This is a genomic window from Micromonospora sp. NPDC005806, from assembly GCF_042871425.1.
Classification (GTDB): Bacteria; Actinomycetota; Actinomycetes; order Mycobacteriales; family Micromonosporaceae; genus Micromonospora.
The window spans coordinates 55,015-109,973 of the sequence record NZ_JBIAIL010000004.1 but is presented as its reverse complement, the minus strand read 5'-3'; the positions used below and the strand labels follow the sequence as shown (position 1 = coordinate 109,973).

55 protein-coding genes and 2 pseudogenes (2 of these 57 only partly in view) are annotated in these 54,959 nt (G+C 72.6%); 40 read left to right on the top strand and 17 right to left on the bottom strand.

Going from position 1 to position 54,959, the window contains the following annotated elements; translation table 11 throughout:
- A protein-coding gene (locus ACFYOS_RS06890) for a MarR family winged helix-turn-helix transcriptional regulator (protein WP_387136467.1) crosses the window boundary here: on the bottom strand, nt 1–62 show its 5' end (the start). It extends 442 nt beyond the left edge of the window; the window shows 62 of its 504 coding nt (coding positions 1–62); its start codon is at nt 60–62; the stop codon falls past the left edge of the window.
- A gap of 128 nt (nt 63–190) precedes the next feature.
- On the opposite strand from ACFYOS_RS06890, the gene ACFYOS_RS06885 reads away from it, so the two are divergent.
- From ACFYOS_RS06885 to ACFYOS_RS06875, 3 genes are read left to right on the top strand one after another with little or no spacing between them, the layout of a single operon-like run.
- Nucleotides 191–1,069: an SPFH domain-containing protein gene (locus ACFYOS_RS06885; RefSeq protein ID WP_387136466.1), complete on the top strand. Its 879-nt coding sequence runs from the start codon at nt 191–193 to the stop codon at nt 1,067–1,069.
- A 42-nt stretch (nt 1,070–1,111) separates the two neighbouring features.
- Complete coding sequence (locus ACFYOS_RS06880) at nt 1,112–1,459, top strand: PadR family transcriptional regulator (RefSeq protein WP_387136465.1); 348 nt, start codon at nt 1,112–1,114, stop codon at nt 1,457–1,459.
- Nucleotides 1,456–2,532, top strand: coding sequence for a hypothetical protein (locus tag ACFYOS_RS06875; RefSeq protein ID WP_387136464.1), 1,077 nt, complete (start codon nt 1,456–1,458; stop codon nt 2,530–2,532). The genes ACFYOS_RS06880 and ACFYOS_RS06875 overlap by 4 nt, the downstream gene beginning before the upstream one ends.
- 40 nt (nt 2,533–2,572) lie before the next feature.
- Here the strand turns inward: ACFYOS_RS06875 and ACFYOS_RS06870 are convergent, their stop codons facing one another.
- Together ACFYOS_RS06870 and shbA are read right to left on the bottom strand one after the other, a co-directional pair.
- A complete protein-coding gene (locus ACFYOS_RS06870; protein WP_387136463.1) occupies nt 2,573–3,472 on the bottom strand; it encodes an anti-sigma-D factor RsdA in 900 nt (299 codons plus the stop codon).
- Entirely contained in the window at nt 3,469–4,047 is a 579-nt protein-coding gene (gene shbA / locus ACFYOS_RS06865; protein WP_387136462.1) for an RNA polymerase sigma factor ShbA, read from the bottom strand. The genes ACFYOS_RS06870 and shbA overlap by 4 nt, the downstream gene beginning before the upstream one ends.
- Nucleotides 4,048–4,189: 142 nt before the next feature.
- On the opposite strand from shbA, the gene ACFYOS_RS06860 reads away from it, so the two are divergent.
- The 23 genes from ACFYOS_RS06860 (at nt 4,190) to ACFYOS_RS06750 (ending at nt 29,152) form a co-directional block, all read left to right on the top strand.
- Nucleotides 4,190–5,236, top strand: coding sequence for an ABC transporter ATP-binding protein (locus ACFYOS_RS06860; protein ID WP_387136461.1), 1,047 nt, complete (start codon nt 4,190–4,192; stop codon nt 5,234–5,236).
- Nucleotides 5,233–6,003: an MlaE family ABC transporter permease gene (locus tag ACFYOS_RS06855; RefSeq protein WP_387136460.1), complete on the top strand. Its 771-nt coding sequence runs from the start codon at nt 5,233–5,235 to the stop codon at nt 6,001–6,003. The genes ACFYOS_RS06860 and ACFYOS_RS06855 overlap by 4 nt, the downstream gene beginning before the upstream one ends.
- Before the next feature lies 1 nt (nt 6,004).
- A complete protein-coding gene (locus tag ACFYOS_RS06850) occupies nt 6,005–6,808 on the top strand; it encodes an MlaE family ABC transporter permease (protein WP_387136459.1) in 804 nt (267 codons plus the stop codon).
- A gap of 2 nt (nt 6,809–6,810) precedes the next feature.
- Entirely contained in the window at nt 6,811–8,088 is a 1,278-nt protein-coding gene (locus tag ACFYOS_RS06845) for an MCE family protein (protein ID WP_387136458.1), read from the top strand.
- Nucleotides 8,085–9,119, top strand: coding sequence for an MCE family protein (locus ACFYOS_RS06840; RefSeq protein ID WP_387136457.1), 1,035 nt, complete (start codon nt 8,085–8,087; stop codon nt 9,117–9,119). The genes ACFYOS_RS06845 and ACFYOS_RS06840 overlap by 4 nt, the downstream gene beginning before the upstream one ends.
- Nucleotides 9,116–10,099: an MCE family protein gene (locus ACFYOS_RS06835; protein WP_387136456.1), complete on the top strand. Its 984-nt coding sequence runs from the start codon at nt 9,116–9,118 to the stop codon at nt 10,097–10,099. Before ACFYOS_RS06840 ends, ACFYOS_RS06835 begins: the two co-directional genes overlap by 4 nt.
- Nucleotides 10,099–11,343, top strand: coding sequence for an MCE family protein (locus ACFYOS_RS06830; protein ID WP_387136455.1), 1,245 nt, complete (start codon nt 10,099–10,101; stop codon nt 11,341–11,343). The genes ACFYOS_RS06835 and ACFYOS_RS06830 overlap by 1 nt, the downstream gene beginning before the upstream one ends.
- Nucleotides 11,340–12,728 (top strand): MCE family protein, encoded by a 1,389-nt coding sequence (locus ACFYOS_RS06825; protein ID WP_387136454.1) that lies wholly within the window; start codon nt 11,340–11,342, stop codon nt 12,726–12,728. Before ACFYOS_RS06830 ends, ACFYOS_RS06825 begins: the two co-directional genes overlap by 4 nt.
- Entirely contained in the window at nt 12,725–13,957 is a 1,233-nt protein-coding gene (locus ACFYOS_RS06820) for an MCE family protein (RefSeq protein ID WP_387136453.1), read from the top strand. Before ACFYOS_RS06825 ends, ACFYOS_RS06820 begins: the two co-directional genes overlap by 4 nt.
- Nucleotides 13,954–14,763, top strand: coding sequence for a hypothetical protein (locus ACFYOS_RS06815; protein WP_387136452.1), 810 nt, complete (start codon nt 13,954–13,956; stop codon nt 14,761–14,763). Before ACFYOS_RS06820 ends, ACFYOS_RS06815 begins: the two co-directional genes overlap by 4 nt.
- Nucleotides 14,764–14,777: 14 nt before the next feature.
- Nucleotides 14,778–15,284 (top strand): hypothetical protein, encoded by a 507-nt coding sequence (locus tag ACFYOS_RS06810; protein ID WP_387136451.1) that lies wholly within the window; start codon nt 14,778–14,780, stop codon nt 15,282–15,284.
- 342 nt (nt 15,285–15,626) lie between these two features.
- Nucleotides 15,627–16,223 carry a potassium channel family protein gene (locus tag ACFYOS_RS06805; RefSeq protein WP_387136450.1) on the top strand — a complete coding sequence of 199 codons (597 nt, stop codon included), beginning with the start codon at nt 15,627–15,629 and terminating at the stop codon, nt 16,221–16,223.
- 154 nt (nt 16,224–16,377) lie between these two features.
- The gene (locus ACFYOS_RS06800) at nt 16,378–18,024 is read left to right on the top strand and encodes a serine/threonine-protein kinase (RefSeq protein ID WP_387136449.1); all 1,647 of its coding nucleotides are present in this window, start codon (nt 16,378–16,380) and stop codon (nt 18,022–18,024) included.
- 54 nt (nt 18,025–18,078) lie between these two features.
- Nucleotides 18,079–19,002, top strand: a complete 924-nt coding sequence (locus tag ACFYOS_RS06795) for a hypothetical protein (RefSeq protein ID WP_387136448.1) — start codon at nt 18,079–18,081, stop codon at nt 19,000–19,002.
- Between the two features lie 75 nt (nt 19,003–19,077).
- Nucleotides 19,078–19,935, top strand: coding sequence for a hypothetical protein (locus tag ACFYOS_RS06790; protein ID WP_387136447.1), 858 nt, complete (start codon nt 19,078–19,080; stop codon nt 19,933–19,935).
- A gap of 197 nt (nt 19,936–20,132) precedes the next feature.
- Entirely contained in the window at nt 20,133–21,362 is a 1,230-nt protein-coding gene (locus ACFYOS_RS06785; protein ID WP_387136446.1) for an MFS transporter, read from the top strand.
- A 248-nt stretch (nt 21,363–21,610) separates the two neighbouring features.
- Nucleotides 21,611–22,372 (top strand): DeoR/GlpR family DNA-binding transcription regulator, encoded by a 762-nt coding sequence (locus tag ACFYOS_RS06780; RefSeq protein ID WP_387136445.1) that lies wholly within the window; start codon nt 21,611–21,613, stop codon nt 22,370–22,372.
- 56 nt (nt 22,373–22,428) lie between these two features.
- Nucleotides 22,429–23,802 (top strand): ABC transporter substrate-binding protein, encoded by a 1,374-nt coding sequence (locus tag ACFYOS_RS06775; RefSeq protein ID WP_387136444.1) that lies wholly within the window; start codon nt 22,429–22,431, stop codon nt 23,800–23,802.
- A 58-nt stretch (nt 23,803–23,860) separates the two neighbouring features.
- Complete coding sequence (locus ACFYOS_RS06770; protein ID WP_387136443.1) at nt 23,861–24,793, top strand: carbohydrate ABC transporter permease; 933 nt, start codon at nt 23,861–23,863, stop codon at nt 24,791–24,793.
- Nucleotides 24,790–25,659 carry a carbohydrate ABC transporter permease gene (locus ACFYOS_RS06765; protein WP_387136442.1) on the top strand — a complete coding sequence of 290 codons (870 nt, stop codon included), beginning with the start codon at nt 24,790–24,792 and terminating at the stop codon, nt 25,657–25,659. Before ACFYOS_RS06770 ends, ACFYOS_RS06765 begins: the two co-directional genes overlap by 4 nt.
- Nucleotides 25,656–26,645, top strand: a complete 990-nt coding sequence (locus ACFYOS_RS06760) for a zinc-dependent alcohol dehydrogenase family protein (protein WP_387136441.1) — start codon at nt 25,656–25,658, stop codon at nt 26,643–26,645. Before ACFYOS_RS06765 ends, ACFYOS_RS06760 begins: the two co-directional genes overlap by 4 nt.
- A gap of 177 nt (nt 26,646–26,822) precedes the next feature.
- Nucleotides 26,823–28,679, top strand: coding sequence for a transketolase (locus ACFYOS_RS06755; RefSeq protein ID WP_387136769.1), 1,857 nt, complete (start codon nt 26,823–26,825; stop codon nt 28,677–28,679).
- 65 nt (nt 28,680–28,744) lie between these two features.
- Nucleotides 28,745–29,152, top strand: coding sequence for a DUF2267 domain-containing protein (locus ACFYOS_RS06750; RefSeq protein ID WP_387136440.1), 408 nt, complete (start codon nt 28,745–28,747; stop codon nt 29,150–29,152).
- 17 nt (nt 29,153–29,169) lie between these two features.
- Here the strand turns inward: ACFYOS_RS06750 and ligD are convergent, their stop codons facing one another.
- Nucleotides 29,170–30,123 (bottom strand): non-homologous end-joining DNA ligase, encoded by a 954-nt coding sequence (gene ligD, locus ACFYOS_RS06745; RefSeq protein WP_387136768.1) that lies wholly within the window; start codon nt 30,121–30,123, stop codon nt 29,170–29,172.
- Between the two features lie 148 nt (nt 30,124–30,271).
- Between ligD and ACFYOS_RS06740 the strand changes: the two genes are divergently transcribed.
- Both ACFYOS_RS06740 and ACFYOS_RS06735 read left to right on the top strand, forming a co-directional pair.
- A complete protein-coding gene (locus ACFYOS_RS06740) occupies nt 30,272–30,661 on the top strand; it encodes a DUF2267 domain-containing protein (protein WP_387136439.1) in 390 nt (129 codons plus the stop codon).
- A gap of 35 nt (nt 30,662–30,696) precedes the next feature.
- A complete protein-coding gene (locus ACFYOS_RS06735) occupies nt 30,697–31,491 on the top strand; it encodes a maleylpyruvate isomerase family mycothiol-dependent enzyme (protein ID WP_387136438.1) in 795 nt (264 codons plus the stop codon).
- Between the two features lie 43 nt (nt 31,492–31,534).
- On the opposite strand, the gene ACFYOS_RS06730 is transcribed toward ACFYOS_RS06735, so the two are convergent.
- The 3 genes from ACFYOS_RS06730 to ACFYOS_RS06720 all read right to left on the bottom strand — a co-directional run bounded on the left by ACFYOS_RS06730 (nt 31,535) and on the right by ACFYOS_RS06720 (nt 33,600).
- Complete coding sequence (locus ACFYOS_RS06730) at nt 31,535–31,924, bottom strand: VOC family protein (protein ID WP_387136437.1); 390 nt, start codon at nt 31,922–31,924, stop codon at nt 31,535–31,537.
- Nucleotides 31,921–32,619, bottom strand: coding sequence for a hypothetical protein (locus ACFYOS_RS06725; protein ID WP_387136436.1), 699 nt, complete (start codon nt 32,617–32,619; stop codon nt 31,921–31,923). Before ACFYOS_RS06725 ends, ACFYOS_RS06730 begins: the two co-directional genes overlap by 4 nt.
- Before the next feature lie 222 nt (nt 32,620–32,841).
- Nucleotides 32,842–33,600, bottom strand: coding sequence for a FadR/GntR family transcriptional regulator (locus ACFYOS_RS06720; RefSeq protein WP_387136435.1), 759 nt, complete (start codon nt 33,598–33,600; stop codon nt 32,842–32,844).
- Between the two features lie 135 nt (nt 33,601–33,735).
- Between ACFYOS_RS06720 and ACFYOS_RS06715 the strand changes: the two genes are divergently transcribed.
- The 8 genes from ACFYOS_RS06715 to ACFYOS_RS06680 all read left to right on the top strand — a co-directional run bounded on the left by ACFYOS_RS06715 (nt 33,736) and on the right by ACFYOS_RS06680 (nt 41,386).
- The gene (locus tag ACFYOS_RS06715; RefSeq protein WP_387136434.1) at nt 33,736–35,025 is read left to right on the top strand and encodes an ABC transporter substrate-binding protein; all 1,290 of its coding nucleotides are present in this window, start codon (nt 33,736–33,738) and stop codon (nt 35,023–35,025) included.
- 78 nt (nt 35,026–35,103) lie between these two features.
- Nucleotides 35,104–36,051 carry a carbohydrate ABC transporter permease gene (locus tag ACFYOS_RS06710; RefSeq protein ID WP_387136433.1) on the top strand — a complete coding sequence of 316 codons (948 nt, stop codon included), beginning with the start codon at nt 35,104–35,106 and terminating at the stop codon, nt 36,049–36,051.
- Nucleotides 36,048–36,863 (top strand): carbohydrate ABC transporter permease, encoded by an 816-nt coding sequence (locus ACFYOS_RS06705; protein WP_387136432.1) that lies wholly within the window; start codon nt 36,048–36,050, stop codon nt 36,861–36,863. The genes ACFYOS_RS06710 and ACFYOS_RS06705 overlap by 4 nt, the downstream gene beginning before the upstream one ends.
- 5 nt (nt 36,864–36,868) lie before the next feature.
- The gene (gene dgoD / locus ACFYOS_RS06700) at nt 36,869–38,017 is read left to right on the top strand and encodes a galactonate dehydratase (RefSeq protein ID WP_387136431.1); all 1,149 of its coding nucleotides are present in this window, start codon (nt 36,869–36,871) and stop codon (nt 38,015–38,017) included.
- Between the two features lie 4 nt (nt 38,018–38,021).
- Nucleotides 38,022–38,645 (top strand): bifunctional 4-hydroxy-2-oxoglutarate aldolase/2-dehydro-3-deoxy-phosphogluconate aldolase, encoded by a 624-nt coding sequence (locus ACFYOS_RS06695; RefSeq protein WP_387136430.1) that lies wholly within the window; start codon nt 38,022–38,024, stop codon nt 38,643–38,645.
- Nucleotides 38,642–39,595, top strand: coding sequence for a sugar kinase (locus ACFYOS_RS06690; RefSeq protein ID WP_387136429.1), 954 nt, complete (start codon nt 38,642–38,644; stop codon nt 39,593–39,595). The genes ACFYOS_RS06695 and ACFYOS_RS06690 overlap by 4 nt, the downstream gene beginning before the upstream one ends.
- A 26-nt stretch (nt 39,596–39,621) precedes the next feature.
- Entirely contained in the window at nt 39,622–40,851 is a 1,230-nt protein-coding gene (manD, locus tag ACFYOS_RS06685; protein ID WP_387136428.1) for a D-mannonate dehydratase ManD, read from the top strand.
- Entirely contained in the window at nt 40,841–41,386 is a 546-nt protein-coding gene (locus ACFYOS_RS06680; RefSeq protein WP_387136427.1) for a gluconokinase, read from the top strand. Before manD ends, ACFYOS_RS06680 begins: the two co-directional genes overlap by 11 nt.
- Before the next feature lie 16 nt (nt 41,387–41,402).
- On the opposite strand, the gene ACFYOS_RS06675 is transcribed toward ACFYOS_RS06680, so the two are convergent.
- Together ACFYOS_RS06675 and ACFYOS_RS06670 are read right to left on the bottom strand one after the other, a co-directional pair.
- Nucleotides 41,403–41,819 carry a YchJ family protein gene (locus ACFYOS_RS06675; protein ID WP_387136426.1) on the bottom strand — a complete coding sequence of 139 codons (417 nt, stop codon included), beginning with the start codon at nt 41,817–41,819 and terminating at the stop codon, nt 41,403–41,405.
- A 21-nt stretch (nt 41,820–41,840) separates the two neighbouring features.
- Nucleotides 41,841–42,404, bottom strand: a complete 564-nt coding sequence (locus ACFYOS_RS06670; RefSeq protein ID WP_387136425.1) for a hypothetical protein — start codon at nt 42,402–42,404, stop codon at nt 41,841–41,843.
- Between the two features lie 259 nt (nt 42,405–42,663).
- On the opposite strand from ACFYOS_RS06670, the gene ACFYOS_RS06665 reads away from it, so the two are divergent.
- On the top strand, nt 42,664–43,281 hold the full coding sequence (locus ACFYOS_RS06665) for a disulfide bond formation protein DsbA (protein ID WP_387136424.1): 618 nt from the start codon (nt 42,664–42,666) through the stop codon (nt 43,279–43,281).
- Nucleotides 43,282–43,363: 82 nt separating this feature from the next.
- Here the strand turns inward: ACFYOS_RS06665 and ACFYOS_RS06660 are convergent, their stop codons facing one another.
- From ACFYOS_RS06660 to ACFYOS_RS06625, 8 genes and pseudogenes are all read right to left on the bottom strand, one after another.
- Entirely contained in the window at nt 43,364–44,839 is a 1,476-nt protein-coding gene (locus ACFYOS_RS06660) for a PhoX family protein (protein ID WP_387136423.1), read from the bottom strand.
- A gap of 146 nt (nt 44,840–44,985) precedes the next feature.
- Complete coding sequence (locus tag ACFYOS_RS06655) at nt 44,986–45,759, bottom strand: SGNH/GDSL hydrolase family protein (protein ID WP_387136766.1); 774 nt, start codon at nt 45,757–45,759, stop codon at nt 44,986–44,988.
- Between the two features lie 235 nt (nt 45,760–45,994).
- A pseudogene (locus ACFYOS_RS06650) lies at nt 45,995–46,915 on the bottom strand (IS3 family transposase); the annotation flags it as partial.
- Between the two features lie 44 nt (nt 46,916–46,959).
- Nucleotides 46,960–48,045, bottom strand: a complete 1,086-nt coding sequence (locus ACFYOS_RS06645; protein WP_387136422.1) for an IS110 family transposase — start codon at nt 48,043–48,045, stop codon at nt 46,960–46,962.
- Between the two features lie 213 nt (nt 48,046–48,258).
- Nucleotides 48,259–48,540, bottom strand: a pseudogene (locus tag ACFYOS_RS06640) (transposase); the annotation flags it as partial.
- Between the two features lie 169 nt (nt 48,541–48,709).
- Nucleotides 48,710–49,822 carry a magnesium and cobalt transport protein CorA gene (locus tag ACFYOS_RS06635; RefSeq protein ID WP_387136421.1) on the bottom strand — a complete coding sequence of 371 codons (1,113 nt, stop codon included), beginning with the start codon at nt 49,820–49,822 and terminating at the stop codon, nt 48,710–48,712.
- A gap of 127 nt (nt 49,823–49,949) precedes the next feature.
- Nucleotides 49,950–50,555 (bottom strand): class F sortase, encoded by a 606-nt coding sequence (locus tag ACFYOS_RS06630; RefSeq protein WP_387136420.1) that lies wholly within the window; start codon nt 50,553–50,555, stop codon nt 49,950–49,952.
- 126 nt (nt 50,556–50,681) lie between these two features.
- Nucleotides 50,682–51,185: a hypothetical protein gene (locus tag ACFYOS_RS06625; protein ID WP_387136419.1), complete on the bottom strand. Its 504-nt coding sequence runs from the start codon at nt 51,183–51,185 to the stop codon at nt 50,682–50,684.
- 469 nt (nt 51,186–51,654) lie between these two features.
- Between ACFYOS_RS06625 and aceB the strand changes: the two genes are divergently transcribed.
- The 3 genes in view from aceB to ACFYOS_RS06610 are tightly spaced (at most 31 nt apart) and all read left to right on the top strand, a layout consistent with a single transcriptional unit that may run on beyond the window.
- Complete coding sequence (aceB, locus tag ACFYOS_RS06620; protein WP_387136418.1) at nt 51,655–53,238, top strand: malate synthase A; 1,584 nt, start codon at nt 51,655–51,657, stop codon at nt 53,236–53,238.
- A 31-nt stretch (nt 53,239–53,269) separates the two neighbouring features.
- Nucleotides 53,270–54,742, top strand: coding sequence for an FAD-linked oxidase C-terminal domain-containing protein (locus tag ACFYOS_RS06615; RefSeq protein ID WP_387136417.1), 1,473 nt, complete (start codon nt 53,270–53,272; stop codon nt 54,740–54,742).
- A protein-coding gene (locus tag ACFYOS_RS06610; protein ID WP_387136416.1) for an FAD-binding oxidoreductase crosses the window boundary here: on the top strand, nt 54,742–54,959 show its beginning. The gene runs 1,042 nt beyond the window's last position; only the first 218 of its 1,260 coding nucleotides appear in the window; the start codon lies at nt 54,742–54,744; its stop codon lies beyond the right edge, outside the window. Before ACFYOS_RS06615 ends, ACFYOS_RS06610 begins: the two co-directional genes overlap by 1 nt.

The window sequence follows — 54,959 nt, the reverse complement described above, 5'->3', positions numbered from 1 at the left end:
GCCCGGCTGGCGGCCATCAGCGCCTCGACGGCCCGCTCGGCCTCCGGAGCAGGTGGTGGCATGCCGACCATCATGGCAGCCCGCCGTCGACCGTCCGCCGCGGCGACGGTCGAGGCGTGGAGGTGTGAAAGCCGGCGGAGCGGGTAGGCCCGGCGCCGGGAGGCGGGCGCCTCCGGGATCGAGGGGGAGCATGGGAGTCGCCGTCGCCATCGCGGTGGTCATCGTCGTCGTGCTCGTGGCGCTCGTGCTGTCGTTGAGCGTGCGGCTGGTGCAGCAGTACCAGCGGGGCGTCGTGTTCCGCTTCGGTCGCGTGCTGGACCGCATCCGGCAGCCCGGCTTCCACCTGATCATCCCGGTCGCCGACCGGATGGTCCGGGTGAGTATGCAGACCACGGTGATCGGGGTGCCCGCACAGGGTGTGATCACCCGGGACAACGTCACCCTCACCGTCGACGCGGTCGTCTACTACCGGGTGGTCGATCCGGTGAAGGCACTGGTCAACGTGCGCGACTACCCGTCGGCAGTGCTCCAGGTGGCGCAGACCGCGCTGCGCTCGGTGATCGGCAAGGCCGACCTCGACACCCTGCTGCGGGACCGGGACCGGATCAACGCGGAGCTGAAGTCGGTCATCGACGCGCCGACCGAGAAGCCGTGGGGCCTGCTCATCGAGCGCGTCGAGGTGAAGGACGTGGCGCTGCCCGAGGGGATGAAGAGGTCGATGTCCCGCCAGGCCGAGGCGGAGCGGGAACGCCGCGCCCGGGTGATCGCCGCCGACGGCGAGTTCCAGGCGTCGCGCCGGCTCGCCGATGCTTCCCGGGCGATGGCGAACACGCCGGGGGCGTACCAGCTGCGGTTGCTGCAGACGGTGGTGGACGTCGCCGCGGAGAAGAACAGCACCCTGGTCATGCCGTTCCCGGTCGAGCTGCTGAAGTTCTTCAACGCGTTCACGGGGGGCGAGCAGGCGGCACCGGTAGGGCCAGGGCGGGCGGAGCAGGGCCCGACGCTCGGCCCGACCACCGAGACCGTCGCCGCGGCCGCCGAGGGGGACGGGCACCGGCGCGAGCGCTGACGGGGCAGCGTATATACCGGCTAGCTGTATATGCTGCCGGCCATGACCGACAGTCCGCTCCGGGAACCCACGTTCCTGATCCTCACCGCGCTGGCCGAGACACCCCGGCACGGGTACGCCGTCATCGAGGACGTGCTGCGCATCTCCGACGGCCGGGTCCGGCTGCGCGCCGGCACCCTCTACTCCGTCCTCGACCGGCTGCGCGCCGACGGCCTCATCGAGGTCGACCGCGAGGAGGTGGTGCAGTCCCGGCTGCGCCGCTACTACCGACTCACCGCGCTCGGCGCGACCCGGCTCGCCGCCGAGGTCGCCCGGCTGCGTCACAACGCCGACACCGCCGGCCTGCGGCTGCGCCGCGCCGGCCTGCTCCCCGAGGGAGGGGCGGCGTGAGCGGGACCGCACTCGAGCGCCGCTACCGCCGGCTGCTCGCCGTCTACCCGTGGGAACACCGCCGGGCGTACGAGGAGGAGATGCTCGCCGTCCTTCTCGCCGGCGCGCGGCCCGGCCAGACCCGGCCGGGCGCCGGGGACGCGCTGAACCTGATCGGCGCCGGCCTGCGAGCTCGGCTGCGGGTGAGCACCCGGGGGCTCACCGAGCCGGCCTGGACCGACGCCGCCGCCGTCACCGGCGTCCTGGTGGCCCTGGCCCTGTTCGCCGCCGCCGGCAGGAACCTGGCCGACCACCTGGTCGTGAACCCTGCCCTTCCGCCGCCGCTGCGGCCGGTCGGCGCCGATGCCGTCGACTGGCTGCGGGTGGCGGGGTGGGCGGGCGTCGCCCTCGCCGCCCTGATCGGGCTGCGGCGGGTCGCGGCCGGACTCGCCTGGGCCGGGGTCGCTGCGTGGCTGGTGCTGGTCGGGCCGGGAGCCGTCGACCAGCCGACGTACGTCGTGGACACCCTGCCCCAGTTCGCTCTCGCCCTGGTGACGGCGGCCGCGCTCACCGTGCCTGCGCCCGGGCGTCGGGCGCTTGCGGTGCTTGGCGCACGCCGGCTGGCGGCGTTGGTGCTCGCGCCGCTCGCGGTGGGCGCCGTCCTGGCGGGCAGCCGGCTGAGCTCTGCCGGTGCCGACTTCGCCGGTCCCGTGACCGTGTACGTGTTCTACGGATTGCTGGAGGCCCGCAGCGAGGCTGTGCTGTGGCTCTACGTCGCCGGGCTCGCTGTCGCCGTGCTGGCCGTCCTGGTCAGCCTCGCCACGCTCGCCCCGGCGGTGCGCCGGCGGGTCGTGGTCATGCTGGCGCCGGTCGCCGCGCTGGCCCTGGTGATCGACACCGCGCTGGCCGGTTGGGCGGTGTCCACCCTGCACATGGGACACACCATTCCGCTGGTGCCGGCGCAATGGGCGATGCTGGTGCTCGTACCGCTGGTCACCTTCCTGGCCGGGGTGCTGCTGGTCCGACGCCGGGAGGAGACGCTGCGGATGGTGGCGTTGGGCCGGGCCGCCGACCGGGAGCGGCCCGCCGCCTGAGCCGCCGTCGGTGGTCCCGCGCGTCGTGCGAAACCGTCGCTCAGTCGAGCAGGCCGCCGGTGGGCAGCGGCAGCTTCGGCAGCGGCGACAGGCTCGGCAGGGACGGCAGCGGCAGCGCGGGCAGCGGCAGCAGCGGTCCGCCACCGCCCGGGGAGGTGCCGGGGGCCGGGGAGGTGGCGGGCCGGGACTGCCGCGGCGACGGGGCGCGGGTGCCGCCGGAGGGACGGGCGGCGGGGGTGGTCGGCCGGACCTCGGGCGTGAGGGCCGGCGACGGGATGGCCGACAGCGATCCCCGTGCCGCGGCGAGATCCCGGTCGAGGGCGTCCAGCTCGGCGCGCAGCCGGTCGACCGTGGCCGGGTCGGTGACGTCCGCGAGTTCGCGGCGGGCCCGGTCGACGAGCTGCCGGGCCTCGTCGAGGTCCCCGCCGGTCAGCGCGGCGCGGGCCTGCGCGATCAGTTCCTCGACGTCGCGCACCTCGGCCTGCTGCGGGTACAGGACCCTGGTCAACGACCACAACGGGCTGCCCGGCCCGGCGCTGCGGCTGCCGACGCCGAGCCCGCCCGCCATGGCGAGCAGCGCCACGGCGGCGGCCGCGAGGCGTACCGTCCACGGCCGGTGCCGCCGGGCCCGCGCCGCCGCCAGCGACGTGGGCGCGGGCAGGCGCTCCGCCCCGACCGACGGCTCGGCTGCGGGGACGGCGTTCCCGCCCTCCGGTCGAATTTCCTCCGGGTGGCCGTCGCCGGTCGGGGCCGGCGGCCGTACCGCGGCCGTGGGGACGCCGTCGGCGATGTCGGCGTGCCAGGCGCCGAGCATCGTGGCCAGGTCGTCGCCGGCCGGGGCCGGCTCACCGCGCCCGAGGGCGTCGAGCAGCAGGTCGTCGCGGGCGAGGATGTCCAGATCCATCGCCTCGTCACCGCCGCCCGGCGTGCGCTCGCTCATGCCGCCACCTCGTCAAGGGAACCCTCGGCAAGGGTACGGAGCCGGGCCAGCGCCCGGGACTGGGCCATCCGCACGGCGGCCGCCGTCATCCCGACGATCGTGCCCACCTCGTCGGCCGAGAGGCCCGCCGCGACGCGTAGCAGGACGATCTCCCGCTGGATGTCGGGTAGCCGGTCCAGCAGGGCGGACAGTCGCCGGGCCAGGTCGGTCGAGACGGCCTGCTGCTCCGGTCCGGGCGCCGCGTCGGGCTGCTCCAGCGGCCTGTCGGTAGGGGTGACCGCGGCGTCCCGGACGGCGGCCCGCTGCGCGTCGGCGACCTTGTGCGCCGCGATGCCGTAGACGAAGGCGGCGAAGGGGACGCCCTGTTCCCGATAGCGGGGCAGCGACCGCAGGACCGCCAGGCACACCTCCTGGGCGACGTCGTCGGCCGTGGTGTACGCCCCACCGACCCGACCCAGCCGAGCTCGGCAGTATCGCACGAGGCCGGGGCGCACGTCGGTCAGCAGCTCCGCCGTCGCCGCTCGGTCACCGTGGACGGCTTGACGGACCAGTTCTGGATCGACTGCTCGGATCATGGGGTTGCGAGGCACCTTCGTTACCGACGGGTTAACCGCACCGTACTGAAGCCGCCTGGTTTCCGCACCTATTGCGTTCCGTAGCGGGGCAACGCCGCAACGAAGTCGAAAAGAAGTTGTTGCGAACGAGCCTGCTCCTGCGATGTCTCTGTCGAACGAGGCGATGGGAGGGGTGATGGGCGTCGAGGTGGCCGTACAGGGACTGACCAAGTCCTTCGGTGGCCAGCCAGTGTGGTCGGACATCTCCCTGACCCTGCCGGCCGGTGAGATCTCCGTACTGCTCGGCCCCTCCGGCACCGGCAAGTCGGTGTTCCTCAAGACCCTCGTCGGGCTGCTGCGACCCGACCGGGGCGACATCTGGATCGAGGGACAGAACCTGCCCCGACTGTCGGAGCGGGCGCTGTACGAGCTGCGCAAGCTGTTCGGCGTGCTGTTCCAGGACGGCGCCCTGTTCGGCTCGATGAACATCTACGACAACGTGGCGTTCCCGCTGCGCGAGCACACCCGCAAGTCCGAGTCCCAGATCCGGGCCGTGGTCAACGAGAAGCTGGACATGGTGGGCCTGGTCGGGGCGGAGAAGAAGCTGCCCGGCGAGATCTCCGGCGGCATGCGCAAGCGGGCCGGCCTGGCCCGAGCGTTGGTCCTCGACCCGCAGATCATCCTCTTCGACGAGCCGGACTCCGGGTTGGACCCGGTCCGCACCGCATACCTCAACCAGCTCATCATCGACCTCAACCAGCGCACCGAGGCGACCTTCCTGATCGTCACCCACGACATCAACACCGCCCGCACCGTCCCGGACAACATCGGCCTGATCTACCACGGCCACCTGGCCATGTTCGGGCCCCGGGAGATGCTGCTGTCCAGCACCGAACCGGTGGTGCGGCAGTTCCTCAACGCCCAGCGGGTCGGCCCGATCGGCATGGCGGAGGAGAAGGACGCCGAGGAGCTCGCCGCCGAGGCGGAGGCCGGGGTCGAGCTGCCGCCGCTGCCGCCCATCCCGCTGCAACTGCCGCCCTCAGACGGGCTGCCCCGCCGGGCCGAACGCCCACCCGGGCAGTGGTGCCGCGAGCACGGCGTCACCCCACCACCCGGCTCCTTCGAGGGCCGCCGGGACGACGAGCGACCCACCATCGACCTGGGCCCGCACCTCGCCGCCGACGCCCGCCACCGGGAGGTGACCGGATGAGCGCCCCGACGACCGCCGTCCGCAACACCGGCGAGTTCTTCGCGTTCTGCCTGGACACCCTGCGCGGGCTGGGCCGGCGGCCGGTGCAGGTCCGCGAGTTCGTGCAGCAGGCCTGGTTCATCAGCTCGGTGTCCATCCTGCCCGCCGCGCTGGTGTCGATCCCCTTCGGCGCGGTCATCGCCCTCCAGCTCGGCTCGCTGGTCCGCCAGCTCGGCGCGCAGTCGTTCACCGGCGCCGCGTCGGTGCTCGCCGTGGTCCGCGAGGCCGGGCCGATCGTCACCGCGCTGATCATCGCCGGCGCCGGCGGCTCGGCGATCTGCGCCGACCTGGGCTCCCGGAAGATCCGCGAGGAACTGGACGCCATGCAGGTCCTCGGCATCGACCCGATCCAGCGCCTGGTGGTGCCCCGGGTGCTCGCCTCGATGCTGGTCGCCGTCCTGCTCAACGGGCTGGTCAGCGTCGTCGGCGTGACCGGCGGCTACACGTTCAACGTGGTCCTGCAGGGCGGCACGCCCGGGGCGTACGTGGCCAGCTTCCAGGCCCTCGGGCAACTACCCGACCTGCTCGTGGGCGAGGTGAAGGCGCTGCTGTTCGGCGCGGCCGCCGCGCTGGTCGCCTGCTACAAGGGGATGACCGCCAAGGGTGGACCGAAGGGCGTCGGCGACGCGGTCAACCAGAGCGTCGTCATCACCTTCATGCTGCTGTTCGCGCTGAACTTCATCGTGACGGCCGTGTACTTCCAGGTCGTACCGCAGAAGGGAAGCTGACATGACCCCGCTGCGCTACCTCGACGACCTCGGCGGCCAGCTCGCCTTCCACCTGCGCGCCCTGGCCTGGGCGCCGCGTACCCTGCGCCGCTACAAGCGCGAGGTGATCCGGCTGCTGGCCGAGGTCAGCTTCGGCACCGGCGCGCTGGCCGTGCTCGGCGGCACCGTCGGCGTCATCTGCTTCCTCACCTTCTTCACCGGCACCGAGGTCGGGCTCCAGGGCTACCAGGCCCTCGACCAGATCGGCAGCAGCGCCTTCACCGGCTTCGTCTCGGCGTACTTCAACACGCGGGAGATCTCGCCGCTGGTCGCCGCGCTGGCCCTGTCCGCCACGGTCGGCTGCGGCTTCACCGCCCAACTCGGCGCCATGCGGATCTCCGAGGAGGTCGACGCGCTGGAGGTGATGGGCGTGCCCTCCCTGCCGTTCCTGGTCACCACCCGGATAATCGCCGGTTTCATCGCCGTCGTCCCGCTGTACGTGATCGGGCTGCTCGCCAGCTACCTCGCCACCCGCACCATCGCGGTCGGCTACTTCGGACAGTCCGCCGGCACCTACGACTACTACTTCCACCTCTTCCTGCCACCCGGGGACGTGCTCTGGTCCTTCGGCAAGGTGCTGGTGTTCAGCGTGATCGTGGTGCTGGTCCACTGCTGGTACGGCTACACCGCGCAGGGTGGACCGGCCGCCGTCGGCGTCGCCGTCGGGCGGGCGGTGCGGACCGCCATCGTCGCGGTCAACGTCGTCGACTTCTTCCTGTCCCTGGCCATCTGGGGCGCCACCACCACCGTCCGGATCGCGGGGTGACCATGCGACACCGTGTCCTCGGCATCGTCTTCATCGCCGTGCTCACCGCGGCGCTGACCGCCTCCGTGCTCCAGTACCGCAAGGCGTTCACCCCGGTCGACCGGGTCACCCTGCAGGCCGACCGGGCCGGCCTGCAACTCCTCGACGGCGCCGACGTCAAGGTCCGCGGCGTGGTGGTCGGCGACGTCCGCTCGATCCGCAGCGACGGCCAGGGGGCGGTCATCGGGCTCGCCCTCGACCCGGCCACCACCGACCGGATCCCCGCGGACGTGACCGCCCGGCTGCTGCCCAAGACCCTCTTCGGCGAGCGGTACGTCGAACTCGTGCCACCGACGGGCAGCACCGCCGGACCGATCCGCGACGGCGCGGTCATCAACCAGGACCGCAGCCGCACCGCCGTCGAACTGGAACGGGTGCTCGACCAGGCGCTGCCGCTGCTGCAGTCCATCCACCCCGACCAGCTCGCGGCCACCCTCGGCGCCATCGCCACGGCCCTGGAGGGACGCGGCGACCAGCTCGGCGCCAACCTCATCCGGCTCGACGCGTACCTGCGGCAGCTCAACCCGCAACTGCCGACCATCGCCGAGGACCTCCGCCAGCTCGCCACCGTGCTGGACAGCTACGACGCCGCGCTGCCCGACCTGCTGGCGCTGCTGCGCGACGTCACCGTCACCGCCGGCACGGTCACCGACCAGCGCGCCCAGCTCGCCGCGTTCCTGGCCGACACCACCGACACCGCCGACACCACCCGCGGGTTCCTCGACCGGCACGGCGACCAGCTGATCCGGCTCGGCGACGTCAGCCGCCCGGTGCTGGAACTGCTCGCCACCTACGCCCCCGAGTACCCGTGCCTGGTCCACGGGCTGGTCGCCCTGCAACCCCGGGTCGAGGAGGTCTTCGCCGGCGGCCGGATGCACATCACCCTGGAGGTGACCCGCGACGGCGGCCCGTTCGAGCGAGGCCGCGACGAGCCGGTCTACGCCGCCCACAACGGCCCGAACTGCCGGCAGCTGCCGAACCCGCCGGTGCCCGCCCCGGAGGTGCCGGTCGCCGACGGCTATGACTACGGCGGCGCCCGAACCCGGCCACCCCTGCCGGTCGGCCTGCCGGCCGGTCCGGCGGCCACCACCGCAATGGGGCAGGCCGGCACCGGCGAGGAGCAGTCCCTGGTCAAGCCCCTCGTCGGTGGACTCACCGGGACACCCCCGGTCGAGGTGCCGGACATCGCGGTCCTGCTCTGGGGCCCGCTGCTGCGCGGTGCGGTGGTGAACGCCCGATGACCGGCAAGACGACCTCCGCGCTGGTCAAACTGGTGGTGTTCGCCGTCGTCACGCTGCTGGCCACCGGGCTGCTCGCGCAGACCCTCGGCGCGTTCCCGCCCGACGGGGTCACCTACCGGGCCCGGTTCACCGACGTCACCGGTCTGCTTCCCGGCGACGACGTGCGCATCGCCGGGGTGCGGGTCGGCAAGGTCGCCGACATCGCCGTGGTCGACGACACCGTCGCCGAGGTCGCCTTCACCGTCGACGGGGACGTGCCGGTGGCCAGCAGCGTCCGCGCCGCCATCCGCTACCGCAACCTGGTCGGCCAGCGCTACCTGGCGCTGACCGAGGGGCCGGGGGACGGGCGGCCGCTGCGGGCCGACGGGCTCATCCCGCTCACCCAGACCAGACCGGCGCTGGACCTGACGGTGCTGTTCAACGGGTTCCGGCCGTTGTTCACCGCGCTCAACCCCGACGATGTCAACAAGCTCGCGTACGAGATCATCCAGGTCCTCCAGGGCGAGGGCGGCACCGTCGCCAGCCTGCTGCGGCGGACCGCGTCGCTGACCACCACCCTGGCCGACCGGGACGCCGTGATCGGCCGGGTGGTCACCAACCTCAACGCCGTGCTGGGCACGTTGGCCAGCCGCGGCCGCGAGCTGGACCAGAGTGTCAGCCAGCTCCAGCAGTTCGTCTCCGGGCTCTCCGCCGACCGCACCGCCATCGGCGAGGCCCTCGTCAACCTCGGCGAGCTGACCGACACCACCGCGGGCCTGCTGCACGAGACCCGGCCGCCGCTGGCCGCCGACGTCCGGGCCCTCGGCGACCTGGCCGGCACCCTGGACCGCAACTCCGCCGTCATCGACTCCACCCTCGGTCGGCTGCCGCAGCGCTACGAGTCGCTGACCCGGGTCGCCTCCTACGGTTCCTGGTTCAACTTCTACCTCTGCGACTTCGACGGCCGGGTGGCCGTCGCCGGCCAGGCGCCGCTGACCCCGGCCGGCGTCAGCGCCCCCGCCGCCCGCTGCGCCACCGGAGGTGCCCGGTGAAACCGTTCCGCGAACGCAACCCCGTCGTCGTCGGCGCGGTCGGCCTGGCCGTGATCGTCGCCGCGCTGCTCGGCGCCTTCCAGCTCGACCGGATCGCCGCGCTCACCGGCCGCACCTACCAGGCGGCGTTCCACGACGCCAGCGGTCTGGCCACCGGCAACGAGGTCCGGGTGGCCGGAGTCCGGGTCGGCGTGGTCACCGCCGTGGAGCTCGCCCGTGAGCCCCAGCCGTACGTACGGGTCCGCTTCCGGGTCGACGACGACGGCGTACGCCTCGGCCGCGACACCGGCGCCACCATCCGGATCAAGACCGTGCTCGGCCAGAAGTATCTCGCCCTGTCGCCGGCCGGACCGGGGAAGCTGCCCGAGGACGGGCAGATCCCGCTCGACCGCACGGCCGCCCCGTTCGACGTGGTGCAGGCCGTCACCGGCCTGGCCGACACCCTCGACAGGGTCGACACCGACCAGCTCGCGCAGGCGTTCACCACCCTGTCCGAGACCTTCGCCGACACCCCGGCCAGCGTCGGCACCTCGCTGACCGGGCTGTCCCGGCTGTCCCGCACCGTCGCCAGCCGCGACGCCGAACTGCGCGCCCTGCTCGCCCGCGCCCGGACCGTCACCGGCGTCCTCGCCCAGCGGGACGAGGAGTTCCGCAAGCTGGTCACCGACGGGGAGAAGCTGCTCGCCGAGGTCAGCCGCCGCCGCGACGCCATCCACCAGCTCCTCGTCGGCACCGACCAGCTCGCCACCGAGCTGTCCGGGCTGGTCGCCGACAACCGCACCCAGCTCGAACCGGCGCTGCGCAAGCTGCGCGACGTGGTCGCCGTCCTGCAACGCAACCGCGACGACCTGGAGCAGACCATCCGGCGGATGGGCCCCTTCGTCACCGCCTTCGCCAACGTGGTCGGCAACGGCCGCTGGTTCGACTCCTACGTCGACGGGCTGCTCCAGCCGTACCTGCCCACCACCGGAGGACGCTGATGCCCGGTCGGATCCACCGCTGGCGCCGCCCCCTCGCCGCGGCCACGGTCCTGCTCACCGCCGTCGCCGTCGGGACGGTGGTGTGGCGGCACGAGGCGCCGCAGCGGCGCGTCGTCGCGTACTTCACCCGGGCCGTCGGGGTGTACCCGGGCTCGGACGTCCGGGTGCTCGGCGTCCGCGTCGGTGAGGTCGAGAAGGTCACCCCGCAGGGCACGACCGTCCGCGTCGAGATGCGCTACGACCCGACGCTGCGGGTGCCCGCCGACGCCCAGGCGCTGATCGTCCCGCCCAGCGTGGTCAGCGACCGGTACGTGCAGCTCACTCCGACTTTCACCGGCGGAGCAGCCCTCTCCGACGGGGCCGAGATCCCGGTCGGGCGGACCGCCGCGCCGATGGAGATCGACGACATCTACCAGGCGCTCGACGAGTTCAACAGGACCCTCGGCCCGCAGGGCGCGAACGCCGACGGCACCCTGTCCGACCTGGTCGCCACCGGCCGGGCCAACCTCGAGGGCAACGGTCAGAACCTGCACGACACCCTCGACGGGCTCTCCCGCGCGCTGGGCACCCTCTCCACCGGGCGCGGCGACCTGTTCGGCACGGTGACCAACCTGCAGCGCTTCACCACCACTCTGGCCCGCAGCGACGAGCAGGTACGCCGTTTCAACCAGCAATTGGCCGACGTCGCCGAGCAGCTCGCGGGGGAGAAGGAGGAACTCGCTGCCGCCCTGCGCAACCTCGCCACCGCGCTCGCCGAGGTCACCACCTTCGTCCGGCAGAACCGGACCGCGCTCACCTCCAACGTCACCGCGCTGGCCGACATCACCCGGGTCCTGGTCCGCCAGCAGCAGGCCGTCATCCAGATCCTCGACGTGGCGCCCCTCGCCCTGGGCAACCTCAACCTCGCCTACAACCCGCGCTCGGGCACCCTCGACACCCGCGACAACGCCCTGGGCCCGTACGACCCGGCCACCTTCGTCTGCTCGCTGATCGTGGCGCAGCTCCCCGCCGCCGAGGTGCCGGCGAAGTGCACCGCGCTCGCGCAGACCCTGCACTCCCGCGGTCTGCCCCTCACCGACCAGCTGCGCAAGCTGCTCAAGCTGCCGCCCGGCGCCCCGACGGCCGGCGGGTCCCCGCCGGGCTCCGTCAGCTCCCCCGGTGCGCCGACCGCCGACGAGGCGCCGGGCGGCGCCACCACCACGAGCGACCCCACGCTCGGCGGCATCCTGCGAGGTCCGGCGTGACCGCCCGGCGGCTGCGCCTGCTGGCCGGCGCGCTCACCGTGTCGCTGCTGCCCGCCGGCTGCGGCCTGCCCGAGGTCGCCGACCTGCCGCTGCCCGGCGGCAAACCGGCCGGGGACGGCTACATCGTCACCGCCGAGTTCTCCGACGTGCTCGACCTGGTGCCGCGCGCGGCCGTCAAGGTCGACGATGTCACCGTCGGCACGGTGGAGAAGATCTCGCTGTCCGGCTGGCACGCCCAGGTCCGGCTGCGCATCGACCGCGCGGTGCGGCTGCCCGCCAACGCCACCGCCGCCGTACGCCAGAGCAGCCTGCTCGGCGAGAAGTACGTGACCGTCGCACCGCCGCCCACCGAGCCGGCCCGCGGCCGCCTCGCCGACGGTGACCTCATCCCGCTGTCCCGCACCACCCGCGGCGCCGAGGTCGAGGAGGTCCTGGCCGCCCTCGGCCTGCTGCTCAACGGTGGCGGCCTGGCCCAGCTCCGGACCATCAACGCCGAACTCGGCCAGGCGCTCGCCGGCCGCGAACCGGAACTGCGGGACACCCTGGCCCAGCTCGACACCTTCATCGGCGGACTCGACCGGCAGAAGGCGGACATCGTCCGCGCCATCGAGGCGCTCGACCGGCTCACCGGCCGGCTCGCCCGGCAGCGGCAGGTCCTCGGGGACGCGCTGGACTCCCTCGCGCCCGGCCTGACCGTGCTGGCCCGGCAACGCGCCCAGCTCACCGGGGCGCTGACCGCCCTCGGCCAACTCGGCACCGTCGGCACCCGGGTGGTCGAGCGCAGCCGGCAGGACACGGTGGCCAGCGTGAAGGCACTCCAACCGATCCTGGAACAGCTCGCCCGGGCCGGTGACGACCTGCCGAAGTCGCTGGACTTCATGCTGTCGTACCCGTTCCCGCCGAACGTCACCGGCGCGATCGTCGGCGACTTCGTCAACCTATCCGTGACCGCCGACCTGGACGCCGCGAGCATCCTGGCCAACCTGGTGGCGGCCGCGCCCGCCCCGGCGGCGCGCGCACCCCGGACGAAGGCCCCCGCCGCGCCGCGGCCGCCCGCCACCGGCCCGGCGGTCCCCGGTGGGGTCCTGCCCGCGCTGCCGCTGAAGTGCCTGCCGGACCTGAAGGACTTCCCGGCCACCTGGACCCCGCCCAAGGAGTGCGGGCTGCCGGAGGGCTGCAAGCTGCTCAAGCCGGGCTCGACGGTGCCCCTCGGCGGGCTGCTCCTGCCCAAGGGCGTCGTGCCGCCCGGCACGGCGCTCCCCGCCGGCACCGAACTGCCGGACGGCACAGTGCTGACCGCCGAGTGCGTGCTGCCGGTGACCGGAGCCGTCACCGGGCAGGTCGGCGGCCTGACCGACATGCTGGGTGGAGGGCTGATCCCATGATCGGACGGACCGCGAAACTCCAGGTCATCGCGTTCGTGCTGGTGAGCGTCCTCGGCATCGGCTACGTCGGGATCCGCTACGTCGGCCTCGGTGACAAGCTGCTCGGCGCCGGCTACGTGCTCCACGTCGACCTGGCTCGCGCCGGTGGCCTGTTCGCCAACGCCCCGGTCACCTACCGCGGGGTGCCCGTCGGCCGGGTCACCGCCGTCGGCCTGCACGCCGACGGGGTCCGCGCCGACTTGCGCATCGACCGCGGCGTACGGGTGCCCGACGCGCTGCGGGCCGTGGTCGCCCAGCGGTCGGCCGTCGGCGAGCAGTACCTCGACCTGCGGCCCGACCGCGACGGCGGGCCGTACCTCGCCGACGGTGCGGTCATCCCGGCCGACCGGACCGGCCTCCCGCTCGCCCCGGAGGCCCTGCTGACCAACCTGGACGCCCTGGTCCGATCGGTCAACCCGGACGACCTGAGCGTGCTGATCACCGAGCTGGGCGCCGCGTTCGAGGGCAACGAGCAGGCCCTCGCCCGGATCCTCGACTCCGGCGACGCCCTGCTCGATGAGGCGGACAACCGGCTGCCCGAGACCCTCGCCCTGATCCGCGACGCCCGGACCGTGCTCACCACCCAGGCGGAGTCCGCCGCGGCGCTGCGCCGCTGGTCGGCCGGGCTGGCGCAGCTCGCCGCCACGCTCCGCGCCGCCGACCCGGACCTGCGCAAGCTGCTCGCCGTCGGGCCGCCGGCCGGCGCCGAACTGCGGGCGCTGCTGCGCGGTCTGGAACCGGACATCGGGACCCTGCTCGGCAACCTGGTCACCGTCAACGGGATCGCCGCGCGGCGGCTGCCCGGCATCGAGCAGCTCCTGGTGGTCTACCCGATAGCGGTGGCCGGCGGGTTCACCGTCACCCCCGGCGACGGCACCGCCCACCTCGGACTCGTGGTCAACGCCAACGACCCACCGTCCTGCGTGTACCACGGCGGCACCCGGTGCAGCGCGAAAGACCGCACCGCCGGGGCGAGCGTCCGGGGTGCCGGGAACGCGCCCCGACCGTCCAGCGCCGATCCGGCGCCGCCCGCCCCCGACGAGGGGGCCAGCCCGGGGTACGACCCCGCGACCGGTCTGGTGCTCGGCTCCGACGGCCAGCCGCTGCAGTTCGGCGGCACCGGCGGGCAGTACCGCACGGCCGGTGACCAGTCCTGGAAACAGCTGTTGCTCGCCGGCCTGACCCCGTGACCGGCGTACCGGAGGAGGTGGCGGTGCCCAGCCGCAGGAACACCACATTCAAAGTCATCAAGGGCGCGAAGGCCGGCGGCCCGACCCCGGCGCGCCGGCGCGTGGTCACCGTGCTCCACCCGGCCGACCCGGTCGAACGGGTGCTGGAACGCCTCGACCAGGAGCCGGTCGAGGACCCCACGGAAGCGGGCAACCTGACCGTGGTCGCCGACGACGAGCCCCGCCGGCCCGCCGGTCGCCGCCCCACGTCCGCCGCCCAGGCGGACCGGGACACCGGGCCCGAGACCGGCCGCCGCAAGCCGGCGGTGCCCGGCGGGCCGCACCGGGGCCGCGCCCTCACCGCCCTGCTGGTCGTGCTGCTCGCGGCCGCCCTCGCCGGCGCCGGCGTCTACGGCCACCGCTGGTACGTCGACCGGGCCACCGACCAGGCGCACCGGGAGGCCATCGCCGCCGCCCGGCAGGCCGCCGTCAACTTCGTCTCGGTGAGCGCCGCCAGCGTCGATCGGGACCTGCAACGCGTCACGGCCGGGGCCACCGGCGACTTCAAGGACGAGTTCACCCGCGGCCAGGCGCAGGTACGCACCGCCGTGGTGGAGAACAAGGTGCAGTCGCAGGGCAGCGTGCTGCGCGCCGGCCTGCTCTCCGGGGACCGCCGGCACGCGGTGGTGCTGGTGGCCGTCGACGCCACGGTGAAGAACGTGAAGGCCCCCGACGGCCGCCCGTCGCACTACCGCATCCAGCTCGACCTGGTCCGGGATCGCGACTCGGGCGAGTGGCTGGTGTCCAAGCTCCAGTTCGTCGGCTGACCGAGGAGAAGACGATGCGTGTCCCGACCGTGCTGCGCCGCCGCCCGGCGCGGCTGCGCCCCGTGCCCGTGCTCGCCGTCGCGGTCGTCCTGGCGGCGGCCGTGGCCCTCGCCGGCTGGTACGGCGACCACCGCGCCGCCGTGCGCGACCAGGCCGTACGCCAGGCCCTGGCCACCGCGCCCGCCGCCGCCAAGGCGCTCTTCTCGTACGACTACCGCACCGTCGACGACAGCGTCACCAACGGCCGCACCTTCGCCACCGGCGCGTTCGCCGACGAGTACGCCCAGACCACCGCCGCGCTCAAGCAGACCGCCACGAAGCAGCAGGCGGTCGTGCTGGCCGAGGTCTCCGCCACCGGCGTGGTCAGCGCCGAGGCGGACCGGGTCGAGCTGCTGCTCTACCTCAACCAGTATCGGCGCAACGTGACCACGGCGGGGGAGAAGGTCGACCAGAACCGGGTCGTGCTCACCATGGTCCCGGTGCGCGGCGAGTGGAAGGTGGTCAAGGCCACCGCGATCTGACGGCGGTGCTGACCGGCTGACCCGTCGGTTCCGGACCCCGTCGCCGGAACGACGGGTTTCTGCCCGTGGTCGAGGGGTAAGCGCCGCGCCGTGGCGTCGATTTCGAGACGGGCGGCTGCTCCGTGACCGCAGCAGCTCCACCGCGAGCAGGCTGGTCAGGTTGTCCAGCCCGGTCTGCAGCTTTGGGCGCCCGGTTCGCGCAGCGACGCCGGGACAGGCTGGCCGGCTTCCTCGCCGATCCCGATCGGGGTTGATCGGGCCGTGGGCGGGAGGGTGACACCGGGAGACCCAGACCGCGGCGTGGCCGCGCCGGACCGGTACGGCCTGGTCCTCGCGCTGCTGATGATCAGCTTCCTGCTGACCGCCTTTTTACCCGGCGAGCACATACGTGTCGTGCCGCTGCTCCTCTACCTCGCCGCCCTGGCACTGGCGCTGCGTAGCGCGCCCCTGGTGCGGGCACACTCCCACCGGCTCCTGTGGGTGCTGGTAGCCGCCACGGCGGTCGCCGCCGTCCTCCTCGTCGTGGTGCCGGCCCGGGTCGTGCACGGCGTGATCTCGCTGTGGATGGCCGGAATCCTGGCCCTGGCGATCGTGGCCGTGGTGCGGCGGGTGCTGTCTCATCGGGTGGTCACGCTGCAGACGATCCTCGGTGCGTTGAGCGCGTATCTGTTGATCGGCTTGTTCTACGCCGCGCTGTTCTCGGCCCTGGCCCAGTTTCAGCGGACCGCCCTGTTCGCGAATGGTCAGCCGGCCGACAACAACGACATCCAGTACTTCAGCTTCATCACCATGACCACAGTCGGGTACGGAGATTTCACGGCCGCCGGTGAACCGGGCCGTACCCTGGCCGTCTTTGCCGCGCTGAGCGGTCAGATCTTCCTGGTCACCCTGGTCGCCCGGCTGGTGTCGACGTTCGGCGCCGCACGTCGCGAGCAGTAGCCGGATCCACGCCGCCGGGACCGACGCCCCTCCCTGGGCGACGTCCGGGTGGTGGAAGCACCCGTTGCGCCGATGGACGGCAGCTTCGCCGTGTCCAAAATGATCAGAGAGGCGGTGGCCGATATCGCCCCTGGATTGCCGTGGAGTACGTCGCATGAGCGGCTGGCAACTGTCCGGCTACACGCCGGTCCGTCGGCTCGGCGCCGGCGCGTCGGGCAGCGTCATGCTCGCCACCCACGACGGGACCGGCACCCCGGTCGCCATCAAGTACCTGGTGCGCGACATCGGCGACGACGCATCCTTCCGGAGCGCCTTCCGGGAGGAGGCCCGGCTGCTCGGCGAGATCGACGACCCGCACGTCTCCCGGCTGTACGAGTACGTCGAGTCTCCCGGCGGCGCGGCCATCGTGATGGAGCTGGTCAACGGGGTGTCGCTGCGGCAGATGCTCCGGGCACACGGCCCGACCACGCCCGAGTCGGCGCTCTGCGTGCTCAAGGGCTCGCTCGCCGGGCTCGCCGCCGCGCACTCCCGCGGCGTCGTGCACCGCGACTACAAACCGGAGAACGTGCTGGTCACCGGGGCGGGGCTGAGCAAGCTGGCCGACTTCGGCATCGCCATGCCGATCGGTCACGGCTCCGACACCACCGTTTCCGGCACCCCCCGCTACATGGCCCCGGAGCAGTGGACCGGCGCCCCGGCCAGCCCCGCCTGCGACATCTACGCCGCCACCGCCACCTTTTTCGAATGCCTCACCGGCCGGCCCCCGTACGACGGACGGGACCTGTTCACCCTGCGCGAGCAGCACGCCTCGGCGCCGATCCCCACCGACCCGGCCCCGCTGCCGGTGCACGATCTGCTCCGGCACGGCATGGCCAAGCAGCCGGCCGACCGGCCGCAGCCCGCCCAGGTCTTCCTCGAGCTCCTCGACCGGGTGGCCGGCGAGGCGTACGGCCCGGACTGGGCCGAGCGCGGGCTGCGCGAGCTGGCCCGTCGCGCGGCCCTGCTCGCCGCGCTGTGGCCGTTCCCGGACGGCAGCGGTGGCGCCACCAGCCTGGCCAGCACCGTGCTCGGGGCGGGCGCGGCGCCGGTCCGCCGGGGCCTGTTCCATCGGGGCCGGAAGCGGACCGCGCTGGTCGGCGGCGCCCTCGTCGCGGCCCTGCTGGCCGGCGGCGCCGGCTACCGCTACGCCGCCCACGACGACCCGGCGGTCGCGGGCGGGCCGCCCGGCGTCGACCCGGCCGCGACCGGCACGCCGAGCGCCACCCCGACCGACGCCGCCACGCCGAGCCCGAGCCCCACCCCGAGCGCGTCGACCAGCCCCACGCCGTCGGCGACCCCGAGCGCCACGCCCAGCCGGTCCCGGTCCGTCACGCCGACCAGGTCGCCGGTGCGCACCAGCGCGCCCGCACCGACCCCGTCCACCAGCACCGCGCCGCCGCCCCCGCCCGACGTCACCGCCCCCACCGTCGGCGGCGTCACGGCCAAGCCCGCCGAGCTCGTCCCGCAAGGCTGCTCCTACGGCTACCGGACGAGCACCGTCACGGCCACCGTCACCGACGACCGCAGCGGCCCGGCCGCGCTCAAGGTCAGCCTTCGCTACACCCTGGAGGGCGTCACCTCGACGGTCGGGATGAGCTCGGCCGGTCGCGGCGTGTTCCAGGGGACGTTGGGGCCGCTGCCGGTGCCGAAGCAGATCAGCCGCATCCCCGTTCAGGTCATCGCCGTCGACGCCGCCGGGAACGCCGCCACCTCGGCCTCCCCGGTGTACGTGACGCTCTACCGAGACTGCCCCATTGGCTAGGAGTTGCGACGTGCCCGCTACCAACCGATCCATCACGGCCCGGGGACGGCTCGGGTGACCCGGCCGGAGGAGCCCACCGAGGCGCTGCCCACTCGGCCGGTGCCGCTGCCCCTCGACCCGGGGGCGACCGTCGACCTCGACCGCACCCTGGCGGTCGGCGGCGCCGAGCCCACCGTGCAGCTCGCTGCCGCCGACCCCACCGTGCAGCTCGGCACCCCGGACGCGACGGTGCAGCTCGGCGCACTCGACCAGACCGTGCAGCTCGGCGCGCCGGAGGCCACCGCACACCTCGACCTGCCGGACCGGACCGTCGACTTCGGCGCGCGCGACCTGGCTGCCGACGCGACCGTGCACCTGGCGGGGCCGACCCTCGCCGCGACCAGTCCCGCCACCATCGGGTACGCCGGCGCGACCGACGCGTACCCCCGGACCACGGGGGACGCGCGGGCGGCGAGCGGTCCCGCGCAGCCGGCGCCCGGCGGCGAGCTGCGCTTCGGGCCCGGCGTGCCGGCCACGCCGCCGGCCGCCCCCGCCTGGCCGACCGTGGCCGGGGCGCGCCGGCCGCGGCCGCGGTGGCGCCGGGTCGTCTCGGCGCTCTCCACCCTGCTGACCCTCGCGCTGCTGGTGGTGGTCGGGCTCTACCTGTGGCAGCGGCTCAGCCCGCTGGAGGTCGAGGGCGTCAGCGTGGCCGTGCCGCAGCCGGCCGGCGACCGCTGCGACGTCACCGTCGATGTGGTGGCCACGGTGCGGACCAACGGCCGGAGCGGGGTGATCCGGTACCAGTGGTTCCGGTCTGACGCGCCGCCGGGCGCCCTGCTCACCGAGCGGGTCGGTCGGGGTCAGCGGACCGCCACCCTGACCCTCAAGTGGACGTTCAGCGGCGTCGGCGCCACCACCGAGACCGCCACCGTCAACATCATCGAACCCTCGCCGGTGCAGGCCGGCACCCAGGTCGCCTACCGCTGCCGGCGGGGCTGACCGCGTTTCCACGCCGGGCGCCCAGGGTAGGTCGAAGCGGACTGACCTGACCCTGCCTGTGCGTGGAGGCCTTCGATGAGAGACAACTTCGGCAACGCGGTGGGCGACGCGTTCCGCTCGGTGCTGCTGTTCCTGCCCAAGGCGGTCGCGTTCATCGCGATCCTGGTGGTCGGCTGGCTGATCGCCAAGGCCGTGCTCAAGATCGTGGACAAGGTCCTGGAGCGGGTGCACTTCGACCGGGCCGTCGAGCGCGGTGGCATCAAGACCGCCCTGGCCCGCTCGAAGTACGACGCCAGCGACATCGTCGCCAAGCTGGCCTACTACGCGGTGCTGCTCGTCACCCTGCAGCTCGCGTTCGGCATCTGGGGGCCGAACCCGATCTCGGACCTGATCGCCGGCGTCGTCGCCTGGCTGCCGCGGGCGTTCGTGGCCATCGTCATCGTGGTGGTGGCCGCAGCCATCGCCAAGGCGGTCAAGGACATCATCTCCAGCGCCCTCGGCGGCCTCTCCTACGGCCGGATCCTGGCGAACCTCGCCTCGGTGTTCATCCTTGGCCTCGGCATCATCGCCGCGCTCAACCAGATCGGCGTGGCGACCGCGGTGACCACGCCGGTGCTGATCGCCGTCCTCGCCACCGTCGGCGGCATCCTGGTCGTCGGCGTCGGCGGCGGTCTGGTCCGCCCGATGCAGAGCCGCTGGGAGCACTGGCTGGCCCGCGCCGAGGAGGAGTCGCGGACGATCGCCACCCACGCCAAGGCGTACCAGGCCGGCCGGCGGGACGTCGAGGCGCGGCTGAACGATTCGGCCGGCCCGTACGCCGAGGCCGACCGCACCCAGCCGGTCCCGCCGCACCAGCCCACCGTCGGGCAGGCGGCGGACAACGAGTCCACGATGGTCATCCCGCAGGCGGACGTGGAGAAGTTCCGCCGCTGACCGTCCGCGCCACCGCCGGGGCGGGACCCGACCGGGTCCCGCCCCGGTTTTGTCTCTGCGGGGCCGACGCGAAGGGCCGATGCCGGTTAGCATCGGCGCATGACCTGGCGATGTTGATCCTGCCCTAGAGGCCGTGGCCGCGGGCCGCCGCGGACGCCGTACGTCCGGTGTCCGTTTCGTCCCCGTGGGAAGGCCTCATGATCGTCACTCCTGCGCGCGTACCGGCGACCCGCCCATTGGCGGCCGCGCTCTACGGCTACGCGTTCCTCACCGACTTCGTCCTGCTCTACCCGCTGTACGTGCTGCTGTTCGCCGACACCGGGCTGTCGGTCGGGCAGATCTCCTCGCTCTTCGTGATCTGGTCGGCCACCGGCATCCTGCTGGAGGTGCCCTCCGGCGCCTGGGCCGACGCGGTGTCCCGGCGGCTGCTGCTCGCCCTGGCCCCGCTGCTGCCCGCGGTCGCCTTCGCCCTCTGGCTGATCGTCCCGTCCTACCCGGCGTTCGCCGTCGGCTTCGTGCTCTGGGGCGCGGGCGGGGCGTTGCGCTCCGGCGCCCTGGAGGCGCTGGTCTTCACCGAGCTCGACCGGCTCGGCGCCGCCGACCGGTACGCCCGCCTCATGGGCCGGGCCCGCACCGCGGAGGTGGCCGCCGCGGCGACCGCCGGGGCGGTGGCCGGGCCGGTCTTCGCCGTCGGTGGCTACCCGGCGGTCGGCGTGGCCAGCATCGCGGCCTGTCTGCTCGCCGCGGCCGTCGCGACCCGGTTCCCGGAGCCCCGCCCGGTCCGGGCCGAGGGGCCCGCGCCGGTCGCCGGCCTGCCCGGGCCGGTCGACGGGGACGACGAGCCCGGCTGGCTGGCCAGCCTGCGCGCCGGCCTGGCCGAGGCCCGCGCCGACCGCAGGGTACGGGCGTCCCTGCTGCTCGTCCCGGCGGTGACCGCCGTCTGGGGCGGCCTCGACGAGTACACCGGCCTGCTGGCCCGGGACACCGGCGTCGCCGAGGCCATCGTGCCGCTGCTGCTCCTGCTGCTCTGGGTCGGGATGACCGTGGGCGGGCTGCTCGCCCCGGTGGGGGAGCGGCTGACCGCCGGCGGGTACGCGAGGCTGCTGCTGCTCGCCGCGTCGACGCTGGCGGCGGGCGCCCTGGTCGGCCGCCCGGCGGGGTTCGTGCTGCTCGCCGTGGCGTTCGCCGCGTTCCAGTTGGCCACCGTGCTGGCCGACGTGCGGTTGCAGGCCCGGATCACCGGGACCGCGCGGGCCACCGTCACCTCGGCGGCGGGGATGGCCACCGACCTGACCATCGTCGCGTTCTACGGCGCCTACGGCCTGGTCGCCGGCGCGGCGGGCAACGCGACCGCCTTCGCGCTGGCGGCGCTGCCCTACCTGGCGGTGGCGCTCTGGCTGGTCGTGAGTCGGCGGTCGGCGCGATGAGGGGCGCCGCGGCCGGCTCGGGCAGCCAGCCACCCGTGCCCGACCGGGCGGGTCGGGTGGAGATCGGGCACGCCATAGCGGCAAGCGGGCGGTCCAAAAGAGAGAGATGTGGCTTCCATCCGGTTCTCCGCTGTCCATTCGGCACCGGGTAGCGGGCAGCAAATTCACCCCATTACCCCGGACGTGACCGTCGTCACGCCAAAGTGCCGGTGTTACAAAAAGAGGCACGAGCGGGCGGGAGGTGCCAGGTGGACGCAGAACAGCGCAGACACCACATCCTCACCCTGGCTCGCCGTCACGGCGACGTCGACGTGCAGAAGCTGGCCGTCGACCTGGGTGTCGCGCCGGAGACGATCCGGCGTGACCTCAGCCTGCTGGCGCACCAGGGCCTGGTGCGCCGGACCCACGGGGGCGCGTACCCGGTGGAGACCGCCCGCTTCGAGACGACCCTGGAGAGCCGGACCACCAGGTTCGTCGTGGAGAAGCGGCGGATCGCCGCCGCCGCGGTGGAGCACCTCGGCGACGCGGAGTCCGTCTTCATCGACGAGGGCTACACGCCGCAACTGATCGCCGAGGCGCTGCCCACGCACCGGCCGCTGACGGTGGTGACCGCCTCGCTGCACACCGCCGCGGTGCTCGCCGCCTGTCCGGCCGTCACCGTCCTGCTGCTCGGTGGGCGGGTCCGCGGCCGTACCCTCGCCACCGTCGACCACTGGGCCACCGCCATGCTCGGCGGCTTCGTCATCGACCTGGCGTTCGTCGGCGCGAACGGGATCTCCCGCGAGCACGGGCTGACCACGCCCGACCCCGCGGTGGCCGCCGTCAAGGCCAAGGTCATGGCGGTGTCGCGGCGGGTGGTGTTCGCCGGGGTGCACACCAAGTTCGGCGGCCACAGCTTCTGCCGCTTCGGGGACGTCGGGGACGTCGACATCATCGTCACGGACACCGCGCTGCCGGCGTCCGAGGCGCATCGCTACTCACTGCTCGGCCCCGTGGTGCTGCGCGTCTGAGCGCCCGGGCCGACCCGTCTCCACCACCACCAACACCACCACCATGGAGGTTCGCTGTGTCCAGAACACGGTCTCCTCGCCGATGGCGCGGTGCACTCGCCGTCGCCCTCGCGGTCGGTCTCACCTCGACCGCCTGCTCCGGAGCCGGCGGCGGCTCCTCGTCGGGGGGCGGCAGCGGCGGCAAGACGATCACCGTGCTGATGGTCGGTAACCCGCAGATGGAGGACCTGGCCAAGGTCACCGCCGACAACTTCACCAAACAGACCGGGATCACCGTGCGGTTCACGATCCTGCCGGAGAACGAACTGCGCGACAAGGTCACCCAGGACGTCGCCACCCAGGGCGGCCAGTACGACGTGGCGACGATCGGGGCGTACGAGGCGCCGATCTGGGCCAAGAACGGCTGGCTGCACGAACTGAGCTCGTACGCCGACTCCGATGGCGGCTACGACGAGGGCGACCTGCTCAAGCCGATGGTCGCCTCGCTCTCCGGCCAGGACGGCAAGCTCTACGCGGCGCCGTTCTACGGCGAGTCCTCGTTCCTCATGTACAACAAGGAGCTCTTCGCGGCCAAGGGCCTGACCATGCCGGAGCGGCCGACCTGGCAGCAGGTGGCCCAGTTCGCCGCGAAGCTCGACGACAAGAAGGCCGGCGTGGCCGGGATCTGCCTGCGCGGCCTGCCCGGCTGGGGGGAGCTCTTCGCCCCGCTGACCACGGTCGTCAACACCTTCGGCGGCACCTGGTTCGAGAAGGACTGGACGCCGAAGGTGAACGCGCCGGAGTTCACCGAAGCGACGAAGTTCTACGTCGACCTGGTGCGGGCCCACGGCGAGGCGGGCGCGCCGCAGGCCGGCTTCACCGAGTGCCTGAACACCTTCGGCCAGGGCAAGGCGGCGATGTGGTACGACGCCACCTCGGCTGCGGGCACGCTGGAGGACAAGAGCGCGAGCAAGGTCGCCGGCAAGGTCGGCTACGCGTACGCGCCGGTGAACCGGACGAAGTCGTCGGGCTGGCTCTGGGCCTGGGCCCTGGCGATGCCGAAGACCACCAAGAACGCCGACGCCGCGTGGAAGTTCATCTCCTGGGCCACCGGCAAGGAGTACGAGAAGCTGGTCGGCTCCTCGCTCGGCTGGTCCCGGGTGCCGGCCGGCAAGCGGCAGTCCACGTACGCGATCCCGGAGTACCGGCAGTCCGCCACCGCCTTCGCCGACCTCACCCTCAAGTCGATCCAGGAGGCCGACCCGGTCAACCCGGGGGTGCAGCCCCGTCCCGCGCTCGGCGTGCAGTTCGTCGGCATCCCGGAGTTCGCCGATCTCGGCACGAAGGTCTCCCAGGAGGTCTCCGCCGCGATCGCCGGCAGCACCACCGTCGACAAGGCGCTCGCCGACGGCCAGCGAATGGCCGAGGGTGTCGCCAAGGAATACCGGTAGCCGCTGTCCGGGGCCGGCCGTTCGCCGGCCGGCCCCGGCCCTGCCTCGAGGTGGTCCCATGACCCAGACCGTCACCGCCGGCGCGGGCGCGGCACGCCGGCGTACCGTCAGACCCGTCCCCGGCCGCGCGCGGCAGCGCTGGACCCGCCGTGCCCCGCTGCTGCCCGCCCTGATCTTCGCGATCGTGGTGACCCAGATCCCGTTCCTGGTCACCCTCTATCTGTCCACTCTCGACTGGAACGCGCTGCGGCCCGGCCGGCGCGCCTTCGTCGGCCTCGCCAACTACGGCGAGGTGCTCACCGACGCCCGGCTGCGCGCCGCCCTGCTGAACACCGTGGTGCTCACCGCCGCCTCGGTGGTGCTGTCCGTCCTGCTGGGCCTCGGCCTGGCCATCCTGCTCGATCGGCGGTTCCCCGGGCGCGGCGTGGTGCGTACCCTGCTCATCACGCCGTTCCTGGTGATGCCGATGGCCGCGGCGCTGCTCTGGAAGCACGCCATCTACAACCCGTCGTACGGTCTGATCAACGGCATCGTGGGCGGCAGCACCGACTGGGTATCCCGGTACCCGATGTTCTCGGTGGTCACCACCCTGGTCTGGCAGTGGACCCCGTTCATGATGCTGATCATCCTGGCCGGGTTGCAGAGTCAGTCACTGGAGACCCTGGAGGCCGCCCGGGTCGACGGTGCCGGACCATGGCAGACCTTCACCCGGGTGACCCTGCCCTACCTGCGTCCCTACCTGGAACTGGGCGCCCTGCTCGGCTCCATCTACCTGGTGCAGACCTTCGACGCCGTCTTCACCATCACCCAGGGCGGGCCCGGCACCGCCACGACCAACCTGCCGTACGAGATCTACCTGACCACGTTCCGCAAGTTCGAGTACGGCGAGGCCGCCGCGGCGGGGGTCGTGGTGGTGATCGGCACGATTGTCGTCGCCACCTTCGCGCTGCGGGTGATCTCCAGCCTGTTCCGGATGGAGGATGCGCGATGACGACCCTGACCCGACGCGCCTCCCGGCGCCGGCCGACCAGCCCGACCCGGCGGACGAGCGGCCGCACCGGAGCTGCCTGGACCCTGCTGGCCTGGCTGGCGGGGCTGCTGTTCTTCCTGCCGGTGCTCTGGATGGTGCTCACCGGCTTCAAGCGGGAGGTCGACGCCGCCAGCAACCCGCCGTCCTGGTTCTTCACCCCGGTGCTCGACGGCTACCGGCAGGTCTTCGACCGGGACCTCACGCCCTACCTGCTCAACTCCCTGATGGCCAGCCTGCTGTCCACCCTGCTGGTGCTGCTGTTGGCCACCCCGGCCGCGTACGCGCTGTCGATCCGGCCGGTCGTCAAGTGGCGGGACGTGCTCTTCTTCTTCATCAGCACCAAGATGCTGCCCGCGGTCGCCGCGCTGCTGCCGATCTACCTGCTGGTCAAGGAACTCGGCATGCTGGACAACGTCTGGACCATGGTCATCCTCTACACCGCGATGAACCTCCCGCTCGCGGTGTGGATGATGCGGTCGTTCCTGCTGGAGGTCCCGTCCGCGCTGACCGAGGCGGCGGCGATGGACGGCGCGAGCCTGGTCGTGACGATCCGACGGGTCCTGCTGCCCATCGTCGCGCCCGGCCTGGCCGCCACCGCCCTGATCTGTTTCATCTTCAGCTGGAACGAGTTCTTCTTCGCGGTCAACCTCACCGCGACCCGGGCCGGTACCTCGCCGATCTTCCTGGTCGGCTTCATCACCTCCGAAGGGCTCTTCCTCGCCCGGCTCTGCGCGGCGGCGACCATCGTGTCGCTGCCGGTCGTGCTGGCCGGCTGGATCGCCCAGAAGCAACTCGTCCGAGGACTCTCCATGGGGGCGGTCAAGTGAAGGCAGCGGTCATCGTCACGCCGGGTCAGATCTCGCTGGAGTCCGTGCCCGATCCCGCACCCGGGCCGCGCGAGGTGGTCGTCGAGGTCGCCGGCTGCGGGATCTGCGGCACCGATCTGCACATCATGGACGGCGAGTTCGCGCCCGCCTACCCGATCGTGCCGGGTCACGAGTTCGCCGGCACGGTGGTCGCGGCCGGCGCCGACGTCACCGAGGTACGGGTCGGCGACCGGGTCGCGGTCGATCCGTCGCTGCACTGCGGGGAGTGTTACCAGTGCCGGCGCGGCCGGGGCAACCTCTGTGAACGCTGGGCGGCCATCGGTGTCACCGTCGCCGGCGGCGCGGCCGAGTACGCGGTCGCGCCGGTGAAGAACTGCTTCCCGCTGCCGGCGTCCGTCGCGCCGGCCGATGCCGCGCTGATCGAACCGCTCTCCTGCGCGGTACGTGGCTTCGACGTGCTGCCCCGCCGGCTCGGCGACCACTACCTGATCTACGGGGCCGGCACGATGGGGCTGATGATGTTGGAGCTGGCGAAGCGCTGCGGCGCGGCGAGCGTGAGCGTGGTGGACCCGAATCCGGACCGGCTGGCCACCGCGGTCCGGCTGGGCTGTACGGCCAGCGCCGCGAGCGCGGAGGAACTGACCCGCCTGCGCGGCTGGGACGTGGTCATCGACTGCACGGGGGTGCGGGCGGCGATCGACGACGGGCTCGGCCGGGTCGCCCCGGCCGGGACGTTCCTCCAGTTCGGGGTCGCCGAATACCGCACCCGGGCGACCGTGGAGCCGTACCGGATCTACAACCAGGAGATCACTGTCACCGGGTCGATGGCGGTGCTGCACAGCTTCGAGCGGGCGGGTGAACTGTTCGCCGCGGGCGTGCTGGACCCCGACGTGTTCATCAGCCACCGCTTCCCGCTCGACCGGTACGCCGACGCGATGGCCCAGTTCCGCGCGGGCGTCGGTCGCAAGATCCAGATTGCGGGTTGAGGGGGTGACCGCAGGCGGTTGCCGGCAAATCGGTGGTTAACCGGATAAATGTTCGCCCTTCTGGCTACGGTGGGGTGCGCAAGGCGGTCAGTAAGCGCGGTCCGGTTCGGGTGGCCCGACGGTCTGCCGCACGGGCTGGCCGGGCAGGGCCGACCGCGGGAGGCGAATCCGGTGACCATGGAAGCAGAGCGCACCCTGCGGGACGAGGAGCTCACCCGGCTGGGTGAGCTCGCCGCCCAGCTCCGGGTGGACTCGATCCGCTGCAGCACCAGGGCCGGGTCCGGACACCCGACCTCCAGCCTGTCGGCCGCCGACCTGCTCGCGGTGCTGATCTCCCGGCATCTGCGCTACGACTGGTCCTACCCGGGCAACCGGGCCAACGACCACCTGATCTTCTCCAAGGGCCATGCCTCGCCCCTGCTGTACGCGGTCTTCCGGGCGGCCGGCGCGATCAGCGAGCAGGAGCTGATGGACACCTACCGGCAGTCGAGGTCGCGCCTGCAGGGCCACCCCACCCCGGTCCTGCCCTGGGTGGATGTCGCCACCGGTTCGCTCGGCCAGGGACTGCCGGTCGGGGTGGGCATCGCGCTGGCCGGACAGTACCTCGACCAGCTGCCGTTCCACGTCTGGGTGCTGTGCGGCGACAGTGAGATGGCCGAGGGCTCCATCTGGGAGGCGCTGGACAAGGCCGGCCACTACGGCCTGCGCAACCTGACCGCGATCGTCGACGTCAACCGGCTCGGCCAGCGCGGGGCCACCGAGCTGGAGTGGGACCTGGACACCTACCGGCGCCGGGTCGAGGCGTTCGGCTGTCAGGGGATCGTCGTCGATGGCCACGACCTGGTCGCCATCGACGAGGTGCTGGGCCGGGCCCGGCAGGCGTCGGGCCCCACCGTGGTGCTCGCCCGGACGGTCAAGGGCAAGGGCGTGCCCGAGATCGAGAACAAGCCGGACTGGCACGGCAAGGCGCTGAAGCCGGACATGGCCGAGCGGGCCGTCGCCGCGCTCGGCGGGGTCCGCCAGATCCGGGTCACCGCGCCGCCGCCCGAGCCCCTGCCACCGTCCGGCCCGCCGGCCGCCGTCCAGCCGCCCGCGCTGCCGGAGTACCCCAAGGGCGAGAAGGTGGCCACCCGCAACGCGTACGGCGACGCGCTGCGGGCGCTGGGCGCCCGGAAGGACGTGGTCGCCCTCGACGGCGAGGTCAGCGACTCCACCCGCGCCGACAAGTTCGGCGAGGCGTACCCGGACCGGTTCTTCGAGATGTTCATCTCCGAGCAGCAACTGGTCGCCGCCGCGGTCGGGCTCCAGGTCCGCGGCTACCGCCCGTTCGCGGCGACCTTCGCCGCGTTCCTCTCCCGCGCCTACGACTTCATCCGGATGGCCGCCATCTCCCAGGCCGACATCGCGCTGTCCGGCTCGCACGCGGGCGTGGAGATCGGCCCGGACGGCCCCTCCCAGATGGGGCTGGAGGACCTCGCCGCCATGCGCGCCGTGCAGGGCTCCACCGTGCTCTACCCCAGTGACGCCGTCTCCTGCGCCGCGCTCGTCGCCCAGCTGGTCGACCGCGAGGGGATCAGCTACCTGCGCACCACCCGGGGCAAGTACCCGGTGCTCTACGACAACGGCGACGTGTTCCCGATCGGCGGCAGCAAGCTGGTCCGCGACGGGGACGACGTCGCGCTGATCGGCGCCGGGGTGACGGTGCACAACTGCCTCGCCGCCGCCGACGAGCTGACCCGCGAGGGGATCGACAGCCGGGTCATCGACCTCTACTCGGTCAAGCCGCTGGACCGGCAGCGGCTGCTGGACGCCGTCCGCGCGACCGGCGGCCGGCTGGTGGTGGTCGAGGACCACTACCCGGAGGGCGGGCTGGGATCGGCCGTGCTCGAAGCGCTGGCCGACCTCGCCGAGCCGGTACGGGTCACCCACCTCGCGGTGCGCGGACTGCCCGGCTCCGCGACGCCGACCCAGCAGATGAACCAGGCGGGGATCGGGGTGGACGCCATCGTCCGGGCGGCGCGCGCCCTGGGGTGACGGTCCCGTCGTTTCACCCCCACCTGCGCGGGTACCCGCAGGTCCGGTCCGAGAGGGGGTCCCAGGTGAACCACACGGAGTTCATCCAGTCGGTGGCGGCGAAACCGCAGATGTCACCGGCGCAGGCCGAGCCGATCACCCGTGCCGCGCTCGAGACGCTGGCGGAACGGATCACCGGCGGGCAGGCGCGCGACCTCGCGTCGCAGCTTCCCGAGGAACTGAAGGGGTGTCTCAGCTTCGCCGGGGTGAATCCCGAGCCCTTCGGGCTGCCGGAGTTCCTGGAGCGGGTGCAGGCCCGGGCCGCGGTGGACCTCCAGGCGGCGACCGACGGCGCCCGCGCCGTGTTCGACACGTTGCGGGAGGCGATCAGCGCCAAGGAGTACGGGGACTTCATCGACCAGTTGCCGCAGGACTTCCGGCAGCTGACCGGGCCGTCGGTCAACCGGATGGAAACCCGCCGGGTCGGCACCTGACCGGGGGACCGGCGGGATCACCGCCGCAACCGGATCTCGGCCGGTTCGCGGTCGCTGCGCAGCCCCTTCCAGGAGGGGTGCCGGAGCCGCTGGTCCGGGGTCCAGGACCGGAAGGTGACGTCCCCGACCAGGACCGGGTCCACCCAGACGGCCTGCCGCGCGTGCTCGCGCGGCACCGGGGCGTCGAACGGCGGGTCCGGCCGGGTCAGCGGCTCCAGGCGCTGCTGGAGGTCACGCAGCACGGTCTGGGTGAAGCCGGTGCCGACGTGCCCGACGTAGACCAGCCGGTCGTCCGGGTCGTACATGCCCAGCAGCAGGGACCCGATGGTGCCGGCCCGCCGGCCGGCGCCCGGTTTCCAGCCGCCCACGACGACCTCCACGGTGTCGTTGAGCGGCACCTTGACCCACGCCGACGCGCGGCGGCCGGGCTCGTACGTCGAGCGGAGCTGCTTGGCGACCACCCCTTCGAGGCCGAGTTCCGCCGCCGCCGTGGCCAGATCCCGGCCGGCGTCGCCGGTCCAGTAGGGCGGGGTGTCGATGCTCTCGCCGCTGAGCCCCAGCTCCTCCAACGCGGTACGGCGTTCCGTGTACGGCAGGGCCGTGGTGTCCCGCCCGTCGAGGTACAGGAGATCGAACAGGTACACCCGTACCGGTGTCGCGCTGACCAGCGCGGCGGCCGGCGTCCGGACGTGCATCCGGCGCTGCAGCGCCGAGAAGCTGGGCCGGCCCTCGCCGTCGAGCGCCACGATCTCCCCGTCGAGGACCGCCCGCCGCCCGGCCAGGAGCCCGGCGAACTCGCCGAGCTCCGGGTACGCCCGGGTGACGTCCCGATCGTTGCGGCTGAGCAGCCGGAGCCCGCCGTCGACGTAGGCGATCGCGCGGACGCCGTCCCACTTGAACTCGTAGCCCCAGCCGGGCCCGGTCGGCAGGGCGCCGCTGGAGGCGAGCATCGGCGGCACGAGCTCCGGCATCCTGGCAGCCACGCCTCGATCCTGGCCGACGTCGCTCCGGGCTGATGCCGGTTTCCGGCCTTTCGCCCGGCCGGCCGGGTACACCGCCGTTTGTGGCAGTCGCCGATGGGTAGCCACGCACGCTGTCTCCCGGACGGGAAGGACGGACATGGCGGAGCTGGAGTTCTTCGAGAAGGTGGCCGCACGGGCGGGTGTCCCGGCGGAGACCGCGCGATCCCTGACCGAGGCCACCCTGCGTACGCTCGCCGAGCGGATCAGCGGCGGCGAGGCCGCGGACCTGGCCGACCACGTGGCGCACGAGCTGCGCCCGCTGCTGGCCCGGGCCCGCCCGGAGGAGCCACAGGTCTTCGGGTACGACGAGTTCCTGCGGCGAGTGGCGGAGCGCGCCGAGGCGGCGCCGGACGTCGCCGAGCGGGGCGCGCGGGCCGTGCTGCAGACCCTGCACCGGGTGGTGGGGCACGAGGAGTTCGAGCACGCGTTGGCGCAGCTGCCGAAGGAGATCGGGGCCCTGGCCCAGCCGGTGCCCCGCGCGCCCTGACCGGGCGATGGTCGGTCGGCCGTTACGGTGGGCGGATGACCGGCCTGAGCTTCGACCGCCACCGCGCCGAGATCGTCGCCCAGAGCGACCTGCTCCGTTCCCACCTCGACGGCGCCGACCTGACCAGGCCGGTGCCGTCCTGCCCGGGCTGGAACGTCGGCCAGCTGGTCCGGCACCTCGGCGGTGGGCAGCGCTGGGCCGCGGAGGTGGTCCGCACCCGGGCCGCCGGCCCACCCTCCGACACGCACTTCCGCGACCTGTCCGCCTACCCTCGCGAGGATCCGGCGGTGGTCGGCCCCTGGCTCGTCGAGGGCGCCGCCGAGCTGGCCGACGCCCTGGAAGCGGCCGGCCCCGAGCTGACCACCTGGACGCCGCTGCCGATGCCGGCGGCCACGACGTTCTGGGCCCGCCGGTTCGCCCACGAGACGCTCATGCACCGGGCCGACGCCGCCCTCGCCCTGGACGCGGGGTTCGCCGTCGACCCGGCGGTCGCCGTCGACGCGCTCGACGAGTGGATGGAGCTGGGCGCGCTGCCGCAGATGTTCGACTTCCACCCGCACCGGCGCGAGCTGGTCGGGCCGGGCCGCACCCTGCACTTCCACGCCACCGACCTGCCGCCGGAGGCCGGCGCGGAGTGGCTGGTCGACCTCACCGGCGACACCCTCGCCTGGCGGCGGGCGCACGAGAAGGCGGCGGTGGCCGTCCGCGGGCCGGTGACCGAACTGCTGCTGCTCATCTACGGTCGGCGGCCGGTCGACGCCGCCGCCGTGGAGGTCCTCGGCGACGCCAAGCTGCTCGACTTCTGGCTGGAGCGGGTCGCGTTCGGCTGACGGTGGGGCCGGCGGTCCACCGACCGCCGGCCCCACCACCGGCTCAGCCGGCCAGGTGCAGGAACGACCACTGGTGGCCGTCGAGGTCCCGGAACCCGCGCATGTACATGAACCCGAGGTCCTGCCCCGGGCCCAGCGACGTGCCGCCCGCGACGACCGCCACGTCGACCAGGTCGTCCACCCGCTCGCGCCGGTCGACGCCGAGGCCGACGATCACCTCCCGGCTGGTGGAGGTGTCGCAGACCCCGGCCCCGGCGAACGCGGCGAAGGCCGCCGGGGTGTGCAGGATGAGGTGGGTGGTCTCGCCGAGGGTGAGTTGGACGCTGTCGCCCCCCGGCTGACGGGGACCGGCCGTGAACCCCAGCGCGGTGAAGAACTCGACCGCGCGGTCGAGGTCGCGTACCGGCAGGTTGACGAAGGTGGCGGCGTTCATCGGGCCACCTCCGAGGACTCCAGGAGCTGCTTCAGGGCGGCGAGCCGGTCCCGCCAGTACGCCTTGAGCCGGTCGGCCTCTCCGGCGTCGGTCAGCTTCTCGTGCAGGACGGCCACCCGGGCCTTCGCGTCGCCGAGCGGGGTGAAGCCGACGGCGATCCGGGTCGGCCCGCCCGCCCAGTCCGCCCGGAAGGTCTTCGGGGCGGTCGCCGTCCGGACCCGGACGTCCACGTCGGGCAGCCATCGGCGGCGCAGGGTCTCGTCGGCGAACGCGTCGAAGAGCACCGTCACCGGCACGGCCACTGTCCGGCTCCCGGAGGTCTCGAAACCACCACCCCGGCGTTGTCCGGGGGCGCGCAGGCCGCGCGACTGCTCGTACCCGACGGTGATGGTCTGCGCCCACCAGCCCGGCACCTCGTGCGCGGTGACCAGCCAGCGGGCAATCTCCGTGTGGGTCCGCTCGACCGCGCCCCACGCGTCGAGCCGGGCGAACCAGGCGTCCCAGTCGTGGCCGGTGCGCTCGCGCAGCAGCGCGGCCGAGATCCGGTCCAGCTGGCCGCGGCCCCGGGCGGCGTCCGTGGCGGGGGTGTCCGGCGTGGCCTTGGCGAGCACCTGCCGGCGGGCGGTCGTGTAGCTCTCGCCGGTCCTGCCCATGCGGGCGCGCACCCGGGACTTGAACGACTTCTGACTCGTCATCACATGCTCCCTGTCGACGGCGCGGTCGCAGGGACTCACGCTCCCGTCGACCCCGCCGTGGGCATGTGGCGTGTCGGTGGGCCAGTCGGCACCGCGTCCCGAGGGCTCGAGGCCCCCTTTGCCTCCGCGGGGCCGGTGGCGTGAGCACCGGGCTGGAGGTGAGGCGCAGGACTGCGCCGCAGTCAGTTTACGCCTCCGACCGCCCGGAGTGGGGAGGTCGGCTCACCGGGTGGGCTCGGCGGCCTGCTCCCAGATCGACTTCATCTCGTCGAAAGCCTGTTCCATGAGCTGCACCATCGCCTGCCGGGCGCGCTCGCCGTCGTGTCGCTGGATCGCCTGGGCGACCTCGGCGTGCAGGTGCAGCGCCTGCTCGTGCGGGTGATGTGGCATGAGGTGGTGCTTGTGCCGGCCGGTGAGCACCTCCGCGACCAGGTCCTGCAACCGGACGAACATCTCGTTGCCGGAGGCGAGCAGCACCCGCCGATGGAATTCGATGTCGAGGCGCAGGAAGCGCTCCTCGTCGCCGGCCTTGCCGGCGGCCCACATCTTCGCCGCGAGCCCGACGAGATCACTCGCTTCGTCGTGACCGGCCCGGCTGGCGGCCAGCAGGGCGGCATGCGGCTCGATGGCGGTGCGCAGCTCGGTGATTGACCGGAGCTGGGCGATCCGGCTCTCCGAAGCGAGACGCCAGCGGATCACCTGCGGGTCGAAGACGTTCCAGTCGTGCGCCGGCCGGATCGTCACCCCGACCCGTCGGCGGGTCTCGATGAACCCGATCGACGCCAGGACCCGCAGCACCTCGCGGATCACCGAGCGGGACACCTCGTACCGGTCGACCAGTTCGTCGATGTTGAGGACCGCCCCGGGGGCGAATTCGCCGCCGCAGATAGCGGTGCCGAGGTGCTCGAGGACACGTGCGTGCAGCCCGGCTTCGGCAGGGGCGTGCTGGGTGCTGGTGCCCCCGGAGGAGTACGGTTCCACGTCAAGCATCATATCAGTTGGATCAACCCCTTGAATAAGTCAGCTTTTTCGGCCTAGCATCCCGACGTTAAGCGGATGTAAACCCCGAGGTAGCGCCCTTCCCGGGCAGCCACCGGGACCGAAGGAGAGATAAGCGTGCGACGTCGATCGATAATCGCCACGTCCCTGGCCGTCGTCGCCGCCATGGGCCTGTCCGCCTGCGGTGGCGGGGGCGACGGCGGCAGTGGGTCGAAAACCCTGCGCGTGACGCTGGTGAACCACGTCTGGACGGAGAACATCAAGAAGGCCCTGCCGGAGTTCGAGAAGCAGACGGGCCTCAAGGTCGAGGTCACCCAGCTCGGTGAGGACCAGCTCTCCGACCAGTACAACGTCAAGCTGAACGCCGGGTCCAGCGACCTCGACGTGATGATGTACCGGCCGCTGCAGGAGGGGAAGCTGTTCGCCAAGAACAAGTACCTCGCCGACCTGACCGAGCGGACCAAGTCCGACAGCGCCTTCGACTTCAGCGACTTCCAGGCTGGCCCGGTGCAGGCCACCTCGTACGAGGACAAGGTGGTCGGCGTGCCGATCATCACCGAGCAGGAGGTCCTCTACTACCGCAAGGACCTGCTGAAGAAGTCCGGCTTCGACGCTCCGCCGAAGTCGCTTGACGAGCTCAAGGCGCAGGCGGCCAAGGTCGAGGCCGACAACCCGGGCGTCGCCGGCTTCGTGGCCCGCACCGGCAAGGCGGCCGCCGTCACCCAGTTCTCCAGCTTCCTGTACAGCTTCGGCGGCGACTTCGTCGACGCCAGCGGCAAGGCCACGGTGAACAGCGAGCAGGCCAAGCAGGCGTACGCCTACTACGGCGGGCTGCTCCGCGAGCACGGCCCGAAGAACATCAGCACCGACATGAGCTGGTCCGAGGCCATGGCGATCTTCACCCAGGGCAAGGCGGCCTTCTACACCGAGGCCGACTCCCTCTACAAGAACGCCACCGACCCGGCCAAGTCCAAGGTCTCCGACACCGTCGGCTTCACGGCGTTCCCGGCCGGCGCGGCCGGCTCGAAGCCGTACAACATCCCGTCCTGGGCGCTCGGCATCAACGACCAGTCGAAGAACAAGGACAACGCCTGGAAGTTCATCCAGTGGGCGGCCGGCAAGGAGCAGTCCCTGGCGCAGCAGAAGGCCGGTGTCCCCGGCGCCCGGGCCTCGGTCTGGGCCAACCCGGAGGGCACCGCGAGCTACCCGAAGGACCTGGTCGAGGCCATCGCGGCCAGCACCAAGGACGGCGTGGGTCACGACCGCCCGCTGGTGGTGAAGGTCGCCGAGGCGCGCGAGATCGTCGGTCAGCCGATCGTGGACGCGATCACCGGCAAGGACGCGGCCGCCTCGGCGGACGCGGCGAACGAGGCGTTCCAGAAGTTCCTCGACGACGAGGCGAAGTAGCCCGACCGCGGGGTGGCGAGGCCCGACCGGCTCCGCCACCCCGCGCCGGGACCCTGGCCCTGAGCACTCGGAGACCTCATGTCAGCCGTCACCACACCAGTCACCAGATCGCCCGAGGCCGGAGCGGCCCCGTCGGAGCCGGCCTGGTCGCGCTGGGCCAACGCGCACCGCAAGTGGCTCTTCGCGGCACCCGCAATGGCGTTCGTCGCCGTGTTGATCATCTTCCCGGTGGCGTGGACCGGATACCTCAGCCTGACCGACGCCGAGGGTTCGGTACGCGCCGACAGTGAGTTCATCGGGTTCCAGAACTACCTCGACGTGCTCACCGACACCGACCGGTTCTGGCCGGCGGTGTGGCGCACCCTCCTCTTCACCGGTGTGGTGCTCGCCGTCGAGGTCGCGCTCGGCATGGCGATCGCCCTGCTGCTGTGGCGACCATTCCGCGGCGAGAAGTGGGTCCGGGTCGCCATCCTCCTGCCGCTGGTGGCCACCCCGGTGGCGGTCGGCATGATGTGGCGGCTGATCTTCGATCCCAACATCGGGATGGCGAACCAGTTGCTCAGCTGGGTCGGCATCGGTCCCCAGCCCTGGCTGTCCGGCCAGGGTTCGGCTCTGCCGACGACGATGTTCATCGACATCTGGCAGTGGACCCCGATGGTCGTGCTGATCCTGCTCGCCGGCCTGACGTCGCTCTCCGACGAGCCGCAGGAGGCCGCCCTCATCGACGGCGCCAGCACCTGGCAGCGGTTCCGGCACGTCACCCTGCCGCTGCTGATGCCCACCGTTATCGTCGCGATCCTGCTGCGCGGCATCGACGCGCTGAAGACCTTCGACATCCTCTACGCCACCAAGGGCCGCGGCGGCGGGTCGTTCCACGAGGTGGAGACGCTCAACGTCTACGCGTACGGCCTCAGCTTCGACTACAACGACTACGGCGTCTCATCGACGGTCCTCATCATCTTCTTCCTGATCATCATCGGGGTGATGTGGGCCCTGACCTACCGCAAGAAGGGGTTGGCGCGATGAAGCCGAGCAAGCCGTTCAAGGTGTTCCGGGCGGTGGCCCTGGCCGTGGTGGTGCTGGCGCTGATCGCGCCGCTGCTCTGGATGATCGCCGCGTCCTTGAAGACCAACGTCGACATCTACGACACCGGCAAGGCCTTCGCCTTCTCGCCGACGCTGGACAACTACGGCAACGTGCTCCAGCGGGCGAACTACGTGCAGTTCATCGGCAACAGCCTCTGGGTGGCGTTCGCCGCCACGGTGCTCTCGCTCATCCTCGGGGTGCCCGCCGCGTACTCGATGAGCCGCTTCAACATGAAGAAGTCGGCGCTCGTCGTGCTGATGGCCCGCGTCATCCCCGGCGTCTCGCTCCTGGTGCCCTGGTACTACGTCTTCTCGAACCTGCAGATGGTCGGCGGCTTCACCGTGCTGATCCTCAGCCACATGTTCGTGTCGCTGCCGCTGATCGTCTACATCATGATGGGCTTCTTCGACAGCCTGCCGGACGATCTGGAAGAGGCGGCGCTGGTCGACGGGCTGACCAACATCGGGGCGTTCCGTCGGATCACCCTGCCGCTGTCCGTGCCGGGCATCGCGACCGCCGGGATCCTGTCCTTCATCTTCTCCTGGAACAACTTCATGTTCGCCCTGGTGCTCTCCGGCGCGGACACGAAGACCCTGCCCGTGGCGATCTTCGACTTCGTCGGCTACGCCAGCATCGACTGGGGCGGCCTGATGGCCGCGGCCACCGTGGTCACCCTGCCGATCATGGTGATCGCCCTGTTCGTGCAGAAGTACATCGTCTCCGGCCTCACCGCCGGCGCCACGAAGGGCTGAGCGGCATGACCACCATCGGCCGCATCGAGACCTTCCTCGTCGCACCCCGCTGGCTCTTCGTCCGGATCGAAACCACCGACGGGATCGTCGGCTGGGGCGAGGCCACCTGCGAGGGCCGGTCCGAGACCGTACGCACCGCCGTCGAGCAACTCAGCGAGCTGCTGATTGGCCGGGACGCACTGCGCATCGAGGACCACTGGCAGGTCATGACCAAGGGCTCGTTCTATCGCGGCGGGCCGATCCTGGCCAGCGCCGTGTCCGGCCTCGACCAGGCGCTGTGGGACATCGCCGGCAAGCACTACGGCGCCCCGGTGCACCAGCTGCTCGGCGGCCCGGTCCGGGACCGGATCCGGGTGTACGGCTGGGTCGGCGGCGACGAGCCCAGCGAGGTCCGCGACCAGATCAGCGCCGCCGTCGAGACCGGCCTCACCGCGGTGAAGATGAACGCCTCGGGCCGGATGAGTCCGGTGGCCTCGGTGGCAGAGCTCGACGGGGTGGTCCAGCGGGTGGCCGCGGCCCGTGAGGTGCTCGGCGACCAGCGGGACGTCGCGGTCGACTTCCACGGCCGGTTCAGCCTCGCCACCGCCCGCCGGGTCGCCCCGCTGCTCGAGCCCTACCGGCCGTTCTTCCTGGAGGAGCCGGTGGTCCCGGAGAACTCGCACCTCATCGGCGAGTTGGTGCGTTCCACCACCACGCCCGTGTCCACCGGGGAACGGCTCTACAACCGACAGGAGTTCCTGCCGGTGCTCCAGGCCGGCATCGCGGTCGCCCAGCCGGACCTGTCGCACGCCGGTGGCATCACCGAGGTCCGCAAGATCGCGGCGCTGGCCGAGGTCTACGACGTGCAGCTCGCCCCGCACTGCCCGCTCGGCCCGATCGCCCTGGCGTCCTGCCTGCAGGTCGGCTTCGCCACGCCGAACTACCTGATCCAGGAGCAGAGCATCGGCATCCACTACAACCTCGGCGCCGAGGTGCTCGACTACTGCCTCGACAAGAAACCGCTGACCTTCGTTGACGGCTACGTCGAACGGCTCACGGGACCGGGCCTCGGTATCGAGATCGACGAACACGCGGTGCGGGCGGCGGACAAGCGCGGGCACGCCTGGCGCAGTCCCATGTGGCGGCACCGCGACGGCTCCTACGCGGAATGGTGATCACATGACCTTCGACCTTGCCTCCGAACTCGCCGCCGCCCGTATCCTCGCGGTCATCCGCGGCACCGACACCGCCGGCGCGATCGCCGCCGGCACCGCCCTGCTGGAAGCGGGCGTACGCATCGTCGAGGTGGCCCTCACCACGCCGAACGCGGCGTCGGCCGTCGAGGCGCTGCGCGCGGCCGCGCCCGCCGGGTCCCTGGTCGGCGCCGGGACGGTGCTCACCGCCGCCGATGTCGCCGACGTGGCCGCCGCGGGCGCGCAGTTCGTGGTGACGCCGGCCGTGGTCGAGTCGATCCCCGAGGCGGCACGTCGCGGACTTCCCGTCGCCGCCGGAGCATTCACCCCGACCGAGGCGTACACCGCGATGCGAATGGGGGCGTCGGCGATCAAGCTGTTCCCGGTGTCCGTGGGGGGTCCGGCGTACCTGAAGGCGGTGCGCGACCCGTTCCCGGACATCCCGTTCGTCGCGGTCGGTGGGGTGAGTCTGGCCGACCTGCCCGGCTACTTCGCCGCCGGGGCGATCGCCGTCGGCGTAGGCGGGCCGTTGGTCGGCGACGCGGCCTCCGGCGGCGACGTCGACGCCTTGCGGGAACGGGCCCGCGCCTACCTGGCCGCCGTGTCGTGACTGGCGTCGACCTGCTGACGTTCGGCGAGGCGTTGGTCTCACTGCGCTCGACCGGGCCGCTTGCCGCCAGCGGCCCGCTCACCCCGCACCTGGCCGGGGCGGAGTGCAATGTGGCCATCGGCGTGTCCCGGCTCGGCCACCGCGCGGCCTTCGCCGGCCGGGTCAGCGACGACGAGCTCGGCGGATTCCTGCTGCGCCAGCTGCGCGCCGAGGGCGTGGAGGTCGCGCACGTGACCCGCGACCCGGAGCGCTCGGCGGGGCTGATGTTCCTGGAGCGGCGTACCGCCGACCTGACCCGGGTGATCTACCAGCGGGCCGGCTCGGCCGGGTCGGCGCTGCGCGTCGACGACCTGCGGCCCGCCCTGGCGGCCGGCACGCGGGTGCTGCACCTGACCGGCATCACCCCGGCGCTGTCCGACAGCGCCCGGGAGGCCACCCGGTGGGCGGCCGAGACCGCTGCCGGCGCCGGGGCGCTGGTCTGCCTCGACGTCAACCACCGGACGAAGCTGTGGAGCCGGGACGCCGCCCGCGCTGTGCTCACCTCCCTCGTCGACCACGCCTCGGTCGTGGTCGCCTCCACCGACGAGCTGGACCTGGTCGGCGCACCGGGCGCGGACGAGCAGACGGTGGTCGCTGAGCTGCTGGACCGGGACGTGTCGACCGTGCTGGTGAAGCTCGGTGCCGAGGGCGCCCGCGCGTACACCCGTGAGGGAGTGCGGCAGGCGGCGGCGCTGCCCGTGACGGCGGTCGACACCGTCGGCGCGGGGGACGCCTTCACCGCCGGCTACCTTTCCGGCCACCTCGACGGTCTCGACCTGGCCGGGCGGCTGCGCCGCGCGGTCACCCTCGGCGCCTTCGCCGTCGCCGGGCACGGCGACTGGGAGGCCCTGCCGCGCCGCGACGAGCTGTCCCTCCTGGACGACGTGCAGCCCGGCAGCACCCTTCGCTGACACCACCCCGTGAGAAAGGCATCGGTATGAAGATCGTCGCAGCGGACGTCATCGTCTCCAGCCCCGACCGGAACTTCGTCACCCTCAAGATCACCACCGACGAGGGGCTCACCGGGCTGGGGGACGGCACCCTCAACGGGCGAGAGCTGTCGGTCGCGTCGTACCTGGCCGACCACGTCGTCCCCCTGCTGATCGGGCGGGACCCGCACCAGATCGAGGACACCTGGCAGTTCCTCTACCGGTCGGCGTACTGGCGCCGGGGGCCGGTCACAATGGCCGCCATCGCCGCCGTGGACGTCGCGCTCTGGGACATCAAGGCCAAGGCCGCCGGGATGCCGCTATACCAGCTGCTCGGCGGGGCGTCCCGGACCAGGATCATGGCGTACGGGCACGCCTCCGGGCGGGACCTGCCCGAGCTGTTCGACTCCATCCGCCACCACCTGGAGCTGGGCTTCCGGTCCATCCGCGTGCAGACCTCGGTGCCCGGCATCAACGCCGTTTACGGCGTGGCCGCCCAGCCGAGCCTCGACGGCAAGCGCTACGACTACGAGCCCGCGCAGCGCACCGCGCTGCCCGCCGAGGAGGACTGGGACACCCGCGCGTACCTGCGCCACCTGCCCGGCGTCTTCGAGGCCGTGCGCAACGAGTTCGGCCCCGAGCTGCCGCTGCTGCACGACGGGCACCACCGGATGACCCCGATCCAGGCCGCCAAGCTCGGCAAGGCGCTCGAACCGTACGACCTGTTCTGGCTGGAGGACTGCACCCCGGCCGAGAACCAGGAGGCGCTGCGGCTGGTCCGTCAGCACACCACCACCCCGCTGGCCATCGGCGAGATCTTCAACACCGTCTGGGACTACCAGACCCTGATCCGGGAACAGCTGATCGACTACGTCCGGTCCGCCGTCACCCACACCGGCGGGATCACCGCGATGCGCAAGCTCCTCGACTTCGCCGCCCAGTACCAGATCAAGTCCGGCATCCACGGCCCCACCGACATCTCGCCGGTCGGCATGGCCGCCGCGCTGCACCTGGATCTGGCCATCCACAACTTCGGCATCCAGGAGTACATGCAGCACGGCCCGCTCACCAACGAGGTGTTCCGCCAATCGTTCAGCTTCACCGACGGCTACCTGCACCCGGGGGAGCAGCCCGGCCTCGGCGTGGAACTCGACGAGGAGGCCGCCGCCCGGTACCCGTACCAGCCGGCGTACCTGCCGTACAACCGGCTCAAGGACGGCACTGTTCATGACTGGTGACCGCCAGCCCACCCGGCACGTCGTGGTGATGGGTGTGTCCGGGGTGGGCAAGACGACGGTGGCCCGGAGGATCAGCGAGCTGACCGGGCTGCGGTTCGCCGAGGCCGATGAGTTCCACCCGGCGGCCAACGTGGCCCAGATGCGCGCCGGCATCCCGCTGGACGACGCGGCCCGCTGGCCGTGGCTGCGCGACCTGGCCGCCTGGATGGCCGCCCGGCACGCCGAGGGGGTGTCCACGGTGCTGGCCTGCTCGGCCCTGAAGCGCTCCTACCGGGACGTGCTGCGGCAGGGGCCGCCGGACGTGGAGTTCCTCCACCTGGACGGGGCGGCGGAGCTCATCCGGGAGAGGCTGGACCGCCGGGCTGGGCACTACATGCCGGCCAGCCTCCTCGACTCGCAGCGCGCCACTCTGGAGCAGCTGGACCCGGACGAGTCCGGGGTGGTGCTGGAGGTGGTGGCGCCGCCGGACGAGCTGGCCGCCACGGCGGTCGACCGGCTCGGCCTGCCGCTGCGCGCGGCGGTCGCTGGCCGCTGACCGCCCGGCCCGGCCGTCAGTCGGGGAGGGCGTCCAGGTAGACCCACCGGCCGTCCTCCCGGACGAAGCGGCTGCGCTCCTCCAGGGTCCCGGGGCGGCCGGCCTCCCGGTAGTGGGCGCGGAACGCGACCGTGCCGGTGGTGTCGAACAGGCCGCCCCGGTCTGCGCCGAGGATCTCCAGGCGGGTCCACCGGGTCGCCGGGTCCAGCCGCAGCCGCGCCGGCCGGGTCGCGGAGTGCCAGCTGCGCAGCAGGTAGTCGGCGTCCCCGACGGCGAAGGCGCTGTACCGGGAGCGCATCAGCGCCTCGGCGGTCGCCGCGGTCGACGCGCCTCGGTGGACCGGCCCGCAGCAGTCCGCGTACGGCAGGCCGCTGCCGCAGAGGCAGGCCCGGTTCTCCTCGGCCGCGCTCCGGCGGGCACCGCGTTTCGCCACCCGGTCATTCTCGTCGAGCGGTCAGCGGGGTGAGCGGGCGGCTCCGCGAATCGGCCCGCGGCTGGGCCGGCGGGCCGTATTCCGCCGGGCGGACGACTCCATCGTCGTCGCCTTCTTCGCCGGCGTCCGGGTCGCGGCGACGGTGCGGGCCTTCGCGGTGGCCGCGGCCTGCTTGGCGGTGGTCTTCCTGGCCGTACCCTTCTTCACCGCCGCCTTCTTCGCCATGACCTTCGTGGCGGGCGCCTTCTTCGCCGTGGCCTTCTTGGCGGGGGCCTTCTTGGCGGCCGCCCTGGTCGCGGGGGCCTTCTTCGCCGCCGCCTTGGTGGCCGGGGCCTTCTTCGCGGCGGCCGCCTTCGCGGTCGGCCGGCGGGTGGGCGTGGCGGTGGTGGCCGCGGTCTCCGTCTTCTTCGCGACCCGGGTGGTGGTCGGGGTCGGCTTCCCGCCCGGGGTCTTGGCCGCCGTCATCCCGGTCGCCCGCTTGGTGGCGGTGGCGACCTTCTTCGCGGCGACCTTGTTCGGCATCGGGGCCTTGCGCGCCCCGGTGGCTTTCCTGGCGCTTCTCGGTCTGGTGGCCGCCTGGGCCATCGCTCCTCCTCGCGTCCGCCGCGGCCGGACGGGCGGTGGGCGTCGTCCGGCGACGTCGGGCCGATCAGCCCGCGCAGCGCGCGTGTCTTCCCGCCGCGCCGGTGGTCAAACCCGGCGCGGGAACGCGGCGGGCTGCTGAAGCTGGCCTGAGGTCGCTGATTGGCCCAATCGCGAGCACGTGGATCGGCTCTGCTGATGGGCCGCTTGCCGCCCTACCGTCGACTCGGCAACCGATACCCGCGAAGGGACCGAGACGACGATGACCACTGCCGACATGTGGTTCGACCCACGCTGCCCGTGGGCCTGGAACGCCTCCCGCTGGCTCCTGGAGGTGGAACGGGTCCGTGATGTGCGGGTCCGCTTCCACGTGATGAGCCTGTTCGTGCTCAACGAGGGGCGCGAGGGGCTGGAGGAGTGGTACCGGGAGTGGCTGAAGCCGGGCCTGGGACCGGTCCGGGTCTGCGTGGCGGCCGAACAGAAGTACGGCCCTGAGGTGCTGCGCGACCTCTACACCGCGCTGGGCGAGCGGATCCACCACGAGCGGACGCCGATCGGCCGGGAGCTGTACGCAGCGGCGCTGACCGAGCTCGGCCTCCCGGTCGAACTGGCCGACGCCGCCGACACCACCGACCACGACGAGGCCCTGCTGGCCAGCCATCACGCCGGGCTGACCCCGGTCGGCGAGGACCTCGGCACGCCGACCATCCACGTCACGGACGCCGACGGGCGGGTGAACGCGTTCTTCGGGCCGGTGCTGGCGCCGATCCCGCGCGACGAGGACGCGGGCCGGCTCTGGGACGGGGTGCTGCTGGTCTCCGGCACCGACGGGTTCTTCGAGCTGAAGCGGGCGCGTACGCGCCCGCCCATCGAGCGCTGAGCCCGATCCGGGCTGCGTTGGTGGTGGGCGGCGGGTGGCGGTCGGCGGCGGACGTGACACCCCGCCCGCCGCGACCGCTGCCTCAGACCCCGATCCAGGACCAGTCACCCCAGATCGCGAACGTCATACCCCGGCTCGCCTGGATGTTCACGAACAGGGTGTGCCCGTCCGGGCTGAAGGTGGAGCCGGCGAACTCGTCGTTGGACCGGTCCGCTCCGGTGCTGCTGACCAACCGGTTCAACGCGATGTCGAACAGCTCGCCGCGGGGGGTGAGCCCGCGCAGGTAGTTGTCGTTCACATTGTCCTCGCAGACCACCAGCGTGCCGCGCAGGCTGGTGGTCACGTTGTCCGGGAAATCGAGCACATCCGGCCCGGGCGACTCGAACACCAACCGCAGCACCTTCGCCCGGCAGTCGTACGCCCACACCTGGCCGTGCCCGTTGCCGTACCCGTCGGCGACGGGGCCGGTTGACGTCTCTCCGGGGCCACCGCCCTGAGTGGCGGTGAAGTACACGACGCCGTCGTCGTACGCCGACCCCTCCAGGCGGGAGAAGAAGGCGGCCCCCCGGTCCCAGCCCTGCCGCGAGACATGCGTCAGCGCCTGGTCGTTGGTCGTCGGCGCGACCTGGCCCGGGGTGTACGGGAACCGCGGCGCCGGGTCGTCGATGTCCACCCACTCCACCGGGTACGTCGCGTGCGGCCGCTGCGCCGCGGCCAGGTCCAGATTGGGGCGACCGCGCACCGCGAGCATCTGCAGCCGGCCCCCGTCGGCCAGCCGGCCGGAGCTCATCGGGTCCGCCGGGGGCGTGTACCGGTAGAAGCCGGACGGGAAGCCGAAGTTGTCCTCGGTGAGGTACAGGTGCCCACCGCGCGGGTCGTAGGCCACCGACTCGTGCGCGAACCGGCCGGCGGCGGTGATGGGCGCTCGGTCCGACTGTCCGTCCGCGGGTACCTCGTAGATGAAGCCGTGCGGCTGGGTGAGCGGCACGTTGGAAGTGCCGGTGAAGTCCGGGCCCACGTCGGGCCCGTTGACCGTCTCCTCGCAGGTGATCCAGCTGCCCCACGGCATCCGGCCGCCGGAGCAGTTCATCATGGTGCCGTTCAGGCTGGTCCAGGCGCGCCGGACCTCGCCAAGGCGGGTGACCTCGACCGTGGTGGTGCCGCCCTGCGCCATCGGGTCGTACGCCGCGGAGGCGTCGCCGAAGGCGGGGCCGGGGTTGTTCACCTCGTGGTTGCGGACCAGCCGGATGGTGCCGTCGGGGCCCCGGAAGGCGCCCATGCCGTCGTGCCGGCCGGGCAGCCGCGTGCCGTCGTCCAGCAGCACGGGAAACTCGGTGTCGTGGAACGAGCGGTACTGGAAGCCCTCGGGCAGGTGCAGGCGGACCTTGCCGTCGCGCAGGTCCGGCACCGGCCCGAGGGTCGGGTCGGGTGCCGGACGCCGGCCGACCGCGCCGGCCTCGCCACGCGCCACGAACCCGATGAACGGGCCGCCGAGGACGGCGCCGCCGGCCGCGGCGGCGGCGCCGCGCAGCAGGGTGCGCCGGTGGAGATCAGGCATCGGGGGACTCCTTTGTCTCAGGTCCCCGTTCGTCGAGGCAGGGGACCGATCCTCCGAGTGATCCTCGTCAGTTGTTTACCGCATGGCAACCTTCAGGCAAGGTCGCCGGCCCGGTTCAGTAGCTCGGCTCTGCGTCGTCCGGCGGCTCAGGCCGACGGCAGCTCGACCGGCAGCGGCACCGGACGCTTCGCCACCCGGTCGTCGCCGGAGGAGCGGCCGCGCAGGTGCCGCGCCAGCCAGGGCAGCAGGTGCCGGCGGGTCCAGGCCAGCTCGGCGCGGACCACCTCGTGGCGGGGCCGCCGGGCGGGCGGCGGCAGCGGGTGTGACCACGACTCGTCGTAGCCGGGCAGGCCGGCGGTGTACGCGAGCGCGGCGGCGATCCGCTCGTGGCCGGCGGTGTTGGCGTGCAGCCGGTCGTCGCTCCACAGTCGCGGGTCCGAGGCGACTGGGTGCGCGCCGAGGTCCAGCAGGGTGGCCCCGGTCTCGGTGGTGACCGCCCGGACCGCCGCGTTGAACGCCAGCATCCGGCCGCGCAACGGCCGGGCCAGCGGCATCACCGGCGCCGGGTCGGGCAGCGTGAAGGTGAGCACCGTTGCGCCCTGACCGACCAGGGCCCGCTGCATCGCACCCACGTCCTCGGCCACCCGGTCGGCGTCGAACGACGGCCGGAGCACGTCGTTCATCCCGGCCACCACGGTCGCCAGGTCGGGGGCCAGCTCCAAGGCCACCGGCAGCTGCTCGGCCCGGATCCGTCCGGTGGTCCGGCCCCGGATGGCCAGGTTGGCGTACTCCAGGCCGCCCTGCGCCCGCGCCACAGCCAGGGCGAACCGGTCCGCCCAGCCGCGATAGCCGCCGGTCCCGTCCGGGTCGTCCAGCCCCTCCGTGGTGCTGTCGCCGATCGCCACATACCGCCGCCACATCACGAGTGCCAGCGTCCCTGATCAGCTTCGGGATCCTGAGTCGGATTGAGTTCCGGGATCGTTGCCCACCGTGGCGGGGATGCGTGGGCGTGGAAGTGGAATCCTGCGCCCAGTGCTGCTCCTCGTGGCTGGTGGCCGGTGGTGGGTGTGCTGATCGTGGTCACGCTCTGGTGCCGGTGGGCTGCGCGGGGCAGCCTCATCCGGTCCGTGAACCGCCCCGGGTCTGGTGGAGTCCTCAGACTGTGACCAGGGCTTGCTGGTCGGGGTGGTGGTGAGCGTAGAACATCGATTCGTACTCGGCTGGTGGCAGGTAGCCCAGGGCGGAGTGCAGCCGGTGGTGGTTGTACCAGTCGACCCATTCGGCGGTGGCCAGCTCGACCTGGGCGAGGCTGCGCCACGGCCGGCCGGGCTTGATCAGCTCGGTCTTGTACAGGCCGATGGTGGATTCCATCAGGGCGTTGTCGAGGGCATCGCCGACGGTGCCGATCGAGGCGTCGATGCCGGCAGCGACGAGATGGCTGGTGAACCGGAACGACGTGTACTGCGATCCGGCATCCGAGTGGTGGATCAGGCCCGCCGCGACCGGGCGGCCGTCGCGGTCTCGGCGCCACAGGCCCATGTCGAGGGCGTCCAGGACGAGGGTCGTGTGTTTGGTGGTGGCCGCGGACCAGCCGACGATCGCCCGGGAGTAGACGTCAACGACGAACGCCACGTAGACCACGCCGGCGAACGTGGCCACGTGGGTGAAGTCCGCGACCCAGCAGCGGTTCGGCGCGGCCGCGGTGAAGTCGCGTTGCACCAAATCCGCCGCTCGATCGGCTCGCGGGTCGGCGATGGTGGTGCGGATCTTGCGGCCCCGCACCACGCCGGCCAGGCCGGCCTCGCGCATGAGCCGCTCGACCGTGCACCGGGCCACCCGGTGGCCGTCGCGGCGCAACGCTGCCCAGATCTTGCGGGCTCCGTAGACGCCGTAGTTGGCCTGATGCACCCGCCGGATCTGCGCCAGGGCCTCGGCGTCGCGGACGGCCCGTGCCGACGGCGGCATGGTCTTGGCCTTGTAGTAGGTGCTGGCGGCGATCTTCATGCCGTGACCGGTCAGGACACGGCAAATCGGCTCGACCCCGCCGAACTGCTCCCGGTAAGCGTCGATGAACGCTACGAGCGATGCTGTGGCCGGTCGAGCTCGGCGATGCTCCTATGTCAAGCCGCCACCGCCATCAGGGTTCTCGGCGTGGTCGACGGCAATGTTGCGGCGGCGCCGGCGGGCTGGGGTGCGCGGCGTTCATCGACGATGAGGGCGGTGAAGACCCGGTCGGACAATCGGCGGCGCAGCAGCCGCAGCGCCTCGGTGCGCGTCTTGCCAGCGGCGAGCTGCTTGTCGACGTAGTCCTTACCAGGGCCGACGCCGCGGGCCTGCGTGACTGCGATCATGTGCAGGGCGGTGTTGACGACACGGTTGCCGCCACGGTTGAGCCGCACCCGCACCGTGTTGCCTGACCAGACCGGGATCGGGGCGGTGCCGTTGAACCGGGCGTAGGCGTGCCTGGAACGGAAGCGGGCCGCGCCGGCGGTCTCGCCCAGGATCATCGCCGCACCGAGGACACCGCAGCCGGGAACGGCGAGCAGGCTCGGCGCCAGGACGCGGACCAGGTCGCGTAGTTCCCGCTCCAGGCTGTTGATCTGCACGGTCAGCTCCCGACACCGCACGAGGAGGTCCCGGGCGATCCGAGCCACGGTGCCCTCGGCTCCGGCGAGCCGGTCGGTGAGTTCGTCGATGACGCAGTAGCGGCGCAGACCTCGAGACGGGATCTGCAGCCCCGGGTCGAGTTCGTGCAGATGCCACCGCAGCCGGTTGACCAACTTGGTCCGCTCCACGACCAGATCCCGGCGGTGATCAGACAGGAGCTTCACCTGCCGGGCCGGGCCGTCCAGCTGCGCCACCGGCAGGTCCGGTTCCCGCAGCGCCGCGTGCGCCACCGCGAGGGCGTCAATCGGATCGGACTTGCCCGCTTGCCGCGAACCCCGACGCGCCGCGGCCATCAGCCGGGTCGGCACCCGCACCACCTGGTGCCCGGCGCGCAGCAAATCGCCTTCCAAACGGCGGGTCAGGTGCCGACAGTCCTCCAGCGCGAAGCGGACCTGCGGCCATTGCGCGGCCCACTGCACCGCCTGCAAATGCCCGTCGCTGGTCGTTCCGACCGTCCGTTCGCCCAGCTTGCGACCCAACTCGTCCGCCGCCACCAGCGTGTGGCTGCGCTTATGCGCGTCGACCCCGATCACAACCATGCCGTCTCCCTCGCCTCGACCAGCTAAAACCTCCAGCCGGGCAGCGGGGGCACGCCTTCATCGAGCATCGGCACGCACCTATCAAGCCACACCGCCGCCCGGTGCAGGATCCGGCGGGGCCGCACATCAACGAAAAGCCACCAGCCGATGGCCGGGGCAGCAAAGAAACGAGCGAACCCCGCCGTACCACGATCAGGCTGGCATGAACGCAAAGAAAGCCGACGCGGCCTTCAAGATCTCATTCGCCCGCCGCAGCTCCGCGTTCTCCCGCTTCAACCGGCGCAACTCCGCCGACTCCTCGCTGCTGACTCCGGCGCGCTGGCCAGCGTCGACCTCGGCCTGCCGGACCCACTTGCGCAGCGTCTCAGCCGACCCGATCCCCAGCTTGGTGGCGATCGATCCGATCGCTTCCCACTCGGTCGCGTAGTCGCCCTTGTGCTCCAGCACCAGACGCACCGCCCGCTCGCGCAGGTCTCTCGGGTACTGCTTCGGCATGGTCAGATCCTCTCAAGCAAAGAGGTCTCTACCAGCCCCGGGGCGGTTCAACGCGGCCCCTGAACGCCGAAGAAGTCCCACACGATCAAGCTATGATCACTGCTGATCTTTAATCAAATCGGTGAGCCTACGAGCCGCCGCCCACCACGCGGGGGGCCGGGGACACCGCCTACAGCCAGCCGGAGCGGCGGAACAGCCGGTGCAGCGTCACCGCGGCCAGGGCCATCAGCAGCAGTGCGCCCGCGTAACCGTACCGCCAGCCCAGCTCCGGCATGTGGGCGAAGTTCATGCCGTAGATCCCGGCCACCGCGGTCTGGGTGGCGGCGATCGCCGCCCACGCGGCGATCTTTCGCATGTCGTTGTTCTGCTCGACGGCGAGCTGCGCCAGCCGGGACTGCAGGATCGAGTTGAGCAGCTCGTCGTACGAGCCGATCCGGTCCACCGCCCGGGTCAGCCGACCCTCGACGTCGACGAACCAGCGGTGCAGCGCCGGCGGCGGCCCGCCGGTTCGCTGCTCCAGCAGCGCCCGCAGCGGAGCCTGCCACGGCAGTACCGCCCGCTTGAACTCCACCACCTCGCGTTTGAGCTGATAGATCTGCTGGATGTCGGCCTTGCGGTCGCGGGCGAAGACGCTCTCCTCGACCCGTTCCAGGTCGTTCTCCACGTGACCGGCGACCTCCAGGTAGAGGTCGACCATCCGGGCGCAGACCGCGTACCCGACCGCCCACGGCCCCTCGGCCAGCACTCCGGGGCGGCGCTGGATGTCCTCCCGGACCGGGGCGAGGGCGCCGGCCGCGCCGTGCCGCACGGTGATGGCGAACCGGTCGCCGAGGAAGACCATCACGTCGCCGGTGTCGATCACCTCGGAGGTGTCGGTCAGCTCGGCGTGCTCGACGTAGCTCGCCGTCCGCAGCACCAGCAGCGTAACCTCGCCGTGCCGCTGCACGGCGGGCCGGTGCCCGTCGGTGAGGGCCTGCGCGACGCTGAGCTCGTCCAGCCCGAAGGTGCGCCCGACCGCGGCCATCACTGCCGCGCCCGGCTCGTGCAGCCCCAGCCACACGAACGACCGCCGGTTGCGGCGGGCCCGCGCGTACGCGTCGGCGTAGTGCGGCCGGCCCAGCTCGCGCCGGCCGGCGACGTAGACCGCGCAGTCCACCACCGCGTCCGGATTGGACCGGCGCGGAGTGCGCACCGGCGGGCCCTCGCTGTGCCCGCGCAGGCGGGCGAGCAGGGCGGGGAGCAGACGCCGGGGCCACCGACTCCGTACCGCCGACCGGTCCACCGCGCACCTCCTCCGGCAACTCCAGCTCGGCGCGTCTGGTGCCGCGCCGCGACCTGGAGCCGCCGTCCGCCGGGAACTGACGGCCTACCGTACGGTGCGCGGCCGGGTCGGTGGTGTCCGGCCCGCGTCAGCGGGTGGCGGTGGCGAAGACGACGATGTTGTCCGGGTAGCTTCCGGTACGCGGGTTGAACCGGCCGCCGCAGGTGATCAGGCGGATGCGGGATTCCGCGCCGCCGCCGTACACCCGGGCGGTGGGGAAGCGCTCCTTCGGGTACGCCCCGATGCCGTCCACGGTGAACGTCGCGACCCGGCCGTCGGCCCGGGTGACCTGGACGGTGTCGCCGGGGCGGAGCCGGCCCAGCTCGAAGAAGACCGCCGGACCTTCCTCCGAGTCGACGTGCCCCACCACCACCGCGTTGCCCGCCTCGCCCGGGGTGGGTCCGCGGCGGTACCAGCCGGCGATCTCCGGGTGGTCCAGCGGCGGCACCTCGAGCGCGCCGTTCTCGTCGGTGGCGACTGGGACGATGTCGGCGTCGACACCGATGCGGGGGATGACGATCCGTGCCGGTTCGGACCGGGGGAGCACCGGCCCGGGCGAGCCGGAGCGTTCGGTGGTCGGGGCGACCGACGCCCCCGGCTGTGGCGGTCGCGCCGAGGTGGTGCCGAGACCGGCGGCGACCAGGCCGGCCGAGACGGCGGCGGCCAGGATGACTGCGGCGACCGCCGCGACCATCCGCGACGACCGGCGCGCGGGGCTGTTCTGCTGCGACAGGTTTCCACCTCCGTCCGACGTGGACGCGGTGCCCGCACCGGTCGGGCCGGTGCGGGCACCCCGCTCAGGGATGGTGTGGCGTCGCCGTCAGGCGAGGGTGGTGTCGCGCCGGCGGCGACGCACGATCACGTACGCCCCGCCGGCGACCGCCGCGGCGGCCAGCGCGCCGCCCGCGACCAGTACGCCGGTGTCCCCGTCCTTGCCGCCGCCGCCCGCCGGGGCGCCGCCGACGGGTGTGGCGCCGACCGGGATGACGGTGAACGTGGCGGTGCCGCCGTTGCTGCCGTCGCCGCAGGTGGTGGTGACCGTGTAGGTGCCGAGGGTGAACCCGGCGGTGAAGAGTTCGGCGCTCAGCCCGCCGCCGACGGCAGCCGTGGTGGACCGGACGTTCTCATCCCGGTTGGGCCCGGTGACGTGGAAGATCGCATCACCCGCCTTCGGATTGCACTCCGTGGTTTTGAGGACGACCGTGCCGCCGACCGGGGTGGTGGATGGTGAGACGGTGGTGTCCGCGAGCGCGGCGGCCGGGAACAGCAGGGCGCCGAGGCCCAGGCCGACCGCCGCCGATCCGAGTACTGTCTTTGCCTTCATCCGCGTCTTCCCTCACTTTTCGTCCGCTGACTGCGTGGGACGCCGTTCGGGTGGCCAACTCCGTGACTAGCACCGGTGTGGCCAACACTAGGAGGGTTGAGGTGGTCACTCGGTGTAATTGAGAAATCTTCGTTGCCGTCACGGGTTCCCGGTGGGGGCGGAGAGGTGCGGACATGCCCGGCCAGCAACGGGCATCGAGGTCCACAAGGTCGTCCCGCGGCGCCCGGAACGTCCGGTCATCGCCGCAACGGCAAATCTGTCCGGTTCCGCCCACGAACGTCGTCGAAGGCCGCAGCTGAGCCGACCCCGCCCTGCCGCTCGTCGTCCGGGATGGACCGCTCGCCGCACTGGACCGACCACTCCCGGCGGCTGTGCCGTCGCTCAGCTCGCGTGGTGAACAGGGAGAATTACAGTCGGCAGGAGCACCACCGGATAGATCGCCACACATATCGGGGTGAGGAGCGAGCGGATGACCAACCCAGCCGGCGTCGAGGTCACCGGCGCCGCCCACCCCCGGTTCGACGAGATCCTCACCCCCGACGCCCTGGCCTTCCTCGCCGAGCTGCACCGCACGTTCGACCCGCGCCGCCGGGACCTGCTGGCGCGGCGGCACCGCCGTGACGCCGAGCTGGCCGGTGGGGCCATGTTGGACTTCCTGCCCGAGACCCGGGAGGTGCGCGAATCCGAGTGGCGGGTCGCCGACCCGGCCCCGGGCCTGGTCGACCGCCGGGTGGAGATCACCGGCCCGACCGACGCGAAGATGACCATCAACGCGCTCAACTCGGGCGCGAAGGTGTGGCTGGCCGACCTGGAGGATGCCAACACCCCGCTCTGGGAGAACGTCATCGCCGGCCAGCTCAATCTGCGCGACGCCATCGACCGCAAGCTCGACCTCACCTCGCCGGAGGGCAAGCAGTACGCCCTGCACGACGGCGAACTGGCCACCATCGTGGTGCGGCCCCGCGGCTGGCACCTCACCGAGAAGCACATCCTGGTCGACGGGGAGCGCGCCTCCGGCAGCCTGGTCGACTTCGGCCTCTACTTCTTCCACTGCGCCCGCCGGCAGCTCGACCGGGGCGCCGGGCCCTACTTCTACCTGCCGAAGATGGAGAGCCACCTCGAGGCGCGGCTGTGGAACGACGTCTTCCGGCACGCCCAGGACCGGCTCGGCATCCCGCGCGGCACCATCCGCGCCACCGTGCTCATCGAGACCTTCCCGGCCGCGTTCGAGATGGACGAGATCCTCTACGAGCTGCGCGAACACTCCGCCGGGCTGAACGCGGGCCGGTGGGACTACATGTTCAGCGTGATCAAGAAGTTCCGGACCCGGGGCGCCGACTTTCTGCTGCCCGACCGGAGCGCCGTCACCATGGCCGTGCCGTTCATGCGGGCGTACACCGAGCTGCTTGTGCGGACCTGCCACCGGCGCGGCGCGCACGCCATCGGCGGCATGGCCGCCTTCATCCCCAGCCGGCGCGACCCGCAGGTGAACGAGACCGCCCTGGCCAAGGTCCGCGACGACAAGACCCGCGAGGCCGGCGACGGCTTCGACGGCTCCTGGGTGGCCCACCCCGACCTGGTGCCGGTCTGCCGGGAGGTCTTCGACCGCGTCCTGGGCGACCGGCCGAACCAGCTCGACCGCACCCGCGACGACGTCCGGGTCACCGCCGCGGAGCTGCTCGACGTGCGATCCACCCCCGGCGGGCAGACCGAGGCCGGGCTGCGCAACGCGGTCAGCGTCGGCGTGCAGTACCTGGCCGCCTGGCTGCGCGGCGCCGGTGCGGTGGCCATCTTCAATCTGATGGAGGACGCCGCCACCGCGGAGATCTCCCGCAGCCAGGTCTGGCAGTGGCTGCACAACGACGTCACCCTCGACGACACCGGCGCGCGGGTCACCCACGAACTGGTCGAACGGATCGCCGACGAGGAGATCGGCAAGCTCCCCGGCGATGCGGGCGACTACGCCGACGCCCGGGCGCTGTTCATGGAGGTCGCCGTCGCCGACGACTTCGCCGAGTTTCTCACCGTCCCGGCGTACGAACGGATGCCCTGACCGACGAACGACCGCGACGCGGAGGTGGGCGATGAGCACGACCACGACGGACATCGAGGCTCTCGCCGCCGCCCTGCGCGCCGCCATCGGCGCCGACCGGGTGATCAGCGACCGGCAGCAGCTGCGCACCTACGAGTGCGACGGCCTCGCGCAGTACAAGGTGGTCCCGGCCCTCGCGGCCCTGCCCGACGACGCCGAACAGTGCGCCGCCGTGGTCCGCGCCTGCGTGGCCGCCGGCGCGCCGTTCGTCGCCCGCGGCTCCGGCACCGGGCTCTCCGGCGGGGCGCTGCCGCACGCCGACGGCGTCCTCATCGTCACCTCGCGGATGCGGGAGATCCGGGAGATCGCCCCCGACGACGAGCGGGCGGTGGTGCAGCCCGGCGTGATCAACCTGGCGGTCAGCCGCGCCGCCCACCCGCACGGCTACTACTACGCGCCCGACCCGTCCAGCCAGCAGATCTGCTCGATCGGCGGCAACGTCGCGGAGAACTCCGGCGGCGCGCACTGCCTGAAGTACGGCTTCACCACCCACCATGTCACCGGCCTCGAAGTGGTCACCCCCGACGGCGAGCGGCTACGGCTCGGCGGCCGCGCCCCGGACGCCCCCGGCTACGACCTGCTCGGCGCGTTCGTCGGCTCCGAGGGCACCCTCGGCATCGCCACCGAGGTCACCGTCCGGCTGACCCGGCTGCCCGAGGCGGTACGCACCCTGCTCGCCGCGTTCGAGTCGACCGACCAGGCCGGCGCGGCCACCTCGGCGATCATCGCGGCCGGGGTGGTGCCCGCCGCGGTGGAGATGATGGACGCGCTCGCCATCTCCGCGGCCGAGGCGGCCGTGCACTGTGGTTACCCGGCCGGCGCCGGGGCGGTGCTCATCGTCGAGCTGGACGGCCCGGCGCCGGAGGTCGACGCCCAGTTCGCCCAGGTGGAGGCGCTCTGCCGGGAGAACCGGGCGTTCGAGATCCGGATCGCCGCCGACGACGCCGAGCGGGCGCTGTTCTGGAAGGGCCGCAAGTCGGCCTTCGCCGCCGTCGGCCGGATCAGCCCCGACTACATCGTCCAGGACGGGGTGATCCCGCGGACCGCGCTGCCGGAGGTGCTGCGCCGCATCGGCGAACTCTCCGCCGAGCGCGGCATCCGGGTCGCCAACGTCTTCCACGCCGGCGACGGCAACCTGCACCCCCTGGTCCTCTTCGACGCCGCCGCCGAGGGACAGGCCGAACGCGCCGAGGAGGTCTCCGGCGCGATCCTCGACCTCTGCGTCAGCCACGGCGGCTCGATCACCGGCGAGCACGGCGTCGGCATGGACAAGGCGAAGTACCTGCCGCGGATGTTCACCGACGACGACCTGGACACCATGCACCTGCTGCGCTGCGCGTTCGACCCGGACGGGTTGGCCAACCCGGGCAAGGTCTTCCCGACGCCCCGGCTCTGCGGGGAGGTCCCCGGCCGGCGCAAGGGGGTCCACCCGGCGCAGGAGGCCGGGCTGGCGGAGGTCTTCTGATGCCCGCGGATCGGACCCTCGACCGGCTCCGGGCGGCCTGCCCCGACGACGCCGAGCCGGTCCGGGCGGCGGGGGAGCGGGACAGCATCGCCGGGGTGCCCGCCCGGTACGTGGCCGCGCCCGCCGACACCGCCCAGGCCGCGGCCATGCTGCGCGCGGCCGCCGACCTCGACCTCGCCGTGACCGTCCGGGGCGGCGGCACGAAGCAGGACTGGGC

Excerpts from the sequence above, each read along its gene's own strand:
- ACFYOS_RS06665 (WP_387136424.1), top strand. The coding sequence starts at position 42,664 with ATGACCACTGCCGACATGTGGTTCGACCCACGCTGCCCGTGGGCCTGG.
- ACFYOS_RS06800 (WP_387136449.1), top strand. The coding sequence starts at position 16,378 with ATGAGCGGCTGGCAACTGTCCGGCTACACGCCGGTCCGTCGGCTCGGC.
- ACFYOS_RS06705 (WP_387136432.1), top strand. The coding sequence starts at position 36,048 with ATGAAGCCGAGCAAGCCGTTCAAGGTGTTCCGGGCGGTGGCCCTGGCC.
- shbA (WP_387136462.1), bottom strand. The coding sequence starts at position 4,047 with ATGATCCGAGCAGTCGATCCAGAACTGGTCCGTCAAGCCGTCCACGGT.
- ACFYOS_RS06625 (WP_387136419.1), bottom strand. The coding sequence starts at position 51,185 with ATGAAGGCAAAGACAGTACTCGGATCGGCGGCGGTCGGCCTGGGCCTC.
- ACFYOS_RS06655 (WP_387136766.1), bottom strand. The coding sequence starts at position 45,759 with ATGTGGCGGCGGTATGTGGCGATCGGCGACAGCACCACGGAGGGGCTG.
- manD (WP_387136428.1), top strand. The coding sequence starts at position 39,622 with ATGAAGATCGTCGCAGCGGACGTCATCGTCTCCAGCCCCGACCGGAAC.
- ACFYOS_RS06850 (WP_387136459.1), top strand. The coding sequence starts at position 6,005 with ATGACCCCGCTGCGCTACCTCGACGACCTCGGCGGCCAGCTCGCCTTC.
- ACFYOS_RS06660 (WP_387136423.1), bottom strand. The coding sequence starts at position 44,839 with ATGCCTGATCTCCACCGGCGCACCCTGCTGCGCGGCGCCGCCGCCGCG.
- ligD (WP_387136768.1), bottom strand. The coding sequence starts at position 30,123 with ATGCCGGAGCTCGTGCCGCCGATGCTCGCCTCCAGCGGCGCCCTGCCG.
- ACFYOS_RS06845 (WP_387136458.1), top strand. The coding sequence starts at position 6,811 with ATGCGACACCGTGTCCTCGGCATCGTCTTCATCGCCGTGCTCACCGCG.
- ACFYOS_RS06740 (WP_387136439.1), top strand. The coding sequence starts at position 30,272 with ATGGCGGAGCTGGAGTTCTTCGAGAAGGTGGCCGCACGGGCGGGTGTC.
- ACFYOS_RS06725 (WP_387136436.1), bottom strand. The coding sequence starts at position 32,619 with ATGACGAGTCAGAAGTCGTTCAAGTCCCGGGTGCGCGCCCGCATGGGC.
- ACFYOS_RS06755 (WP_387136769.1), top strand. The coding sequence starts at position 26,823 with ATGGAAGCAGAGCGCACCCTGCGGGACGAGGAGCTCACCCGGCTGGGT.
- ACFYOS_RS06820 (WP_387136453.1), top strand. The coding sequence starts at position 12,725 with ATGATCGGACGGACCGCGAAACTCCAGGTCATCGCGTTCGTGCTGGTG.
- ACFYOS_RS06765 (WP_387136442.1), top strand. The coding sequence starts at position 24,790 with ATGACGACCCTGACCCGACGCGCCTCCCGGCGCCGGCCGACCAGCCCG.
- ACFYOS_RS06790 (WP_387136447.1), top strand. The coding sequence starts at position 19,078 with ATGAGAGACAACTTCGGCAACGCGGTGGGCGACGCGTTCCGCTCGGTG.
- ACFYOS_RS06860 (WP_387136461.1), top strand. The coding sequence starts at position 4,190 with ATGTCTCTGTCGAACGAGGCGATGGGAGGGGTGATGGGCGTCGAGGTG.
- dgoD (WP_387136431.1), top strand. The coding sequence starts at position 36,869 with ATGACCACCATCGGCCGCATCGAGACCTTCCTCGTCGCACCCCGCTGG.
- ACFYOS_RS06830 (WP_387136455.1), top strand. The coding sequence starts at position 10,099 with ATGCCCGGTCGGATCCACCGCTGGCGCCGCCCCCTCGCCGCGGCCACG.
- ACFYOS_RS06695 (WP_387136430.1), top strand. The coding sequence starts at position 38,022 with ATGACCTTCGACCTTGCCTCCGAACTCGCCGCCGCCCGTATCCTCGCG.
- ACFYOS_RS06770 (WP_387136443.1), top strand. The coding sequence starts at position 23,861 with ATGACCCAGACCGTCACCGCCGGCGCGGGCGCGGCACGCCGGCGTACC.
- ACFYOS_RS06615 (WP_387136417.1), top strand. The coding sequence starts at position 53,270 with ATGAGCACGACCACGACGGACATCGAGGCTCTCGCCGCCGCCCTGCGC.
- ACFYOS_RS06730 (WP_387136437.1), bottom strand. The coding sequence starts at position 31,924 with ATGAACGCCGCCACCTTCGTCAACCTGCCGGTACGCGACCTCGACCGC.
- ACFYOS_RS06885 (WP_387136466.1), top strand. The coding sequence starts at position 191 with ATGGGAGTCGCCGTCGCCATCGCGGTGGTCATCGTCGTCGTGCTCGTG.
- ACFYOS_RS06840 (WP_387136457.1), top strand. The coding sequence starts at position 8,085 with ATGACCGGCAAGACGACCTCCGCGCTGGTCAAACTGGTGGTGTTCGCC.
- ACFYOS_RS06735 (WP_387136438.1), top strand. The coding sequence starts at position 30,697 with ATGACCGGCCTGAGCTTCGACCGCCACCGCGCCGAGATCGTCGCCCAG.
- ACFYOS_RS06680 (WP_387136427.1), top strand. The coding sequence starts at position 40,841 with ATGACTGGTGACCGCCAGCCCACCCGGCACGTCGTGGTGATGGGTGTG.
- ACFYOS_RS06880 (WP_387136465.1), top strand. The coding sequence starts at position 1,112 with ATGACCGACAGTCCGCTCCGGGAACCCACGTTCCTGATCCTCACCGCG.
- aceB (WP_387136418.1), top strand. The coding sequence starts at position 51,655 with ATGACCAACCCAGCCGGCGTCGAGGTCACCGGCGCCGCCCACCCCCGG.
- ACFYOS_RS06630 (WP_387136420.1), bottom strand. The coding sequence starts at position 50,555 with ATGGTCGCGGCGGTCGCCGCAGTCATCCTGGCCGCCGCCGTCTCGGCC.
- ACFYOS_RS06645 (WP_387136422.1), bottom strand. The coding sequence starts at position 48,045 with ATGGTTGTGATCGGGGTCGACGCGCATAAGCGCAGCCACACGCTGGTG.
- ACFYOS_RS06670 (WP_387136425.1), bottom strand. The coding sequence starts at position 42,404 with ATGGCCCAGGCGGCCACCAGACCGAGAAGCGCCAGGAAAGCCACCGGG.
- ACFYOS_RS06710 (WP_387136433.1), top strand. The coding sequence starts at position 35,104 with ATGTCAGCCGTCACCACACCAGTCACCAGATCGCCCGAGGCCGGAGCG.
- ACFYOS_RS06855 (WP_387136460.1), top strand. The coding sequence starts at position 5,233 with ATGAGCGCCCCGACGACCGCCGTCCGCAACACCGGCGAGTTCTTCGCG.
- ACFYOS_RS06805 (WP_387136450.1), top strand. The coding sequence starts at position 15,627 with ATGATCAGCTTCCTGCTGACCGCCTTTTTACCCGGCGAGCACATACGT.
- ACFYOS_RS06870 (WP_387136463.1), bottom strand. The coding sequence starts at position 3,472 with ATGAGCGAGCGCACGCCGGGCGGCGGTGACGAGGCGATGGATCTGGAC.
- ACFYOS_RS06785 (WP_387136446.1), top strand. The coding sequence starts at position 20,133 with ATGATCGTCACTCCTGCGCGCGTACCGGCGACCCGCCCATTGGCGGCC.
- ACFYOS_RS06810 (WP_387136451.1), top strand. The coding sequence starts at position 14,778 with ATGCGTGTCCCGACCGTGCTGCGCCGCCGCCCGGCGCGGCTGCGCCCC.